Annotated in this window: 37 protein-coding genes and 1 pseudogene (2 of these 38 cut by a window edge); 30 read left to right on the top strand and 8 right to left on the bottom strand. The window is 45.8% G+C overall.

Annotated features, from left to right (window positions below; translation table 11 throughout):
* From QK890_RS06780 to QK890_RS06790, 3 genes and pseudogenes are all read right to left on the bottom strand, one after another.
* On the bottom strand, positions 1 to 642 hold the start of the coding sequence (locus QK890_RS06780) for a sensor histidine kinase (RefSeq protein WP_032537160.1). Its footprint begins 1,401 nt before the window's first position; only the first 642 of its 2,043 coding nucleotides appear in the window; the start codon lies at positions 640 to 642; its stop codon lies beyond the left edge, outside the window.
* 202 nt (positions 643 to 844) lie between these two features.
* Positions 845 to 2,207: pseudogene (locus QK890_RS06785) on the bottom strand (M56 family metallopeptidase); the annotation flags it as partial.
* A gap of 37 nt (positions 2,208 to 2,244) precedes the next feature.
* Positions 2,245 to 2,610 carry a BlaI/MecI/CopY family transcriptional regulator gene (locus tag QK890_RS06790; protein WP_032537162.1) on the bottom strand — a complete coding sequence of 122 codons (366 nt, stop codon included), beginning with the start codon at positions 2,608 to 2,610 and terminating at the stop codon, positions 2,245 to 2,247.
* Between the two features lie 427 nt (positions 2,611 to 3,037).
* Here QK890_RS06790 and QK890_RS06795 point away from each other — a divergent pair, with 427 nt between their 5' ends.
* From QK890_RS06795 to QK890_RS06815, 5 genes are all read left to right on the top strand, one after another.
* Positions 3,038 to 4,024 carry a GSCFA domain-containing protein gene (locus tag QK890_RS06795; RefSeq protein ID WP_005818485.1) on the top strand — a complete coding sequence of 329 codons (987 nt, stop codon included), beginning with the start codon at positions 3,038 to 3,040 and terminating at the stop codon, positions 4,022 to 4,024.
* 29 nt (positions 4,025 to 4,053) lie between these two features.
* Positions 4,054 to 6,549 carry a bifunctional UDP-N-acetylmuramoyl-tripeptide:D-alanyl-D-alanine ligase/alanine racemase gene (locus QK890_RS06800; protein WP_032537163.1) on the top strand — a complete coding sequence of 832 codons (2,496 nt, stop codon included), beginning with the start codon at positions 4,054 to 4,056 and terminating at the stop codon, positions 6,547 to 6,549.
* 299 nt (positions 6,550 to 6,848) lie between these two features.
* Entirely contained in the window at positions 6,849 to 7,076 is a 228-nt protein-coding gene (locus tag QK890_RS06805) for a twin-arginine translocase TatA/TatE family subunit (protein WP_005775616.1), read from the top strand.
* 33 nt (positions 7,077 to 7,109) lie between these two features.
* Positions 7,110 to 7,910 (top strand): twin-arginine translocase subunit TatC, encoded by an 801-nt coding sequence (gene tatC, locus QK890_RS06810; protein ID WP_367627266.1) that lies wholly within the window; start codon positions 7,110 to 7,112, stop codon positions 7,908 to 7,910.
* An 81-nt stretch (positions 7,911 to 7,991) separates the two neighbouring features.
* Complete coding sequence (locus QK890_RS06815) at positions 7,992 to 11,435, top strand: AAA domain-containing protein (protein ID WP_080594379.1); 3,444 nt, start codon at positions 7,992 to 7,994, stop codon at positions 11,433 to 11,435.
* Between the two features lie 410 nt (positions 11,436 to 11,845).
* On the opposite strand, the gene QK890_RS06820 is transcribed toward QK890_RS06815, so the two are convergent.
* A complete protein-coding gene (locus QK890_RS06820; protein ID WP_005810225.1) occupies positions 11,846 to 13,093 on the bottom strand; it encodes a PNGase F N-terminal domain-containing protein in 1,248 nt (415 codons plus the stop codon).
* A 13-nt stretch (positions 13,094 to 13,106) separates the two neighbouring features.
* On the bottom strand, positions 13,107 to 14,456 hold the full coding sequence (locus tag QK890_RS06825; protein ID WP_005810226.1) for an alpha-L-fucosidase: 1,350 nt from the start codon (positions 14,454 to 14,456) through the stop codon (positions 13,107 to 13,109).
* Between the two features lie 456 nt (positions 14,457 to 14,912).
* Between QK890_RS06825 and QK890_RS06830 the strand changes: the two genes are divergently transcribed.
* Entirely contained in the window at positions 14,913 to 16,358 is a 1,446-nt protein-coding gene (locus tag QK890_RS06830) for an MFS transporter (protein WP_032538193.1), read from the top strand.
* Positions 16,359 to 16,429: 71 nt separating this feature from the next.
* Here the strand turns inward: QK890_RS06830 and QK890_RS06835 are convergent, their stop codons facing one another.
* The gene (locus QK890_RS06835) at positions 16,430 to 20,515 is read right to left on the bottom strand and encodes a two-component regulator propeller domain-containing protein (RefSeq protein WP_005810228.1); all 4,086 of its coding nucleotides are present in this window, start codon (positions 20,513 to 20,515) and stop codon (positions 16,430 to 16,432) included.
* A 184-nt stretch (positions 20,516 to 20,699) separates the two neighbouring features.
* On the opposite strand from QK890_RS06835, the gene QK890_RS06840 reads away from it, so the two are divergent.
* The 6 genes from QK890_RS06840 (at position 20,700) to QK890_RS06865 (ending at position 32,496) form a co-directional block, all read left to right on the top strand.
* The gene (locus tag QK890_RS06840) at positions 20,700 to 23,885 is read left to right on the top strand and encodes a TonB-dependent receptor (RefSeq protein ID WP_234190936.1); all 3,186 of its coding nucleotides are present in this window, start codon (positions 20,700 to 20,702) and stop codon (positions 23,883 to 23,885) included.
* A gap of 12 nt (positions 23,886 to 23,897) precedes the next feature.
* On the top strand, positions 23,898 to 25,880 hold the full coding sequence (locus QK890_RS06845) for a RagB/SusD family nutrient uptake outer membrane protein (RefSeq protein WP_005810231.1): 1,983 nt from the start codon (positions 23,898 to 23,900) through the stop codon (positions 25,878 to 25,880).
* Positions 25,881 to 25,998: 118 nt separating this feature from the next.
* Positions 25,999 to 27,444: a sulfatase gene (locus QK890_RS06850; protein ID WP_005810232.1), complete on the top strand. Its 1,446-nt coding sequence runs from the start codon at positions 25,999 to 26,001 to the stop codon at positions 27,442 to 27,444.
* Between the two features lie 5 nt (positions 27,445 to 27,449).
* Positions 27,450 to 28,832, top strand: coding sequence for an alpha-L-fucosidase (locus QK890_RS06855; protein ID WP_032537167.1), 1,383 nt, complete (start codon positions 27,450 to 27,452; stop codon positions 28,830 to 28,832).
* 8 nt (positions 28,833 to 28,840) lie between these two features.
* Entirely contained in the window at positions 28,841 to 30,919 is a 2,079-nt protein-coding gene (locus tag QK890_RS06860; protein ID WP_122329767.1) for a Sip1-related alpha-galactosidase, read from the top strand.
* Between the two features lie 20 nt (positions 30,920 to 30,939).
* The gene (locus QK890_RS06865; RefSeq protein ID WP_005775601.1) at positions 30,940 to 32,496 is read left to right on the top strand and encodes a sulfatase; all 1,557 of its coding nucleotides are present in this window, start codon (positions 30,940 to 30,942) and stop codon (positions 32,494 to 32,496) included.
* 75 nt (positions 32,497 to 32,571) lie between these two features.
* On the opposite strand, the gene QK890_RS06870 is transcribed toward QK890_RS06865, so the two are convergent.
* Complete coding sequence (locus tag QK890_RS06870) at positions 32,572 to 33,219, bottom strand: HAD family hydrolase (RefSeq protein WP_032543494.1); 648 nt, start codon at positions 33,217 to 33,219, stop codon at positions 32,572 to 32,574.
* A 202-nt stretch (positions 33,220 to 33,421) separates the two neighbouring features.
* Here QK890_RS06870 and QK890_RS06875 point away from each other — a divergent pair, with 202 nt between their 5' ends.
* The 17 genes from QK890_RS06875 to QK890_RS06955 all read left to right on the top strand — a co-directional run bounded on the left by QK890_RS06875 (position 33,422) and on the right by QK890_RS06955 (position 52,370).
* Positions 33,422 to 34,555 carry an acyltransferase family protein gene (locus QK890_RS06875; RefSeq protein WP_005775597.1) on the top strand — a complete coding sequence of 378 codons (1,134 nt, stop codon included), beginning with the start codon at positions 33,422 to 33,424 and terminating at the stop codon, positions 34,553 to 34,555.
* A 170-nt stretch (positions 34,556 to 34,725) separates the two neighbouring features.
* On the top strand, positions 34,726 to 35,022 hold the full coding sequence (locus QK890_RS06880; protein ID WP_032531193.1) for a hypothetical protein: 297 nt from the start codon (positions 34,726 to 34,728) through the stop codon (positions 35,020 to 35,022).
* Positions 35,019 to 36,359 carry an alpha/beta fold hydrolase gene (locus QK890_RS06885; RefSeq protein ID WP_122329768.1) on the top strand — a complete coding sequence of 447 codons (1,341 nt, stop codon included), beginning with the start codon at positions 35,019 to 35,021 and terminating at the stop codon, positions 36,357 to 36,359. The genes QK890_RS06880 and QK890_RS06885 overlap by 4 nt, the downstream gene beginning before the upstream one ends.
* A 650-nt stretch (positions 36,360 to 37,009) precedes the next feature.
* Positions 37,010 to 38,956, top strand: a complete 1,947-nt coding sequence (gene dxs, locus QK890_RS06890) for a 1-deoxy-D-xylulose-5-phosphate synthase (protein WP_367627267.1) — start codon at positions 37,010 to 37,012, stop codon at positions 38,954 to 38,956.
* A gap of 40 nt (positions 38,957 to 38,996) precedes the next feature.
* Entirely contained in the window at positions 38,997 to 40,337 is a 1,341-nt protein-coding gene (trkA, locus tag QK890_RS06895; RefSeq protein ID WP_005775589.1) for a Trk system potassium transporter TrkA, read from the top strand.
* A 4-nt stretch (positions 40,338 to 40,341) separates the two neighbouring features.
* The gene (locus tag QK890_RS06900; protein WP_250726344.1) at positions 40,342 to 41,793 is read left to right on the top strand and encodes a TrkH family potassium uptake protein; all 1,452 of its coding nucleotides are present in this window, start codon (positions 40,342 to 40,344) and stop codon (positions 41,791 to 41,793) included.
* Between the two features lie 133 nt (positions 41,794 to 41,926).
* Entirely contained in the window at positions 41,927 to 42,304 is a 378-nt protein-coding gene (locus tag QK890_RS06905; RefSeq protein WP_186993106.1) for a hypothetical protein, read from the top strand.
* A gap of 150 nt (positions 42,305 to 42,454) precedes the next feature.
* On the top strand, positions 42,455 to 42,805 hold the full coding sequence (locus QK890_RS06910; RefSeq protein WP_005775585.1) for an NADH-quinone oxidoreductase subunit A: 351 nt from the start codon (positions 42,455 to 42,457) through the stop codon (positions 42,803 to 42,805).
* Positions 42,796 to 43,386 (top strand): NADH-quinone oxidoreductase subunit B, encoded by a 591-nt coding sequence (locus QK890_RS06915; protein ID WP_032531159.1) that lies wholly within the window; start codon positions 42,796 to 42,798, stop codon positions 43,384 to 43,386. The genes QK890_RS06910 and QK890_RS06915 overlap by 10 nt, the downstream gene beginning before the upstream one ends.
* A 38-nt stretch (positions 43,387 to 43,424) precedes the next feature.
* Complete coding sequence (locus tag QK890_RS06920) at positions 43,425 to 45,017, top strand: NADH-quinone oxidoreductase subunit D (RefSeq protein ID WP_005775583.1); 1,593 nt, start codon at positions 43,425 to 43,427, stop codon at positions 45,015 to 45,017.
* 35 nt (positions 45,018 to 45,052) lie between these two features.
* On the top strand, positions 45,053 to 46,129 hold the full coding sequence (nuoH, locus tag QK890_RS06925; protein ID WP_005810245.1) for an NADH-quinone oxidoreductase subunit NuoH: 1,077 nt from the start codon (positions 45,053 to 45,055) through the stop codon (positions 46,127 to 46,129).
* A 16-nt stretch (positions 46,130 to 46,145) separates the two neighbouring features.
* The gene (locus QK890_RS06930) at positions 46,146 to 46,625 is read left to right on the top strand and encodes an NADH-quinone oxidoreductase subunit I (RefSeq protein ID WP_005775581.1); all 480 of its coding nucleotides are present in this window, start codon (positions 46,146 to 46,148) and stop codon (positions 46,623 to 46,625) included.
* Positions 46,626 to 46,631: 6 nt separating this feature from the next.
* Positions 46,632 to 47,144, top strand: a complete 513-nt coding sequence (locus tag QK890_RS06935; protein ID WP_005775580.1) for an NADH-quinone oxidoreductase subunit J — start codon at positions 46,632 to 46,634, stop codon at positions 47,142 to 47,144.
* A gap of 9 nt (positions 47,145 to 47,153) precedes the next feature.
* On the top strand, positions 47,154 to 47,462 hold the full coding sequence (gene nuoK, locus QK890_RS06940) for an NADH-quinone oxidoreductase subunit NuoK (RefSeq protein ID WP_005775579.1): 309 nt from the start codon (positions 47,154 to 47,156) through the stop codon (positions 47,460 to 47,462).
* Between the two features lie 56 nt (positions 47,463 to 47,518).
* Positions 47,519 to 49,429, top strand: coding sequence for an NADH-quinone oxidoreductase subunit L (nuoL, locus tag QK890_RS06945; protein ID WP_005810248.1), 1,911 nt, complete (start codon positions 47,519 to 47,521; stop codon positions 49,427 to 49,429).
* Between the two features lie 12 nt (positions 49,430 to 49,441).
* Complete coding sequence (locus QK890_RS06950) at positions 49,442 to 50,926, top strand: NuoM family protein (RefSeq protein ID WP_005810250.1); 1,485 nt, start codon at positions 49,442 to 49,444, stop codon at positions 50,924 to 50,926.
* Positions 50,927 to 50,933: 7 nt separating this feature from the next.
* Positions 50,934 to 52,370, top strand: a complete 1,437-nt coding sequence (locus QK890_RS06955) for an NADH-quinone oxidoreductase subunit N (protein ID WP_005775576.1) — start codon at positions 50,934 to 50,936, stop codon at positions 52,368 to 52,370.
* 129 nt (positions 52,371 to 52,499) lie between these two features.
* On the opposite strand, the gene QK890_RS06960 is transcribed toward QK890_RS06955, so the two are convergent.
* Positions 52,500 to 55,259: an ATP-binding protein gene (locus QK890_RS06960; protein WP_195341423.1), complete on the bottom strand. Its 2,760-nt coding sequence runs from the start codon at positions 55,257 to 55,259 to the stop codon at positions 52,500 to 52,502.
* A 237-nt stretch (positions 55,260 to 55,496) separates the two neighbouring features.
* On the opposite strand from QK890_RS06960, the gene QK890_RS06965 reads away from it, so the two are divergent.
* Positions 55,497 to 57,671: the 5' portion of a TonB-dependent receptor gene (locus QK890_RS06965; RefSeq protein ID WP_367627268.1), read on the top strand. Its footprint extends 525 nt past the window's final position; the window shows 2,175 of its 2,700 coding nt (coding positions 1–2,175); its start codon is at positions 55,497 to 55,499; its stop codon lies beyond the right edge, outside the window.

The following is a 57,671-nucleotide window of genomic DNA, read 5'->3' on the forward strand; positions in this document are numbered from 1 at the left end:
TTGATATAAAGCATAGAAATACTTTGCTTTTAGGGTCCATTTCAATATCTGCTGAAAAGGGAAGTCTACCGGTAAATCCTTCATTGCTTCCGACAATTCATTTAATCCCTCATCATCTTGCCACATCGAATAAATGATAGAAAGATCATAATAAATCTCCGTTAAGATTGCCGGCTTCACCGCATTGCGATTAAAATACTCGGCAGCCTGATAATAATTTTCATGCGCTTTTTCCATCAGGTTCTTATTCGAATAATAGATTCCGGCAATATAGTGCATCATACCGGCAATGTTATTGTTTTCAAACTTTCCCTTGTTCATAAAAGCACTATCCAGATAGTTTTTAGCCTCAGCCATGTGCCCAAGTTGATTTTCGAACATAGCTACAATGGAATAAAGACGGGTAACGACCGCTTTATCCTCCACCTCTTTCGCTTCCGGAATCAATTGCTTCAGCACAGCGATCTGATGTTCCCGCGAAAGATGTTCGATATCCCCGGTCATGTAATAACGTTCCATCAAAGGAATCTTTTTATTTTTCATCAGATTCATAATCGAATCATACTGTGCGGCATCATCTTGTGCATCGGCCGCTACAACGTAGCAAAATAAAAATAAGAAAACAGATAGTAGTTTCTTCATAAGTAAATAATAATTAAAGTGTAATACTCTGACATTTTCTTCTGTCACTCTGCCAACCGAAGGTTAAGCCTTGTGTTAGTCACAAAAGTACAAATAATATAATTGGAGCAAATTAAAATCAAACATAATTTCAATAAACAAATATGCCGATAGAGTCTGCACATGTCCCTTTGCAGTCTCTATCGGCATATCCGTTTATTGGAATGATATCAATAACAATTATTTTAGTCTTCCGGATTCATGGTAGAAAAAGAAAGCTTATTTAAATCATTCGTTTTTTTTCCTTTCAACGTAATCAAAATAACACCATGTTCGGCCTTAGCTCCATAGATCTTTACAGATTCTTTGTCTTTCAGCACACTGATCGACTCAATCATATCCGGATTGATTGCCTCCATTTGTTCGCCGGTTATCTCTTTTCCATCTACCATAATCAGCGGTTGAGGCTGAAAATCGGTCTGCCTGGTTGCAAACAGAGACAATCCACTTCTTTTCAATCCATCCGAGATAGTAAGTGCATTCGGAACAGATACCGTATCCAACTGCGAAACTTCAATGACCATCTTCGCCGGAACATCCTTTTTCACGGTGTCCACTGCTACTCCGATCTTTTTTTCCGGCACTTTTTTCTCCACTATTTGCTTTAAATCATTAACTTTGACGACCGAAATTTCTTCCATCTTACCAGAAATTTCAGGACGTGCAAATGCAGTCACAGCAATGGCGGCCAAAGGAAGTACATACAAATACTTCAATCGTGCCCAAGGATTTGATTTTTCTTTTAACATCATAGTGATACGTTTTTTAAGTTTACTGTGATTAAAGCTGTTGGCCATAGAGTAGAGCCTTGTGCCAACAGCTTTCTTTATCAGTAATAACTGATATTGCTTAGCATTGACACCTTCCCTTATCACCGTTTCATCAGCCTCGTACTCATGTATATTCTGCAGTTCCTGCTTCAACAGCCAGGAAGCCGGATTAAACCATTGAAAGAAAATACAGATATCCGCAATCAGTAAATCGACAGAATGCCGGTTACAGATATGAGCCGTTTCATGGATTAGTATTTCTCGACCGTCTTCTTCTAAATCTTTCTTAGAAATAACAATGTATTTCATCCAGCTAAAAGGAGAAATTTTGCTCTGATGGGTCACTAAAGTTATTCCATTTTCCATCTTTTCTTTCTTGCCCGACCTCAACAATGCCAGCAAACGGCTCAGGGAATAAAGATGGCGGCACACCAAAAAGAGGATGCCTGATAAATAGATTATCAAAATGATCTGAATGCCCGATACGGATCCCCCTTCTGCCTGTGCCACCCCAGATGCCGGCATATCCGCCATCATCAATAGTTGTTCGATAGTAAGCATCGTCTGATGCATTTCTGTCTGTTGGGTAGTAGTCAGTTGAATCAGAGGCAGCAACAGTGAAAGCAGCAAAAGAGCCAACAGAGCAATTCGGTTGAACCGGTGAAACGTCTCCTTGCTCAGCAATAAACGATAAAACAGATAAAAAATCGCCAAACAAACAGATGACTTCAGTATATAGACAAAAAAAACTCCCATACTATTCAATTATTAAAAATCCGGTTTCTACCCCATTTTAGTCCTCATTTCCCCGTTCTACCTCCTGAATCAGTTTTTTGAGATCATCGAGTGAAATATCTTCTTCCTTCACCAGTGACGAAACGGCACTGAGATATGAATTATTGAAATATTTACTAATCACACTCTTCAACGTGCGTTTACTAAAGTCGGACTCACTGACAACCGCATAATATTGGTAAGTATTACCATAAGTATGGTGTGCCAGAAAACCTTTCTCCTCCAATCCACGCACAATAGTAGACAAGGTATTGAAATGTGGCTTCGGCTCATCATAGAATGCCAACATTTCTTTCACAAACAAAGGACCTTTCTCCCAGAAAAATCCCATAATTTCCTCTTCTTTTGCTGTTAATCCTTTCATAACTTTTCTTCTTTTGCATGCAAATAACGAAAAGATTTAGTTCAAAAACTAATTTTAGCAGTTAATTAAAACTAAAGGGTTACCCGATAAATGCGTAACTGAACCAGCATTTAAATGGAATTGATAATCAAAAGATTATATTTACCTGAATTTCGCTCCCGATGTAAAGCCATTTACCCGGGCATGTAAAAGCGTTTACCTCAGCATGTAAAGCCATTTACCTCGGCATGTAAAAGCATTTACCCCGGCTGGTAAACGGAACCGGCATTCAAGGTTACGGATGTCCACACTTGGAGTTAGCGTCAAGACGACAACGCGTTCTTCGGATAAACCAGATTTTGGCAATGCATGAGAAAAACCACACATTTGCCCGGATGAACCGAAATTATCATGTACCTTTGTACCTCTGTTATAGAATTACTTGATTATGAACCTGAATACTCCGGTAGAAATTCCATCTGGATTCATCCCCATCCACCATGCACAGCGACTGCTGATAATGGGTTCCTGTTTTGCAGAAAACATCGGAACCTTACTTGCTGAAAATAAGTTCCAAGTAGATATCAATCCTTTCGGTATCCTATACAACCCATTGTCCATCTCAATGGCCTTGCGTGAAATCATTCGTAAAAGGCTGTATGAAGAATCCGACCTTTTCTCGTATCGTGAGTACTGGCACAGTCCAATGCATCACGGCTCTTTCTCCGCAGCCACTCCGGAAGAAGTTGTACGGAATATACGGGTCCGCCTGGAGCAAGCACACAAAGAAGTGAAACAACTTGACTGGCTCATGCTGACCTTCGGCACCGCATACGTATATGAACAAAAAAAGACAGGGAAGGTAGTAGCCAATTGTCACAAATTGCCTGAAAAGGATTTCGTACGCCGTCGTCTGGAGACCGATGAGATAACAGAAGACTATATCCAGTTACTGGACGAACTGATTTCACTGAATCCAAAGATCAAAATATTGTTCACAGTCAGCCCCATCCGTCACGTACGCGACGGAATGCACGCCAATCAACTCAGCAAAAGTGTATTGCTCCTTGCCATCGACCGGCTGATGCAACGTTACCCACAAGCCACTTTTTACTTCCCTTCTTACGAAATAATATTGGACGAGCTCCGGGATTACCGTTTCTACGCAGATGACATGGTACATCCGTCGTCATTGGCCGTCAATTACCTCTGGGAACGCTTCTCGGAAACATTTTTCCGTCCCGAAACGCAAGCACTGATTAAGGAGTGCGCAACCATACGGAAAGCCATTGCACATAAACCTTTCCATCCCGAGTCAGAAGAGTATAAAAGATTTTTAGGACAAATTGTGTTAAAAATAGAACGACTTAACGAAAAATACCCGTACTTAGATTTCGAAAAAGAAACAAACATGTGCCGACTGGCGCTTCGATAAATGTGCAAATATGCCAATGCTTTATTATTATGTCATATACAATTGAATCAATCGTTGAAAAAACAGGTGCACGGCGTCTGGGAAACAAGCCTGCTACCATCGACTGGCTACTGACAGACAGCCGTTCGTTATGCTTTCCGGAAGAGACCCTCTTTTTTGCCATTCCTACCAAAAGGAATAACGGCGCACGCTATATCCCTGATCTCTATGAACGGGGAGTCCGCAACTTTGTAGTAACAAGCGAGGATTTCAAGGGGCTCACCATGGATAGTGAACAGCTGAAAGTGACAATGGCTCAGGAATGCAATTTCCTTATTGTCTCCAATACTTTAAAGGCACTTCAGAAACTGTCCGAACAACATCGCGGCTCTTTCCAGATACCTGTAATCGGCATCACGGGCAGCAATGGAAAAACCATCGTCAAAGAATGGCTGCACCAACTGCTCAGTCCCGACCGGGTAATCGTACGTTCGCCACGCAGCTACAATTCACAGATCGGCGTACCGCTGTCCGTCTGGCAGATGAACGAAGAGTCCGAATTAGGTATCTTTGAAGCCGGTATTTCGGAAATGGGAGAGATGCGTCCATTACAGAATATGATCAAACCGACTATCGGTATCCTGACTAACATTGGCGGAGCACACCAGGAAAATTTCTTTTCATTGCAGGAGAAGTGCATGGAGAAACTGAGTTTGTTTAAAGACTGTGACGTCGTCATTTACAATGGTGACAACGAAATGATAAGCAATTGTGTCGGAAAGTCGATGCTGACCGCCCGTGAAATCGCATGGAGCATGAAGGATATCGAGCGTCCGCTCTACATCAGCAGGGTGGAGAAGAGAGAAGACCATACCGTCATCTCCTATCGCTATCTGGAGATGGACAATACATTCTGCATCCCCTTTATCGATGACGCTTCCATAGAGAACTCCCTGAATTGTCTGGCCGCATGCCTGTACCTGATGGTACCCGCCGACCAAATCACCGAACGTATGGCACGTCTTGAACCCGTAGCCATGCGCCTGGAAGTAAAAGACGGCAAGAACAACTGCATCCTGATCAATGACAGCTACAACTCAGATCTTGCTTCACTGGATATTGCTCTCGACTTCCTTTACCGCCGTTCACAATCAAAAGGTTTGAAACGTACTCTAATTCTCTCAGACATTCTGGAGACCGGGCAAAGCACAACAACGCTCTATCGCAAAGTAGCACAACTGGTTCATAGCCGGGGCATCGAGAAGATTATCGGCGTAGGAGCTGAAATCTCCTCGTGTGCATCGAAGTTTGATATAGAAAAATATTTCTTTCCCGACACAAAGGCACTTTTAGCATCAGATGTCATAAAGAAACTCAAAAATGAAATCATCCTGATAAAGGGTTCCCGCAACTTCAGTTTCGACCTCGTATCGGAGGAACTGGAACTGAAAGTGCACGAAACCATCCTGGAAGTCAATCTGGGTGCAATGGTAGCCAATCTGAATCATTATCGTTCGATGCTCAAACCGGAAACCAAAATGGTATGCATGGTGAAAGCATCGGCATATGGAGCCGGTTCATACGAAATAGCCAAAACCCTTCAAGAACATCACGCCGACTATCTGGCAGTAGCAGTAGCCGACGAAGGTTCCGATCTCCGCAAAGCCGGTATCACAGCTTCCATCATTATCATGGACCCGGAACTGACAGCGTTCAAAACCATGTTCGACTATAAACTGGAACCGGAAGTATATAACTTCCACCTGCTCGACGCACTGATTAAAGCTGCAGAAAAAGAAGGCATCACCAACTTCCCGATCCACGTAAAACTGGATACGGGCATGCATCGGCTCGGATTCGAAGAAAAAGATATCCCGCAACTGATTCGCCGGCTGAAGAATCAGAATGCCGTGATACCCCGTTCGGTCTTCTCACATTTCGTGGGAAGCGATTCGCCCCAATTCGACGCATTCACCCGTCAGCAAATCGAACGATACGAACATATGTCGACTGAGCTGCAAGAAGCATTTCCACATAAGATACTGCGCCATATCTGCAATACGGCGGGTATCGAACGTTTTCCCGGAGCACAATTCGATATGGTGCGGCTGGGCATCGGATTGTATGGTATCAGCCCCATTGACAATTCAGTCATCAACAACGTAAGCACACTGAAAACAACCATTCTCCAGATACGTGATGTAGCGGAGGAAGATACGGTAGGATATAGCCGCAAAGGACATCTGGTTCGTCCTTCGCGCATCGCTGCAATCCCCATCGGATATGCTGACGGTCTGAACCGCCATCTGGGATGCGGGCACGGTTATTGCCTCGTCAATGGTAAAAAAGCTCCATATGTGGGTAATATCTGCATGGATGTATGTATGATAGATGTGACGGATATCGATTGCAGAGAAGGTGACCAAGCCGTGATTTTCGGTGACGAGCTGCCCATTACCGTTCTTTCGGATACCCTTGACACCATTCCTTACGAGGTACTGACAGGTATCTCAACCCGGGTAAAGAGAGTATATTATCAGGATTAAACTCTTCCACGGATTCCTCTGGACACCACAAGTCCCCGGAATCCGGTAATTAAAAAGGGATAAACCATCAGGGGGCGCATTGAAAGTCTTTCCACCACAGGGGATACAGAGTAGCACAGAATATTCATATTGATAATCTATGATTTAAAATTTATTCTGCGCTACTATGTGTCCTTATGGCAAGTTTTGACATAGCCCCTCTTTTCGTTTTTATCGCTTCCGTTTTCGCTTTTATGATTCCGCTCCTTCTATTTTCATTCAAAAAAATCTATCTTTGCACAAACTAATACAATGATGTTATGACAAACCTGTTATTATTGGGATTTATGCCCAGCGGCTCCGAATGGATTATCATTTTGCTGGTTATTCTCCTGCTCTTTGGCGGAAAAAAAATTCCCGAACTGATGCGAGGTCTCGGCAAAGGAGTGAAAAGTTTTAAAGAAGGCGTAAATGAAGCCAAAGAAGAGATAAACAAAGCTAAGAACGAAATAGACGAACCTTCAGATACGGAGAAGAAAGATAAATAATTCTTTTGCTCTCTCCATCTTTATCTTTGCATAATGGCAGAAAACAAAGAGCTGACTTTTTGGGACCACCTGGACGAACTGCGCCGGGTACTTTTTCGGATGATTGCCGTTTGGTTTGTACTGGCTGTGGGATACTTCATAGCCATGCCTTATCTGTTCGACTCTGTGATTCTGGCACCCTGCCATAACAATTTTATCTTTTATGACCTTCTCCGCGAAATAGGGCATACATTCAATCTGACAGACGAATTCTTTACCCAAGACTTTAAAGTCAAATTGGTCACTATCAACCTGGCTGCCCCCTTCTTCATTCATATGTCCACTGCTTTCTGGATGTCGGTGGTCACTGCTATGCCCTATCTGTTCTTTGAAATCTGGCGTTTTATCAGTCCCGCTTTATATCCCAACGAACGAAAAGGAGTGCAAAAAGCACTTACCATCGGTACGGTTATGTTCTTTATCGGAGTCCTGCTGGGCTACTTCATGGTCTATCCTCTCACTCTACGCTTCTTATCCACTTACCAACTCAGTGCTGAAATCGAAAACCAGATTTCTCTGAATTCCTATATTGACAACTTTATGATGTTGGTATTATGTATGGGATTGGCTTTTGAACTTCCGCTATTGACATGGTTACTCTCTCTGTTAGGGTTGGTCAACAAATCGTTCCTTCGGAAATACAGGAGGCATGCCATCGTTGTAATTGTAATTGCCGCAGCTGTAATCACTCCTACCGGCGACCCTTTCACACTCAGTGTTGTCGCCATCCCGCTCTATTTGCTCTATGAAATGAGTATATTGATGATTAAAGACAAAAAAGCGGCCAGTTCATAGAGCTCTACGTTTTATTGCCAACCATCATCAGATGTTTCCATCTACATTTTTGTCCATCCGCATGAGATTCCGGGAATTATCATGTATTTTTGCTGTATGGAAAATGAAGTGAACGAATCTTTTGAGATCCTGCTTGCAGCTTGCCAGACCACAAACGACAATCTGGCAATGGCTTACAAACAGTTACGTGACCTGCTTGAACGATTGTGCCGGGCGCAAATGCAGGATGAAAGCCTTCAGATGACTGACCTCTCAGCACGTATCAGTTTCGTATCCGCACGAGCCGGCCTGACGGTTGTCGAACAAAACCGGCTGCACACTTTCCGGCTGACCTCGAATGCCATTCTTAACCGCAAGGAAGAACCGGTACGCGAAAAACTGCTGCGAGATATCAAGACACTTGCTTTCTTTATACGCAAACTTTATGAAATTGAGATTCCCAGTACGCTCTATCGCCTACTGCCTCGTACCGATGCAACTTATATCGTGGCTCCTCCGGCTAAGAAACAGGTAAAACGAATGCGTGTATGCTATCAATATGCAGACGAACAGTATCTTTATGTTATTCCGGTCGATGCGCTTGCCGATGAGTTTCTCCGGGTACGCTATAACGTTCCTCAAATCAACGAGGAATTTGCGCAGACTTGTGAAATTCTATGGCACCATGCCCAACTCAATTTGCTCGATGTAGCTATTGACGAAGCCGGCATTCTGACCCCTTCGTTCATTGTACTTGAACCGGACTATCTGATCGATATCAGTTCGTTAGCCGAATGCTTCCGCGATTACGGACATCATCCTGCCAACTATGTATTGGCACGCCTCCAGCCCATTGAGAACGCCCGTCCGCTACTTCTGGGAAACATTGCCAACCTTTTTCTTGACGAATGGATTCATGCTGAAGAGGAACCGGACTATAGAGAATGTATGCAGAAAGCTTTCCGCCGTTACCCGATTGAGCTGGCAGCCTGTGCCGACTTACGCGATAAGGAGAAAGAGCGTCAGTTCTTTGACGATTGCAAACTACACTTCGAACATATCCGGGAAGTGGTAAACGACACTTTCCATGCTCCGGGTTACGAATTGGACAAGAGGGACGCTGTGCTTGAACCTTCTTACATCTGTGAAGCACTCGGTCTGCAAGGACGACTGGATTATATGCAACGGGACATGTCGTCCTTCATCGAAATGAAATCCGGAAAAGCAGACGAATACTCTATCCGCAACAAAGTAGAACCGAAAGAAAACAATAAAGTACAGATGCTGCTTTACCAAGCAGTGCTGCAATATTCTATGGGGATGGATCATCACCGGGTAAAGGCTTACCTACTCTATACACGCTATCCCTTACTCTATCCGGCACGTCCGTCGTGGGCAATGGTACGCCGCGTCATCAATCTGCGCAACCGGATCGTATCCGATGAATACGGAATCCAGCTACGAAACAGCGTGGAATATACTGCTTTAAAACTCCAGGCCATACAGTCCGACGTACTTAATGAACGAGGATTATCCGGCCGTTTCTGGGAACAATATCTCCGCCCTTCCATCGATAACCTATCGCAGAAACTGGGTTCACTCACCTCGTTGGAACGGTCGTACTTCTTCGTACTCTATAATTTCATAACCAAGGAGTTATACACTTCCAAATCCGGAGATGTCGATTATGAAGGCCGCACCGGTGCAGCTGCCTTGTGGCTCTCCACTTTGGCAGAGAAATGCGAAGCCGGGGAAATTCTTTATGACCTGCACATCAAAGAAAACCATGCAGCGGACAAACATAAAGCACATATTCTTCTTTCACAAAAGAAGAACGAACCTTCGTCTGAAGAAACGAAAACATCTCCGGAAAAAAACGAGCCACAAGCCCTGCCTAATTTCCGCCAGGGAGATGCCATTGTTCTCTACGAGCGTAACGGAGATGAGGATAACGCTACTAACAAAATGGTATTCAAAGGCAATATCGAATTCATCACAGAAGAAGAGATAGGTATCCGCCTGCGCTCCACTCAGCGAAACAGTTCCGTACTTCCTCCGGACAGCCTTTACGCAATCGAACACGATACCATGGATACCACTTTCCGGAGCATGTATCAGGGACTGTCAGCTTTTGCTTCGGCAACAAAGGAACGGCGTGATCTATTGTTGGGACAACGTCCGCCCGAGTTTGACTCCGGACTGGACGGACACATTCTTTCCGCCACCGATGACTTCTCCCGGGTGACTCTGAAAGCACAGGCTGCCAAAGACTATTTCTTACTGGTAGGTCCTCCGGGAACCGGCAAAACTTCGTGTGCCCTGAAGAAAATGGTAGAAACCTTTCATAGGGAAGAACAGGCGCAAATACTTCTCCTTTCATATACTAACCGGGCTGTAGATGAAATCTGCAAAGCCCTTTCGTCTATCCACCCGAAAGTCGATTTTATCCGTGTGGGCAGCGAACTTTCATGTGATGAAGCCTATCGCGACCACTTGATTGAAAATGAACTATCACACTGCTTCCGCCGGTCCGAAGTAACCGAGCGCATCAGTCACTGCCGTATCTTTGTAGGGACAGTGGCCTCCATTTCCGGTAAGCCCGAACTCTTTCGCCTGAAAAAGTTCGATGTAGCCATCGTGGATGAAGCCACTCAAATTCTGGAGCCTCAACTGTTGGGCATCCTCTGTGCCCGCAGTGAAGATGGAGAAAATGCCATTGGCAAATTTATTCTGATCGGTGACCATAAGCAGCTACCTGCTGTCGTATTGCAAAATACCGGACAATCGGAGATTTATGATGAGGAGCTACGTGCTATCGGACTGAAAAACCTCAAAGATTCTCTCTTTGAGCGCCTCTATCGTACCGCACGTACATCATCAACCGATCTTCTCCCTTCTGTTTCCTCTTCATCACCCAAAGGACATCGCTCCTTCGATATGCTTTGCAAGCAGGGACGGATGCACCCCGAAGTGGCCCTTTTTGCCAACCGTGCTTTTTACGAAGGGCGGTTGATCCCGGTGGGACTTCCCCATCAGGTTGAAACCATAGAAGGAATGTCAAGAATAGTCTTCCTTCCTTCAGAAGCAGAACCACAAGGAGCTTCGGCAAAAGTCAACCACTCGGAAGCGTGTATCACAGCCCGGCTTGCAGCAGACATTTACCGGCAATATGCCGGGACTTTTGAAAGTACACGCACCTTAGGGATCATTACCCCTTACCGAAGCCAGATCGCTTTGATTAAAAAAGAAATTGCCATGTTGGGAATCCCGGAACTGAACTCAATTCTGGTAGATACCGTAGAACGTTTTCAGGGAAGCGAACGAGATGTCATCATCTATTCATTTTGTGTAAACTACCCCTACCAACTTCGCTTCCTCTCTAATCTGACAGAAGAAAATGGAGTCCTTATAGACCGGAAACTAAATGTCGCGCTGACCCGCGCACGCAAGCAAATGTTCATTACAGGAGTGCCCCGACTGCTTGAACAGAATCCAATTTATGACAGTTTGATAAAATTAATAAAACAGCGAGAGGCATTATCTTAATTTTGCAGTCCTTAGCTTTTATTCTTTCTTTCTGAACTTCGTTAACACCTCAGTATATCGCAAACCGCTATATTTGCACTACGTTTTTTTCATAGAGATTTAGATTTAAGGTTAGAAGAATTGTGGAAGTCGTGAGACTTCCCTTTTTTTCATCTTAAAGTTTGCTTTCTTTTTGAGCTAAAGCATAAAAAGAAAGTAAACCCAAAAAGCCGCTTCGTGAGAAGAGGCTTTTTTTATATCCTATCGACAGAAATCACCACAGAGGACACGGAGGACACAGAGTTTTAATTTCTTGCTTAGTATATTAAAGAAAATATTCTCTGTGTTCTCTGTGTCCTCCGTGTCCTCTGTGGTGAATCAAATTCAAAGCAGTATAGAATTATACACTTACGGGATGAACCCTAACGCAATCATTCCTCCCATACCAGATAAGCTGAAACCAGCCAATGGTTCAGTTTATTCCCATCTACAACCTGAGCCTCAGGAATACTGACCGTAAAAGTGTGCTTGCCGGGAGTAAGCGTACCAATAATTGCCTCTTCGGGCACAACGTCCGAACCGGGACACCAATTGGAACGGGAAAGATCCGAAGAAGCCAGCGGCTCTTCCACTTCTTTCTCTGTATACCCCTTTTCACCGATATAAGATGCCAAACGTTTGATCAGCCAAACACCGGTCGCCGGATTGAAACGCCGGAAAGAAGCACAATCATCACGCCAAGGAACAAAGTTGAGCACCTCTTTCCCATCAACAGAAATAATGTTACGCTTTTGCACAAATTCGTCCCCACCGCTATGGCCACCATGTCCGGTCACTATATATTTAAGACGGATATTTTTTGCTCCTTTGGGAACTGTAAAATCAGTAGATACATCCCGACGGGCAAAAATATCAGGATAGCTCTGTCCCATATAATAAACGGTATTCATCAACGGTTCTACATGGCGTTTCGGAAGAGCGTCACAAGTAAGGCGACTTTCTTTCACGTCAATATCCGCACTTACCAGATAACCTTCAGAAGTCCAGGTATCAATATAAATACCGACATAAGCCTCTCCTTCAAGCAAAGGATAAAGATCGGTAATATCTTGTTGCCAGGTAACATTGCTTTCCCACTTGGGGATATAAACCGGACGGCGTTTGCTGCTCAGTGAATCATTGTTATTACTATAGTACCCCACACCGAATGGAGTCATAAAACGCATCAACTCTACTGTAGGCAAATAGTCTTTTCCGGAAACGATACCTACCATTTTTTCCAACTTCAAGCTATCTACCGGAGGAAACTTCGCACCATCACGAGCGATTGTCAGCAGATTGACAGCTGATGACTTGGGCAACACAAAACAAGAACCCGACTTATCCCAGCGATCACCGTTGGAAGCAAGGGTAATCTTTAGGTTCACCGACACATTTCGTTTGTATGCAGGAAGAGTTATCTTCTTCAGGATGATACGCCCATTGACCAGATGGTATACACCTGACTCATCCGCCCCGTTATAATTATTAGGATACGTATCAGGAGAGAAACGTACATTCACATTTTCAAATACTGGAACGTGAAGGTCGCCTTTGGCAGGCAGGTTCTTATGTCCTCCCGCCCAAAGCTGAACAGAAAGGAATAGAAAAACGAATAAAGAAGTTAATCTGAAATTCATAAAGGTTTATTTTTTAATTACTTTCAATCACTTGCCCCACTCCACGATAAAGCTTGATAGGACCATCGAGTAACACAGCAATCACAGTGATCTGTTCATCCTGCACACGTTCGGGAATATCGATATAGAGGTTTCCCGGCACCTCACTCCAATAGTTCTTGTTATAAACCTTGTATGGCAACATAGCTCCGTTACCCACTACCCATACACGGTTCACCTTATTGACAAGCCCTTTCACCTCAATCGGGCCGTTTGGCTTATAAGGTAAGTAAAGGTAAAGAATATCGCCTGCTTTATTCAGTGTGGTATACCCTTGAAAATGCTCACATGGAATACCGGCACGCGTCTCGTAGATAGCTTCCTTATGCTTCTTCGTCCAACGTCCGAACTCTTTCAGAACAGCAATCTGTTCAGCAGGAATAGTTCCATCTTCTTTCGGTCCTATATCCAGAAGCAGATTACCACCCATGCTGAGGCAATCGACAAAAGTACGCAGCAGCATGAACGGAGTTTTATAATTGGTATCAGCATGTTGATAGCCCCACGAATCGTTCATGGTCATGCAAAGTTCCCAATATTTATCTGCAGGGCGAACCACAGGAACTCCTTGCTCGGGTGTGGCATAATCACCATATCCCTGAATACGGGAGTTTACTATAACATTCGGATTAGTGGAACGCAGCAAATTGATGATCCCTCTCGAATCCCAGGCTTCAGCGGTTTGTTCCCAGTCTCCATCGAACCAATAAAGATCGGGCTTCCAGGTTTTATTCAGTTCAGAAAGCTGTCCGAAATTGAAGTTAACAAACTTAGCCCAACGATCCGGATCGTTTTTGTAACGTACTTCCGTGCGAGTTTTATTAGGATAATCGGGATGCGACCAGTCGAGCAGCGAATAGTAAAATCCAAGTTTTAATCCTTGTTTGCGCACCTCCTTCACAAAAGGAGCAATCAGGTCGCGCCCGGCAGGAGTGCTTTTCACGGTACTCAAGTCACCCACCTTCGTATCCCAAAGAGCTACACCATCATGATGCTTGGTAGTGATGACGGTGTAACGCGCGCCACTTTCCTTAATCAGTTTCACCCATTCCTGAGGATTGTAGGCCGATGCCGTAAATCCTTTCTCCTGAGCCATGTACTCTTCATAAGGAAGGTAATTGTTGAAAAATGACCAGCTCTCAGATACTCCGTTCACAGCATAGATTCCCCAATGAATAAAGATTCCTAACTTGGCCTGGGAGAACCATTCCATTCTTTTCTCTTTCTGAGCAGCCGTTTCCTCAGTAGGAGCCGTTTGGGCGTTCAGCCCAAACCCTAAAATAAACAAGGCAATAAGGGTAATGATCAATCGGTTGTTTTTCATTTTATTTTAATTATGTTTTGTCTCAATTAAGGCAAAGATAAAATTTCTATCTTGAAATACAAAATAAAAGGAAAAACATAAAAATCGAACCGCACATCCTCTGCCTATACCACAATCCGGACCGAATCCGGAATCAGCACCCTGAAGTTTTTATATATTATTTACATTTCAAGCTTCATTAAAGTCTATTTCGTATTGGAAGTACTCTAACGCATCCCAAGAAAGTAAGTCCGGTCTATTTTCAATTCAAACGTAGTTCCTATTTTTTAGTAAGACAAACCGTGTGCGAAAACAACATTTATTGTGTTCGATAACGCATTTATTCTTCCTTTTTATAAATATATCATAAAATAATCTCTGAAAGTATGAAAATAAGTAGCCAATATCATTGGATAACATCAAATAATGCGTATTTTTGGCTCCGAAACAAAACCGGAAAATTTTAAATCAAATAGTATGAATACACTCCAAAACACTGTGGGGAAAATGACAAACTACAGATGGACAATTTGCGCCATGTTATTTTTCGCGACAACAATAAACTACCTCGACCGCCAGGTGCTATCGTTGACCTGGGATGAATTTATCAAGCCCGAGTTTCATTGGGACGAATCACATTACGGCATTATAACTTCTGTGTTTTCCATTGTATATGCCATTTGTATGCTTTTTGCCGGTCGGTTTATCGACTGGATGGGTACTAAGAAAGGCTATCTCTGGGCTATCGGTGTATGGTCGGTAGGTGCCTGCCTGCATGCATTTTGTGGAGTTGTGACCGAAGAGTATGTAGGTATGCATAGTGCAGCCGAACTGATAGCGGCCACAGGCGATGTAGTGGTAATACTCGCCACTATAAGCATGTATTGTTTTCTGGTTGCACGCTGCATCCTGGCACTTGGTGAAGCGGGTAACTTTCCGGCTGCCATTAAAGTAACGGCCGAATATTTCCCGAAAAAGGATCGGGCGTATGCCACTTCCATTTTCAATGCCGGTGCCTCTATCGGCGCTCTGATTGCTCCTTTAAGCATTCCATTACTGGCCAAAGCCTGGGGATGGGAAATGGCGTTTGTTATCATCGGTGCCCTCGGTTTCATATGGATGGGGTTCTGGGTATTCATGTATACAGCTCCTTCTAAAAGCAGATTCGTAAACAAAACAGAACTCGAATATATCGAACAAGACAAACAGGAGAACGGAAAAATACCCGCAAAAGAAGATAAGGAAAAGAAAGGCATGACTTTCCGGCAATGTTTTATGTATAAACAAACCTGGGCTTTTGCATTCGGCAAGTTCATGACGGATGGAGTATGGTGGTTTTTCCTCTTCTGGACACCCTCCTACCTGAGCACTCAATTTGATATAAAAACCTCCGAAGGATTGGGTCGGGCACTGATTTTCACTCTTTACGCAATTACAATGCTGTCCATCTATGGTGGAAAGATTCCCACGATTATCATTAATAAAACGGGACTAAACCCGTATGCAGCCCGCATGAGAGCTATGCTGATTTTCGCCTTCTTCCCTCTGTTGGTACTACTCGCCCAACCACTGGGAACCATCTCCCCCTGGCTTCCGGTTATCATGATCGGTATCGGAGGTGCTGCCCATCAATCCTGGTCCGCCAATATATTTTCTACTGTAGGTGATATGTTCCCCAAAAGCGCTATCGCCAGCATTACCGGTATCGGCGGCATGGCAGGTGGAGTGGGTTCGATGATTCTCCAGTATTCAGCCGGTAAGCTGTTTGTACATGCAGATATAACCCAAATGGTATTTATGGGCTTCATCGGTAAACCGGCCGGGTACTTTATAATTTTCTGCATCTGTTCGGTAGCCTACCTCGTTGGATGGATTGTGATGAAGGCATTGGTTCCCAAGTATAAACCCATCATATTAGATTAAAACAAGCACATAGCAGACTGAAATAAAGAGTTAATTCTTCGTTCCTGAACAGGGGGTGAAGAATTAACTCTTTATTTACTTTCCATGTATTTTGAAGGAGGTACACCAAACTGTTCCGTAAAGTGCTTTCTCAACGTCCGGGCATCGCTGAATCCTACCATTTCGGAGATTTCCTGAATGGAATAACGATTCTCCATAATCAATGAAGCAGCTTTACTTACCCGTATACTTCGAATCATATCGACTACAGATAACTCACTACGCTGCTTTACCTTCCGGTACAAAGTAGGCTGGCTCATGTGAAGTTGCTCGGCCAGCATCTTGACATTAAAATTATCATCAGACAGATTCTTCTCAATCACATTAATAAGTTTCTGCATAAATACGTCATCTGCCTCTTCATCTTCAGCCGGCTCCTGCTTCAACATCAAAGCTTTGGTATAAATCCGTTTCAAGCGTTCGCGTTGAAGAATCAGATTCTCCACTTTCGCTTTCAACACTTCCGGATTGAAAGGCTTCATCATATAGTCGTCCGCCCCGCTACGAGAACCTTGCAGTACATCTGCATCTTCTGCCCTGGCTGTCAACATCAGGATAGGAATATGGGCTGTCTCTTGTCGTTCGCGTATCTCCCGGCAACAAGCAAATCCGTCTTTGACTGGCATCATCACGTCCGAAATAATTAAATCGGGAATTTCTTTTGTGGCAACTTGAATACCTTCTTCACCATCGGCAGCCTCAAGTACCGTGTATTTTGCTACAAACAAGGAACGGATATACTGACGTACATCTACATTGTCTTCAATAATCAGAAGCGTTTTTTTAGTGACCGGAACCTCCCCTTCTGTGTTTTCCTGTATGGACAAGGGTTGAAATTGCGGCTCCATTTCATGTTTATGATAATCTACCACTTCGTATAAGTCACCGATAAAATGAGATTTACCTTCCGGTATCAATAGAACAAACGTAGAACCTTTCCCAGGTTCACTGTCAAGAGTGACTTGTCCATGATGCAGATCTATCGTATTTTTCACAATCCGCAATCCAATACCGACTTTGGTTGAAAAAGCCGGTGAATTATCGCCGGTGATGAAAGAATCAAAAATACGTTTTTGCAATTCATCCGGAATTCCCGTTCCCGTATCTGATACTGTTATCCGGCAAAAGCCCTTTCCATCCCGCTCCATGCGGGTCAGAGAAAGCAAAACTTCTCCGTTTGGCGAAGTATATTTAAAAGCATTGGATAACAGGTTACTGACCGATGAAGTTATTTTCTCCGTATCAATCCAGAGATAAACAGGATCATCTGGGAGGTGTACATTGAACGTAACCCCATTCACTCCTGCCATTTGGCGGAATGACTCAGCCACCTCCTTTACTAATCCTACAATATCCGCCTCTGATAAACGGAGTTTCACCATTCCGGCTTCTATTTTCTGTACATAGAGTAATTGATCGACCAGCGTATGCAGAGAAGCTCCGTTTTTATACATGGTATATAGTTTGCTATATAACGGATCGGAGGCTTTAATATACTGCAACAGCTCTTGTAGAGGTGAGAGAATCAAAGTCAATGGAGTACGCAATTCATGTGCGGCACTTGTAAAAAAGTTCTCGCGCTCCATCCTGATCTGCCGCTCCTTTTCACGCTCCAGATTTACCGTCAATAGTTCATGCTCCATTCGCATCTCATGTTCCATGCGCCTCTGACGAAGTTTAACCAAACGGATCAAATAAGCCACTATTCCAACTAATAATAAGAGAATTAATAATCGGAAAGGCAATGTACGACTCCAATGTGGCAAAATATGTATCTGGAGCAAAGTCACCTTTCCATTCCTTCCGTCAGGATAGATACTTTTCACCTCAAATGTATAATCTCCCTCTGGCAAATTTGTATAAGCCGCTTTCTCTCCATCGTTAGAAACCAACCATTGCGTCTGATAAGGCAATAAGCGATAGTTATATTTCTGCTGCTCTTCAGCATAAGAAAGATTATTGAAAGTCAAAGCGAAATCACGATTCTCATTGTTTAAAGTAACCGAACCTGTATATGAAATACCTTCTTTCAACACTGTCTGCTCGTTGATTTTATCACCAATCCCAACAGAACGGTTATCTACTTCAAGTTCTGTAATAAAAACTTTATCTCCAGCAAGACGCACATCTACATTATCCGGATTAAAATAGGTAAGTGATTTATTATTGCCGAAAAATAACGTTTTATCGGCGAGCAACGCAGAGCGGTTACTACCACTAATATAATAATTATAGAAAAGATGTTGATGCCGACTGTAACGAGAAACGCCCGAATTACTTCCCAGCCAAATATGCCCTCGGTGGTCTTCGACCAGGCATCCGATGAAATTACTACACAACCCGTCCCGGGTCGTATAGTATTCTCGTATCGCATCTGTTTTTGGGGAAAGAATGGCAAAACCATCCATATAGCCCACATATACATTGCCATCGGAAGAAACCAGCAAAGAACGGACTGAACTATTTTTAATATTCGCAACCTTTTCATAGCCTATTTTTATGCTCATCTCACCTTCGGAATCGAGCTTCAGTTTACAGACTCCTATATTACTTGTGCCCAACCAGATTGCTCCATCCTTCGTTCCGACAATAGCCCGCACGTGAACCTTGGTAGAATCCTTAAAGGCCTTCTCAATTGAGATTTTCTGGGAGACCCCGGATTTAGTGTTCAGCTTCCATACTCCATTATTGGTACCTATCCATAAACATCGGTCAGCATCCATATACAATGCCCATACTGCGGCTACATTAACTCTCCCCTTGTCTTGTAAAGATCGCAGCCGAAACTGCCCGGTCGCTCCATCATAAAGAGTCAATGTCCCATCACTGTTTCCAAACCAGAGCGAACCCCTATTGTCTTTCATGGCACAAAGGACAGTATTTTTTTTCCGGACTTCAGGAGTGCCGACAGTAATGAAACTCATTCGTCGTCCCAGTTGAAAAGGTTGCTCACTTTTCATAATACCTTGATGGAAAGTAGCCATCCAGACATATTTCCTGCCATCCATGACAATACCACAAACTTCATTATGCCTCTCCTGATGAAACTGGTTATAAAACTGTGACCTCAAATCAGAATACATCACTCCCCCTCCATTCGTACCTATCCAGACAATGCCATTGGGATCATAATAGGCTGATATCATTCTCGTCTCCAAACTCCGGTGAAGTTGCGAAGCTGTATTATTGTATATTTCAGTAGTCATCTTTTCCGGGTTATCTTTATCTTGTAATAATAAAGTATACCCACTCCAAGTTACAGCTAAATAACGATCGTTTTTAATAGGGACAACCCGAAAAACATCAGTATGTGAAAGACTGTTTTCTTTATTATTTTCCTGATAGGTAATTCTGTCTGCATGCCCGGAAGCAACATGATAACGTAAAATGCCCTGCCCGACAGTAGAAATCCAGACGATTCCTTTATCATATAATACAGAGGTTACATCCCAAACTTTATTTCCCCATAAAGACACCTTTTTAGACTGCTCCAAAGATTCAGGGCGAAACAAAATTAAAGTTCCCCGTCCCGTAATTAGACATAAGGTTTTCTGACTGTCAGCATAACACATTGCGTAAAAACTATCAGTAGAATCAATCAGGTCTTTATACTGTTTCTCACATTCTAATTTTATCAGAACAACCTCTCCCTTCTCATTCTTGACCTCTTTCTTTGTATATAAATATAATGTATGCCCTGAAAACGCCCAAAAAGAGTTGTTTTCTGCAGGCATGATGTGAGGGATACATATACGACTATGATCTGTTGCATGAACAACCGGTATAAATGTCTCTGTTGTCCGGTTAAAACAATATAAAATATTTCCGGCAATGACTCCTAAATATTGATCGGACATTTCTACGATCTCCTTCACATGCATATATGCCTGTGAAGGAGAGAAATTCTTTATTGACTTACCGTCATAACGGCTCAAACCATTATTAGTCCCAAACCACATAAACCCATCCCTATCTTTATAAATTGAGGAGATGGTATTATCTGCCAATCCATCTTGCATAGTTAGCAGACGAATATCTTTATCAAAAAAAGCATAACCGGAAACAATCGGGTAACTACATACAAACAGAATCAGTAAAAAGAGATTTAGTTGCTTCATCATAATATCAATTTACTGCAAATAAACAAAATAAAGACTAAACATACAAAAGAGATTTGAAAAAAACACGCCATTGAATTAAACGTGTATGCTGAATGATACAAGCGTGTCCCTCCGCAATCTGCCAATCCCAGTAAATTTGCCATGTAATTAAACCTTATGTATAACTTTAAATAAGAAACGAATGAAAAAAATTTCAATCTTATTCATGTTGCTGCTCGGCATCACTTCATTGCATGCACAGCAATTCAACATTACGGGTACTGTGATTGACAAAAAGCTCAATGAGCCAATCATCGGTGCCACTGTTCAAGTAAAAGGGACAAACAACGGAACCGTCACAAATCTGGATGGTGAGTTCGCCCTAAAAAATGTTGCAAAAGGAAGTGTATTAAACGTGTCTTATATAGGATACGTAACTCAGTCAATTTCCCTCAATGGTACCCAAACATCTTTCAGGATTGAATTAAGTGAGGATTCAAAAACACTTGATGAAGTAGTGGTAGTCGGTTTTGGTACCCAAAAGAAAGTAAACTTAACCGGAGCCGTTGCCAGTGTAGATACCAAAGCACTGGCTTCACGCCCGGTATCACAGGTGGGACAAGCTCTGCAAGGAGTAGTTCCGGGATTAAACCTGTCCACCCCTGATTTAGGAGGACAGTTGGGACAAACAATGAACGTAAACATCCGTGGAACAGGTACTATTGGTAAAGGATCAAGTGCCTCACCACTTATCTTGATCGACGGAATGGAAGGTAACATGAACAATCTGAATCCGGAAGACATTGAAAACATCTCTGTACTAAAAGATGCCGCTTCTTCTTCCATTTATGGATCACGTGCCGCATTCGGTGTTATCCTGATCACCACTAAAAAGGGTAAAGCGGGTAAAATGCAGGTAAACTACAACAACAGTTTCCGCTATTCCGGACCAACTAATCTTCCTAACCAACTTGATTCGTATCGTTTTGCCAATTATTTCAATGAAGCATCTATCAACCAAGGTGGTAGTGCAATATTTGATGAAGAGACCATAGACCGTATCCAGAAGTATATGGCAGGTGAAATTACAACAACTACCATAGCTAACGGCAACAATTGGCATTTCCACGAGAAAGCCAATGATAACGTAAACTGGTGGAAAAAGCATTTTCAATGGGCCTGGTCAAATGAACACAATATCAGCCTGAACGGAGGTACAGAAAAATTGCAATACTACGTTTCGGGCAGTTACCTGAATCAGGACGGTAACCTCCGTTACGGTAACGATAATTACAAACGCTATAATGCAACGGCAAAAGTAAATGCGCAAATTAATAAATACGTAGACTTCAACATAAACACCAAATTCGTTCGTTTTGATCTTGACAATCCTATTTACCTTGAAGAAGGTGGACTCCTTTATCATGATATTGCCCGCATGTGGCCTATGATGCCTTTTAAAGACCCGAACGGCTATTATATGAGGAATGGTAAACTCAGCCAATTGACTGACGGCGGACGTGCCAAAACACACAATGACAATATTTACCTTCAGGGACAATTGGTGATTCACCCTATGAAAGGTTGGAATATCTATGCAGAAGCAGGAATGCGGGTTATCAACCAAAATAAACAAACAAACCTAAACCCCATCTACGAGCACGATGTAAACGGTAACCCGTTGGCATTGGCTTTCAGCGGCAGTTATTCTCCAGGATCCTCTTTTGCACGCTCAGCCTACCAAAATAGCAATTTTTACACAACAAGTGTATATACTGATTACACATTACAAATAAAAGACCATTACTTCAAGGCATTGGTCGGAATGAATACCGAAGAATATATTTATCGCGAACTCGCAGCCCAGCGTCCTGATGTAATCAGCAGTCTTGTTCCGGAAATCAGTGCAGCGACAGGAGAAGACAAGATTAATAGTTCCAAATACAATGACTGGTCCACAGCCGGATTCTTCGGACGCCTCAACTATGCTTATAAAGACCGTTATATGGCTGAAGTAAATGTTCGTTACGACGGTTCTTCCCGCTTCTTGAGAGATCAGCGCTGGAACGTATTTCCTTCTTTCTCTTTAGGATGGAATGTAGCCCGTGAATCATTCTTTGAACCAATCAACGATATTATTGGCACACTGAAACCTCGTGTTTCATGGGGTATGTTAGGTAACCAGAACACAGACTCTTACTATCCGTTCTATCTGACACAAAGTGTAACAGCCAACGGTGGCAACTGGTTAATGGACGGCAGCAGACCAACAACAGCCGGAGTTCCCGGAATGGTCAGTAGCACACTTACATGGGAGAAAATCTATAATACCAATTTCGGTATCGATCTCGGCATGTTCAACAATCGTCTGAACATGACTTTTGAATACTTCATCCGCAGAACCAAAGATATGGTAGGACCGGCAGCCGAAGTAGGTGCTATTTTAGGAACTTCACTACCCAACACCAACAATGCTGAATTAAAAAATAAGGGATGGGAACTACAGGCTAACTGGAGAGATAATATCGGAAAAGTAAACTATAATGTAGGATTCAATCTTTCTGACAACCGTGCCAAAGTCATTTCATATCCTAACGCTTCTAAAGCTCTGTGGGATGCAAACGGCAACGCCCTTTATTACAATGGAATGACTATCGGAGAGATATGGGGATACGAAACCGAAGGTATTGCCCATACAGATGCTCAAATGACGGAATGGTTGGCTAACAATGACCAAAGTAAGATAGGTTCTGCCTGGGGAGCAGGTGATATTATGTACCGGGACCTCAATGGCGATGGCGTAGTAGACAAAGGAAATAGTACAGCAACAGATCATGGTGATTTAAAGAAAATCGGGAACAGTACTCCCCGCTTTCGTTTCGGATTGAGCTTAGGAGCTGACTGGAAAGGCTTTGATGTCCAGATGTTCTTCCAAGGTGTCATGAAACGTGATCTTTGGTTGAGCGGTCCGATGTTCTGGGGAGCAGACGGTGGCGAGTGGCAATCTGTAGGTTTCGACGAACATCTCGATTATTTCCGTCCTGAAAACACAACTTCTATATTCGGAGCAAATGTCGATTCATACTATCCCAAAGCATATCTGGGTGATAAAGGAAACAAAAACAAGCAGACTCAAACACGCTATTTGCAGAACGGTGCTTATATGCGTATGAAAAATCTGCAAATCGGATATACATTCCCCAAAGCCTGGATGAATAAAGCAAAAATTGAAAAGCTCCGTGTTTATGTCAGCGGTGAGAACTTATTTACAATTAGTGGTATCGCCGATATGTTCGACCCTGAAGCAACTGCCGGTAACGGATTCAGTAACGGAAAGACCTACCCATTGTCAAAGACTATTTCATTTGGTTTAAATATAACTCTTTAAAAAGCAAGTATAATGAAAAAGAATCTATTATATATTTTTAGTTTAGCAAGTGTTTTATGCTCTTGCAATGATTTTCTCGATAAAGAGCCATTGGATGCCGTACCTACCGACAAATATCTGTTGGCAGAAAGTGATTTGGCGGCTTATTCGGCTAATTTGTATGACCAACTTCCATCCCACACTCCGGGACAATACAGTATGGGAGTATTTGCTACTGATAACAACAGTGATAACCAAGCTGCAAGTAACCCCAACAGTTCGTTTGTAAAAGGAGAAACTCGCGTAGCTCAAAGTGGTGGCGCCTGGGATTTCGGTAAAATTCGAAATGTAAATTACTTCATCAACAAAGTACGCCCTCGCCTGGAAGCCGGCGAACTAAGTGGAATGGAAGCTAATAACATGCATTATCTGGGAGAGATGTATTTCTTCCGTGCTTACATTTATTACACCAAGTTAGTTGCTCTCGGAGACTTCCCTATCCTAAAACAATGGATTTCGGAAGACTATGAAACGGTCAGGGAAGCAAGTAAACGTCGCCCGCGTAATGAAGTGGCACGCTTCATTTTACAAGATCTGGATTCTGCTTACTATTACATGAAAACAACTGCTCCTATGAGTAACCGTCTAAACAAAGATTGTGCTGCTTTATTGAAAAGCCGTGTAGCTCTCTTCGAAGGCACTTGGGAAAAGTATCATAAAGGAACTGCCCGCGTTCCGGGAGGCCCGGGATGGCCAGGAGCAGAAAAGGATTATCTGAAGGATTTCACGATTGACATCGATTCTGAAATCAAATTCTTCTTGACAGAGGCAAAAGAAGCCGCCCAAATTGTTGCAGATAAGTATCCGTTGTTCAATGATTATCCGTCACTATTCAACAGCCAATCATTAAGCAATGCTTCGGAAGTATTACTGTGGAGAGCTTATGATGCCAGCCTGACTCCTTCTGTGAATCACTTCGTAGTAGGATATATTCAGCGTAATGGAGGAGGTAACACCGGATGGACACGCAGTATGATGCAAACTTACCTGATGGAAAACGGATTACCTATTTATGCCGGCAATTCCGGTTATCAAGGAGATAAATCTTATGAAGCAGTTGCAACCGACCGTGACCCACGTCTGACATACAATACTTTATTACCTGGTGATCTATTATCAGAAGGAGGCAGCAATATCGAATATCTGGTCAAAGGATATGGCTATTATTACCGTGCACCAATTGTACTTGGACAGAATGAAAACAAATGTCCTACCGGCTATTCTGTAAAAAAAGGACTGACAACAGATGCTGCACAAGGTCCGACTCTGCCTTCAACTACAGCATGCGTTGTATTCCGGGCTGCAGAAGCATACCTGAATTATATGGAAGCAGATTATGAACTGAATAACTCACTCGATGCCAACAGTGATAAATACTGGAAAGCCCTCCGCAGCCGCGCAGGAATGGATACCGATTATCAGAAAACAATCAATGCGACAGATTTGAGTAAGGAACTGGATTTTGCCCGCTATTCCGGTTCAGAGTTTGTATCAAACACTTTGTATAACATCCGTCGGGAACGCCGTATTGAGTTTGCAGCCGAAGGGCTTCGTCTGAACGATCTGAAACGCTGGCGCTCACTGGATATGATGCAAAATTATCATGTTGAAGGATTCGATTTGTGGAGCGAAAACTATCAACGCTACACAACTCCCAATCCGGCACCAACAGCAGACGTCACTCTCTCTGTTATGAACCTGATAGAATCAGGGAACGCCAATGCCAATGTGTCAGCAAAATCAGAAAGCCAGTACCTGCGTCCTTACCGGATTAATACAAATAACATAGCCTATAACGGCTATAACTGGAACCAGAATAAATACCTGAATCCGATAGCCTTCGACCACTTCCGTCTGACAACAGCAGAAGAAGGGTCTACAGACTATACCACCTCCACAATTTATCAAAATCCGGGATGGAAGATAGAAACCAGCAGTCTCCCCGATGGAGATTAGTTTTCAGTAGATTAGATATCCGATAACCAACAGGACCTCCTCAAAAAAAGTGCGGGGAGGTCTTGTTTCTTTCACCAAAAATTGTATTTTTATAGAAAAGATGTAACTTTACAGCATTATGAAAAAGATTATCCCTCAAACACTGCTTACCTTGCCTATCTTGGCCACAGGACTACAGGCACAGGAAAAGCAAACTCCCCCCAATCTGGTCTTCATTATGGCCGATCAATATCGAGGAGACGCAATGGGATGCATAGGCAAAGAGCCTGTACAAACCCCCAGTTTAGACCAACTTGCTGCCGAAGGTATCAATTTCACCAATGCTGTCAGTAGCTATCCGGTGTCATCGCCTGCGAGAGGAATGTTGATGACCGGTATGTACCCCATCTCCAGCAAGGTAACCGGTAACTGTAATTCTGCCACAGCCCCGTACGGAGTGGAACTCCCACAAGACGCCCGGTGCTGGAGTGATGTACTTAAAGATCAGGGATACAACACCGGATATATCGGAAAGTGGCACCTGGACGCCCCTTACAAACCCTACGTAGATACTTACAACAACCGCGGAAAAGTGGCATGGAATGAATGGTGTCCGCCCGAACGTCGCCACGGTTTTGAACATTGGATAGCATACGGAACGTACGACTATCACCTTAAACCCATGTACTGGAATACAACTGCCCCACGGGACAGCTTCTACTACGTCAACCAATGGGGACCGGAATATGAAGCAGATAAAGCCATCGAGTACATCAACGAACAAAAGAACAAGAAACAGCCGTTTGCACTGGTTGTATCAATGAATCCGCCCCACACGGGATACGAACTGGTACCGGACCGATACAAAGAGATATACAAAAATCTGGATGTAGAAGCTCTCTGCAAAGACCGTCCGGATATTCCGGCAAAAGGCACGGAAATGGGAGACTACTTCCGTAACAACATCCGCAATTACTATGCCTGCATCACAGGGGTAGACGAAAATGTAGGACGCATTATCGAAGCATTGAAACAAAATCATCTGTTCGATAATACCATCGTGGTCTTCACTTCCGACCATGGCATCTGCATGGGTGCTCACGAAAATGCCGGAAAAGATATTTTCTACGAAGAATCAATGCGCATTCCGATGATCATCTCCTGGCCGGATCAAATCAAACCCCGCCGGGATGATAAACTGATGATTGCCTTTGCCGACCTATACCCTTCTCTACTTTCTATGATGGGATTTCAAAAGGAAATACCCTCTACCGTACAGACATTTGATTTGGGCAACGCAATAATAACCGGAGAACCGAAAGAGATTGTCCAGCCTTACTACTTCGTGAAATATGACAATCACGCAACCGGCTACCGCGGGCTACGTACCGACCGATATACTTACGTGGTTCATGCCACCGATGGTAAAATCGATAAAGTGATCCTTTTCGACCGTAACAACGATCCGTATGAAATGGACAACATAGCCAACCAACAACCCGAACTGATACGGAAATTCAGCCGGCAGTTGCAAGCATGGCTTACCCAAACCAATGATCCATTTGCAAATTATATAACCCCTTAACCACCATGAACAAACTTAATTACACCCTACTCTTACTCTTTTTTTCTACCTATTGTGTGGCTCAACAAAGTAACATTCCCGTGCCCAAACCTCTTCAAATGAAATGGCACGAGGCTGAAATGGGAGCTGTGTTCCACTATGACCTTCATGTATTCGACGGAATACGTTATGGACAAGGCAACAACCGTATCAACCCGATAGAAGACTACAACATCTTTAACCCGACCGAATTGAACACTGACCAGTGGGTACAAGCAGCCAAAGCCGCCGGATGCAAATTTGCCGTACTTACCGCAACCCACGAAACCGGTTTCGGGCTATGGCAAAGTGACGTAAACCCATATTGCCTCAAAGCTGTGAAATGGAGAGACGGAAAAGGAGACATTGTCCGTGATTTCGTAAACTCCTGCCGCAAATATGGATTACAACCCGGAATTTATATCGGTATCCGTTGGAACTCTCTGCTGGGTATTCATAACTTTAAAGCCGAAGGAGAAGGTGAATTCGCCCATAACCGCCAGGCCTGGTACAAACGCTTGTGCGAAAAGATGGTGACAGAACTTTGCACCCGATACGGTGACCTTTATATGATCTGGTTTGACGGTGGAGCAGATGATCCCCGGGGAGACGGTCCGGATGTAGAGCCGATAGTCAATAAATATCAGCCCAATTGCCTCTTCTACCATAACATAGACCGTGCCGATTTTCGTTGGGGAGGTTCTGAATCGGGGACAGTGGGATATCCTTGTTGGTCTACCTTCCCGGCTCCCTGCTCACATCACAAAAGGATAGAAAGCAATGTCAACCAACTTGAGTTGCTGAAGCATGGCGACAAAGACGGAAAATATTGGGTACCCGCCATGGCCGATACTCCCCTGCGAGGAGCTAACGGACGTCATGAATGGTTCTGGGAACCGGATGACGAAAATAACATTTATTCGCTGAATGTGTTGATGAATATGTACGAGAAGTCCGTCGGACGTAATGCAACCCTGATTGTCGGACTGACTCCCGATCCGACCGGCCTGATTCCCGCAGGTGACGAACAACGCCTCAAAGAGTGGGGTGAAGAAATCAACCGCCGTTTTACTTCACCTCTGGCACAGACTTCAGGACAAAAGAAGAGCCTGACTCTGAACCTGAAATCCAAGCAACCGGTCAATTACTGCATTATTCAGGAAAACATAAAAAACGGAGAACGCATCCGCCAATATAAAATCGAAGCTAAAGTAGACGGGAAATGGAAAACCGTATGTACCGGAGAATCCGTAGGGCACAAGCGGATCGAGAAATTCGATCCCATTGAAGCAACGGCATTACGGCTGACAGTGCTGCAATCCATTGCCCTGCCCGACATTACAAACTTCAGTGCTTTCTCCGTAAATTAACCACAAGAATGAAGAAACATTTCATCATGAGTTTGCTTGCTTTAGCGGGTATGGTCTTCTCCGGAACAACCATACTCGCACAAAGCACGTTTATCTATGAAAAAGGGAAATCATTCAAAGATGTAAATGCCTGTCAGATTCCGGAACCTCTCCGGATTGACGGGACATCTGCGCCGATCATGTACACAGAAACAGTTCCCGACAATCAATCTACTCTTTGCTACAACATTCAGCTGCCTGCTTATGTACGAGGTGCATTTTTCAGCAGAGACTCCCGTCCCGGCGACTTCGAGTGGCCTAATAACACCAACCGGCTCTTGCCCTGGATGTTCGGTCGGTTGAAAGACCTTACACAGGAAAACTACCCCGGTATTCCTTCAAATGCACGTCCTTCCACTTTGGGAGACGCATTGTTACTACAACTGGCCGATGGCAATTACCTCTTCGTAAAAGCTCTGTCCGGAGATAATAGTCTCAGTTGGTTCCAGATAAACAAAGACGGTTCCCTGAACCTCTATGTATCCACACTCGGATGCGACCGCCTCTCGGGTAAAGTGCCGGTAGCATTAACTCAAAATGCCGGCAGCATTTATCAGGTACTCCGTCAGGCTTACGAAACACTGATAGCAGACCATAAAACTTCCGCACTGCAAAAGCGTACGGACAAAGAGTATTTCGAAGCACTGAATTACCTCGGATGGTGTACGTGGGAACATTATCACTACGATATTGACGAAACTAAAATACTGAATGATCTCGATGCCATCGAAGCGTCCGGCATTCCCGTACGCTACGTACTGATCGATGACGGGCACATAGCCAACAGACAACGCCAACTGATGAGCTTTGTTCCCGATCCGAAGCGTTTCCCTAACGGATGGAATAAAATCATGGCTCGCAAGAACAAAGACAGAATCCGCTGGATGGGATTATGGTACGCCCTTTCAGGATACTGGGCAGGAATATCTTCCGACAATGACTTCCCGGCAGATATAAAGCAAAGCCTCTACACGTTCAACGGGAGCCTGTTACCCGGCAAAAGCCCCCGGAACATCGATAATTTTTACCGGTACTACGTACGTTCGCTAAAGAACAACGGATTCGATTTTCTCAAAATAGACAATCAGGCGTTCACCTTATCTCTCTATATGGGTGGGACAGAAGTTGTCCGGCAGGCTAAAGAATGCAATCTGGCACTGGAAAGGCAGACACACGACCAACAGGTAGGGCTGATGAACTGCATGGCACAAAACACTCTCAATACTGACCATACATTGTATAGCGGAGTAACCCGCGTCAGCATCGATTACAAAAAGTATGATGAAGACATGGCTAAATCCCATCTTTTCCAATCGTACACCAATACCCTGTTGCAAGGACAGACAGTGTGGCCGGATCATGACATGTTTCATTCCAGCGACACGATCTGCGGCAGCCTGATGGCACGATCGAAAGCCATCTCCGGCGGACCGGTTTATCTTTCGGATTCACCGAAAGAATTTGTCAGTGAAAACATCTTCCCACTGATTGACAACAACGGAAAGATATTCCGTCCGGCAGCACCTGCCATACCGACTCCCGAATCAATCCTTACCAACCCGTTACAGGATGGAAAGGCATATCGGGTATTTGCTCCCACGGGAGATGAAGCAGTAAGCATCATCTGCTACAATCTGAACACTTCTTCCAAATACCGGGAAGTGACAGCCGGAATTGCCAAAGAAGATTATCTGTTACGAGAAACCCTTACCGGAAAACCGGACATGACCTCCTCCGGACGGATACTCCTGTTCGACTGGAAGGCCCGGACAGCCACCGAACTGACTTCGGCATATCCCGTGAAACTTGAGGGATTTACAGACGAGCTGTTCCATTTATGCCCCATCCGCAACGGTTGGGCCGTAATCGGCATACAAGAGAAGTATCTGTCTCCCGCAACCGTAGAGATCCTCTCCTCCACACCGGACCAACTGACTCTCAATGTACTTTGCCCCGGAACCTTAAAAGTATGGGCAGAGACTTCCGGAGGACAGAAACTAAGAAGTATCCGGATCAAAACTCCCGGAGAAATAACCCTCAAAAAGTAATACTCTAAATATATATCACGATGAATAAAAAACTAATCATTCCCTTCGCACTGGCTCCATTGGCTGCCCCTGCTCTGCAAGCACAGAGCCAACAGTCCGACGGACGCATGGACACACGTCCCAACATCATCCTTTTCATGGTGGATGACATGGGGTGGCAGGATACCTCGCTACCTTTCTGGACACAAAAAACGCACTATAATGAAGTGTACGAAACCCCTAACATGGAACGTCTTGCCAAACAAGGCGTAATGTTCACGCAGGCCTATGCCAGCAGTATCAGTTCGCCTACCCGCTGCAGCCTGATTACGGGAACGAATGCCGCCCGTCACCGGGTGACAAACTGGACCTATCCCAAAGGTCAGCAAACAGACCGTCCGAGCGATGTATTCAATGTAGCGGACTGGAACGTTAACGGTGTTTGTCAGGTCCCCAACATCGACCATACTTTCCAGGCGACCTCGCTGGCAGAAATTCTGAAAGACAATGGCTACCATACGATTCATTGCGGAAAAGCACACTTCGGCGCAGTGAATACTCCGGGAGAGAGTCCTTATCACATGGGATTTGAAGTGAACATTGCCGGACATGCAGGAGGCGGACTGGCCAGTTATCTGGGTGAAAACAATTATGGAAACCGGACGGACGGAAAGCCGAATCCTTGGTTTGCCGTTCCGGGACTGGATAAATACTGGGGAACAGACACTTTTGTAAGTGAAGCACTGACTCTGGAAGCCATAAAAGCACTGAACCACGCCAAAGAATACAATCAGCCTTTCTTCCTTTACATGGCACACTACGCCATTCATGTTCCCATCGATAAAGACAAACGTTTCTACCAAAAATACATCGACAAAGGACTGACTCCTAAAGAAGCCGCTTACGCCGCCCTGATTGAGGGTATGGACAAGAGTTTAGGCGACCTGATGGACTGGTTGGATAAAAACGGAGAAGCAGACAATACCATCGTCATCTTTATGAGTGACAACGGAGGATTGTCCAGCGAACCGGGATGGCGTGACGGCAAATTACATACGCAAAACTCTCCACTCAACAGCGGCAAAGGTTCTGCTTACGAAGGCGGTGTGCGCGAACCGATGATCGTACGTTGGCCCGGTGTAGTGAAACCGGATACCAAATGTGACAAGTATCTGATTATCGAGGATTTCTATCCTTCCATTCTTGAGATGGCACAAGTGAAGCATTACAAAACTGTTCAGCCGATTGATGGTATCAGCTTTATCCCGCTATTAAAGCAGACAGGCGACCCTTCGAAAGGACGCAGCCTGTATTGGAACTTCCCGAACCATTGGGGTAACGACGGTCCGGGTATAGGCCCGACTTGTACGGTACGTAAAGGAGACTGGAAGTTGATTTATTATTATGAAAACGGTAAGAAAGAGCTGTTCAACATTCCTCAAGATATAGGTGAAAAGAATAATCTGGCAGCCCAGCATCCGGATATCGTAAAACACCTGTCAAAAGATCTGGGTAACTATCTGCGTAAAGTCGGCGGACAACGCCCATCGTTCAAAGCCACCGGAAAACCATGCCCCTGGCCGGACGAAATCAAATAACCGCGCGAATAGACGCAACTTTATAAAAGAGGAAAACTGAAGCCCCGTAGGACCTTCAGTTTTCCTCTTTACTTATTAAACAATAGACAAAACAGCTTCCGCCTTATCCACTATAAAATCAGGACAGAACGATTCAAGCTCCGTACGGGGGCGGAATCCCCACGTGACTCCACAGGAAGTAACCCCGCTATTGATAGCCGTCTGCATATCTACTCCCGAATCGCCGATATACAATACTTCTTCTTTCGGTACATCGGCTATCTGCAGGATATCATATACCACAGTGGGATCCGGCTTTACCTTCACACCTTCACGCTGGCCAAATACGGCAACAAACCGTATCCCGGGGAAATAATGTGCAATCAGTTTCTCGGTGGCTGCCTGATATTTGTTGGAAGCCACGGCCAATTTGTGGCCTTTATTCTGCAATGCTTCCAGTAATTCCGGAATTCCCGGGTAAGGACGACTCTCGTCAGCATTATGCCGATCGTAGTGCAAAAGAAATTCTTTACGGACACGGAGCACATTCTCTTCCGTCTTCTCTCCTTCGGGCAATGCACGCTCAAACAACTTATTGATACCGTTGCCCACCATAAAGTTATAGGAAGTAACTTCGTGAGTAGGGTATCCCAAAACTTGCAAAGCATGATTCGTACTATGTGCCAGATCGGCGATGGTATTCAATAAAGTACCATCCAAATCGAATATTATCAGTTTTTTCATCTCTTTATATCTCTATGTTTACGACAAAGATACGGATAATTCAGCGCTAACTTTACTGTCATCCCACCGACAAGCTTTATAATAATTGTTAACGGGAAGACGACAGTGACAAAAAAGGGATTGAATTTTGAGGGATAAGGCTCTTATACACGTATTTATTAGTAACTATCTATTTATTCTGATGCTTTAAAAACACATCTGTATGAAACAGCCGATAAGACAACGATTAGAATCATTGGACGCTTTAAGAGGACTGGACCTCTTTTTTCTGGTGGCATTAGGCCCCTTGTTAAGAACTTTAGTCAGAGCCATAGACTCTCCCCATCTGGATGGAGTAAACTGGTGCCTGCGACACGTCGACTGGATCGGCTTTTCCCCGTGGGATTTAATCATGCCCTTATTTCTTTTCATGTCCGGAATCTCTATCCCATTCGCTCTATCCCGATTCAAAGGGGAGGCAGACAAGAGTAAACTGATCTATCGGTTATGTAAGCGAGTACTGTTACTCTGGATTTTCGGCATGATGTGCCAAGGTAACCTATTGTCTTTTGATCCCGATCATCTGTATCTGTATACAAACACTCTGCAATCCATCGCTACGGGATATATTGCTGCTGCCTTATTGTTTCTCTATACCGGCAGAAAAACTCAAATCGTTCTCTGCGTTGCATTGCTACTCATTTATTGGGCTGCCATGAAGTTCATCAGCATCGATGGCTACGGAGGTGGCAATTATACTCCCGAAGGTAATCTGGCAGAATGGATCGACCGGACTGTATTGGGACGTTTCCGGGACGGAGCTTCCGTAGAAAACGGAACCATCATTTTTGCTGAAGGTTACTATTATACATGGATACTGAGCAGCCTGAATTTTATAGTCACTGTAATGACCGGATTGTTTGCCGGTTACATTGCCAAAGATGCAACAGAAGGTAAACATAAGCTTCGGTTGTACTTTGGCATCGGTGCAGGCATGGTTCTCGCAGGCTGGACATGGGGACTCGTATTTCCAGTTATCAAAACCATATGGACCAGTTCGATGGTACTGGTCAGCAGTGGTTATTGCTTCCTGCTGATGGGACTGTTTTATTACTGGATCGATTATAAACAACACCGCTCTCACCTGACGCTGCTGAAAGTATATGGAATGAACTCTATCCTCGCCTACTTGCTGGATTGCATCTTCGATTTCCGATGCATAGGAAATTCACTGTTTTATGGGCTCGAACCTTATATGGGTGCCTACTATCCTGTATTAATTTCTTTAGTCAGCATATCTATCGTATATGTCATCTTATGGCTGCTCTACCAACGCTCCATCTTTTTGAGAGTATAGAGAACTAAGGACAATAACTTCGTTGACAGGCCGACACCGCTATCATAATATTTGTTAACAGGGATACGGAATCAGTCCGGAAAACTTCTTTTTCAAAGAAAATATTTTAAGTTTGTGAAATAGCACCCCAAAGGGAAGAATATGAACTTAAAAAAAGAAAGGAGATGCCTATGGGATCAAAGAAAACTGACTTAATGCGTATTTCATATTTTGTAGTCATCGTGATACTGGTATGCCTGATAGGTAACCTCAAAGATCTTTGGCTGCAATCGTGGACCGACCTGATCATCTATCTGATAGTTCTGTTTGCCGCCGCCGAATGTTTGTTCAGTACGTTCGCACGTATCCGTGCCGCCGGAGAGCGGAAACAACCCCGTTGGCTGACTTCTGTCTCCTTGCTGATTTACGGAATCTTTTTCTTCGGAACTCTATTTTTTATCGGAGATTTCTTAATAAACAAGTTATGATAAAAAACAATCTATTCAAAGGAATGTGCCTGTTATGGTTACTGCTGGCGGCAACCCCTGTATTGCAAGCACAGGATCGTATGCAACAGGCATCCGAACTGCTCGACCGACTGATTGCAGGTAAAGGAGACAGTGTGTATGTGCATCTGGACGATAACATCCGGAAAATGCTTTCCGTTGAAATGCTGAACGGACTATTCAAGCAATTGGAACAACAAGTAGGTAAGTACCAGTCGCACGGAGAGTGGAAAAACGAACAAATAAACGGTATGACTATTTATTACTGCGACGCTAAATTCGAACGTATTCCACTACGTTTTCTCACAGCATTCAATCCGGACGGAAAGGTGAATACCATTCGTTTCGTACCTGTTCCGGCTACAAATGCCACTCCCCCGACAGCATCGGTACAAGATAAAATAAAAGAAACAGACATACAAATTTGTACGGGAAGCTTTAAGCTTCCCGGCACACTGACTCTTCCTAAAAACGGCAAAAACCTGCCGGTAGTCATTTTAGTACATGGCTCGGGTCCCAACGACCGCGACGAAACGGTAGGAGTCAACAAACCTTTCCGGGACTTAGCGTACGGATTGGCCGAGCGCGGAATAGCCGTGATCCGTTACGATAAGCGCACCAAAGTGTATGGAGCCGATAGCGCGCCTGCGGGCAAAGAAATTACTTTCGATGAAGAATCAGTAGATGACGCCCTTTCGGCAGTAAAGCTTGCCGAATCAATACCGACTATAGATCCCAGACGAATTTACATCCTCGGACATAGTCTGGGGGGAACTCTGGCTCCCCGCATCGCCCAATGTAGCGATAAAACTCCGGCAGGAATTATTTTACTCGCAGGCGCCGCCCGTCCGCTTGAAGATCTGTTCATAAGTCAAGTAAAATATCTCGCCTCTGCACTCCCATCCACAAACGATATTCAAAAAGACATAGCTCAGTTACAAAAACAAGTGGACAATGTGAAAAAGCTGGATACAGATACGTTCGATATCACCATTCCTTTACCCATGAATCTTCCACACGCTTACTGGGCATTTGCCAATCAATATAAGCCTTTGGAAGTAGTTCACAAACTGGCTCTCCCCATACTCGTCCTTCAAGGCGAACGTGATTACCAGGTCACCATGCATGATTTCGATTTATGGCACACCGCTCTGGCAGGGAATCCCAAGGCAATGTTTAAAACCTATCCCCGACTCAATCATTTATTCCAGGAAGGAGAAGGTAAGTCAGTCCCCCTTGAATACAGCCGTCCCGCCCCTATTCCCGCTTATGTAATGGATGACATCGCAGCTTTCATCAACCACCCCCCAAAACGATAGTTACCGGATTCCTCTGTATCACCCGCATATCACGCACATACAGTGGCTAATCAGGAATAGGGGAATGAATAATCATCTCACCATTCTTTCAGAAACAGATGATAGTAGAAACAAGGATGTTTCGTTTATCCGTATAAGTACCTCTATGCCTCATTCTTGCAGGACAACCCTCCAATCATTTTAAACCGGATTCAGAGCCCCCGGTGCAACATTGCAACACAAAACCGGTGTCCGTTAGCAAAGCCTTAATATCATTGTGACTTTGACAAGTATCGTCTATAATTTCAAGCGGATAAATCAGAGTACAGAAAAACGAAGGAACGTATTATCCCTCTCGATATCAACAATTTCAAGACCTTCATTCTTTAGTAAGCAAAAGGTTTGATTTAACATTATGTTAAAACAAGTCTTTTGTCTGCAAAGAACAAGCCTTTTAAATGCAAAACACTTGTTCTATGCAAACAGGAAGAAAACATTTTTGAAATAGCATTAACAATGTTAACAAAAGAAGATACCACATTATAAGCCATCCCACCATCCGCAAGTTTATCGGTCCGCCTCTCTTTCCGCCCTTACCTATTAAATTTCCAATCAAAAAGATGCTCCTTCCGCTTTCTTTTACTAAATTTGCATTTAAATTTGCCCGAATCATGAAGAATGAACCAACATATAGCTTGCTAAACACTATCAATTACCCCGAAGACCTGCGCCAACTCAGTGTAGATCAGCTGCCGGAGGTATGCGATGAATTGAGGCAAGACATCATCAAGGAACTATCGTGCAACCCGGGACACTTCGCGGCCAGCCTCGGTGTAGTGGAACTGACCGTAGCACTGCATTATGTGTACAATACTCCTTACGACCGTATTGTATGGGATGTAGGTCATCAGGCTTATGGACATAAAATACTGACCGGACGACGGGAAGCCTTCTCTACCAACCGTAAACTGGGCGGAATCCGCCCTTTTCCCTCACCCGAAGAAAGTGAATATGATACATTCACTTGCGGACATGCCTCCAACTCCATCTCGGCAGCGCTCGGCATGGCAGTGGCAGCTGAACGAAAGGGAGAACGGGACCGCCATGTAGTAGCGGTAATCGGCGACGGATCCATGAGCGGCGGACTGGCTTTCGAAGGTCTGAACAATGCTTCGTCTACCGCAAACAATCTGCTGATTATACTCAACGATAACGATATGGCCATCGACCGCAGTGTAGGTGGCATGAAACAATACTTATTTAACCTCACTACCTCGAACCGCTACAATCAGTTGCGTTTCAAGACATCACGGTTGTTGTTTAAAATGGGTCTGCTCAACGAAGAGCGACGGAAAGCCCTGATACGGCTGGGCAACAGCCTGAAGTCACTGGCAGCCCAGCAACAGAACATTTTCGAGGGAATGAATATCCGTTACTTCGGCCCTATCGACGGGCACGACGTAAAGAACATAGCCCGCATCCTGCATGACATCAAAGATATGCAGGGACCCAAAATCCTGCATCTACACACCATCAAAGGAAAAGGATTCGGTCCGGCAGAGAAACAGGCCACCATATGGCATGCTCCGGGTAAATTTGACCCTGTAACGGGAAAACGGATTGTAGCCAATACAGACGGAATGCCACCGCTTTTCCAGGATGTGTTCGGTCATACACTGGCGGAACTTGCAGAAAAGAATAAACTGATTATGGGGGTTACTCCCGCCATGCCAAGCGGTTGCTCAATGAACATACTGATGGACCGCATGCCGGACCACGCTTTCGACGTAGGCATCGCCGAAGGACATGCCGTAACTTTCTCAGGAGGTATGGCCAAAGACGGCCTGTTACCTTTCTGCAACATCTATTCATCGTTCATGCAACGGGCATACGATAATATCATTCACGACGTAGCGATACAAAAACTGAACGTAGTGTTCTGCCTCGACCGCGCCGGACTGGTAGGTGAAGACGGACCGACACACCACGGTGTGTTCGATATGGCCTATCTGCGCCCTATACCCAACCTAACCATCTCGTCACCAATGGACGAGCACGAGTTACGCCGCCTGATGTATACCGCCCAATTGCCCGACAAAGGACCTTTCGCCATCCGCTACCCTCGTGGACGGGGTTCACTCGTAGATTGGGAATGCCCGCTGGAAGAGATTCCCGTAGGAAAAGGACGCAAACTGAAGGACGGAGATGATCTGGCGGTAATCACGATTGGTCCTATCGGCAAGTTGGCTGCCCGTGCCATCGAACGTGCCGAAGCCGAAACAGGTATTTCTGTGGCACATTATGACCTGCGTTTCCTTAAGCCGCTCGATGAAGAGTTACTGCACGAAGTAGGTAAAAAGTTCCGCCACGTCATAACAGTGGAAGACGGCATTATAAAAGGCGGTATGGGATGTGCCGTACTGGAGTTCATGGCCGACAACGGATATTATCCCGAAATCAGGCGTATCGGTGTACCGGACAAGTTTATTGAACACGGATCGGTACAGCAACTCTATCACTTGTGCGGGATGGATGAAGAAGGCATTTACAAGGCAATTACTAAAAACGAATTACGGATGGACGCTCCTGTGGAAAGTTGCATGACTGCCCATTCTTAATCTCCGAGAATACGCAATAGAACCGCAATTTGCAATCAAAATGAAGATAATTATTGCTGGTGCCGGAGCTGTAGGCACACACTTGGCTAAATTACTCTCACGCGAGAAACAGGATATTATCCTGATGGATGACGACGAAGAAAAACTAAGCACACTCAGTTCGAACTTTGACCTGATGACTGTCACGGCCTCTCCTTCATCCATCTCCGGCCTGAAAGAGGTAGGCATCAAAGAGGCAGATCTCTTTATAGCCGTCACCCCCGACGAGAGCCGGAACATGACAGCATGTATGCTTGCCACCAATCTGGGAGCCGAAAAGACAGTAGCCCGCATCGACAACTACGAGTACTTGTTGCCGAAGAACAAAGAGTTTTTCCAGAAATTGGGCGTCGACTCACTGATTTACCCGGAGATGCTGGCTGCCAAGGAGATCGTATCGTCCATGCGCATGAGTTGGGTACGCCAATGGTGGGAATTCTGCGGAGGCTCACTGATCCTGATCGGTACAAAGATGCGTGAAAAAGCGGAGATACTGGACGTTACACTGGCCGAGCTGGGTGCACCGGACATCCCCTACCACGTGGTAGCCATCAAACGAGGTACTGAAACCATCATTCCCCGGGGAGACGATACCATCAAGTTACACGATATCGTTTACTTCACCACAACCCGGAAATACATCCCTTACATCCGGAAAATAGCCGGAAAGGAAGAATATGCCGATGTACGCAACGTCATGATCATGGGTGGCAGCCGCATTGCCGTCCGTACGGCGCAGTATGTACCGGATTACATGCAAGTGAAAATCGTAGATAATGATATTAACCGTTGCAATCGCCTGACGGAATTACTGGATGACAAGACAATGATCATCAACGGAGACGGACGGGACATGGACTTGCTCATCGAAGAAGGGCTAAAGAATACGGAAGCTTTCGTAGCCTTGACCGGCAACTCGGAAACCAACATCCTGGCCTGCCTTGCCGCCAAACGCATGGGAGTGAGCAAAACTGTGGCCGAAGTCGAAAATATCGACTACATCGGTATGGCCGAAAGTCTGGATATCGGTACGGTAATCAACAAGAAAATGATTGCTGCCAGCCACATCTACCAGATGATGCTGGATGCGGACGTGTCGAACGTGAAATGCCTGACCTTTGCCAATGCGGACGTAGCGGAATTCACTGTACCCGAAAACGCAAAAATCACCAAAAACAAAGTGAAAGACCTGGGACTGCCCAAGGGGACTACCATCGGCGGCCTGATCCGCAATGGTGAAGGTGTACTGGTTACGGGCGACACCCTTATCCAGGCAGGCGACCACGTCGTCGTATTCTGCCTGAGCATGATGATCAAGAAGATAGAAAAGTACTTTAATTGATGGTATGATAAACTCCAAAATGATATACCGCATTACAGGTTTTCTCTTGCTGATAGAGACCGCCCTGTTACTCTGCTGTGCGGGCGTTTCGCTGATTTACGGTGAAGACGACCTGAACAGTTTCCTATTGTCGGCGGGATTGACCACTCTGGTCGGTATCCTCCTGCTTGCCGTCGGAAAAGGAGCTGAAAAACAACTCAACCGACGCGACGGATATGTCATTGTCAGTGTGGCATGGGTCGTATTCTCCCTCTTCGGAATGCTCCCGTTCTACCTTAGCCATTACATACCAAGCATTACCAACGCCTTCTTTGAGACAATGTCAGGATTCAGCAGTACCGGAGCCACCATTCTTGACGACATAGAGGCACTGCCCCACGGACTCCTTTTCTGGCGAAGCATGACACAATGGATAGGCGGACTGGGTATTGTCTTTTTTACCATTGCCGTACTGCCCATTTTCGGAGTGAGCGGCGTACAGCTTTTCGCAGCCGAATCGAGCGGACCGACTTACGATAAAGTGCACCCCCGTATCGGCGTGACGGCCAAATGGATATGGACGATTTATGCCGGACTGACAGCCATCGAAGTAATTCTGTTGTTATTCGGCGGCATGGGATTGTTTGACAGTATCTGCCATTCGTTCGCCACCACAGGTACAGGAGGCTATTCCACTAAACAAGACAGCATAGCTTACTACAACTCACCTTATATAGAATATGTAATAGGCATTTTTATGTTCCTGTCCGGAATCAACTTTACGCTGCTTCTATTATTATTTACCGGCAAGCTGAAGAAGGTATCCCAGAATGCCGAGCTGAAATGGTACGTCATGTCAGTGATTATCTTTACCGGATTCATCGCAGCGGTACTTTACCGTACTACTTCAATGGGCGCAGAAGGATCATTCCGTAAAGCTTTCTTCCAGGTAGCTTCGCTCCATACTTCCACCGGATTTGTAACGGCCGACTATATGCAATGGGTACCTGTACTCTGGGGAACCCTGACTGTCATTATGCTGATAGGTGCCTGTGCCGGAAGTACCACAGGTGGTATGAAATGCATCCGGATGGTGATTCTCACCAAGGTATCACGGAATGAGTTTAAACACATCGTACATCCGAATGCAGTGCTCCCGGTCCGGGTGAACAAACAGGTCATCTCCCCTTCCATACTCTCGACGGTACTGGCCTTCTCGTTTCTATATGCCGTTATCATCATCATCAGTGTACTATTGATGATGGCAATGGGAGTAGGCTTTACCGAATCCATCGGTACGGTGATCTCGAGTATCGGCAATATGGGCCCCGGACTGGGTAGCTGCGGCCCCGCTTATTCATGGAACGGACTTCCCGAACTGGCAAAATGGTTGTTGTCATTCCTCATGTTGCTGGGACGTCTCGAGCTGTTTACCGTACTGCTTTTATTCAGTTCAGATTTTTGGAAAAGGAATTAGAAACAAGAGGATAACCTCATTTGTTGTATAATATAGAACAATATATGATTTATTAAAAAACCTTTTTTGTCACATGGAGTTTGCAAAAGAGATAAAATTAAATTCTATATTTGCAACCGTTTAAGGAATAGAAATGAAACAAAGCTTAAAATATTATATACTGATAGCGCTTGCCGTGCTGCTTCATTCGGTAACGATGAAGGCGGCAAATACCTCTTATATAATAGAAGATCCGGATCAGGACGAATGTTTTATTTCACAAGCCGCTCCTGCAAACCGGAACATTCTGGAGCGATTCCATTTTTATTGTACCATCATGCCCTGCGAAATGGGTCATGCAGATATTTCTCATGTACCAACGGATAAAAGCTTTATCCGTCCCGAAACGGTTTTCCATAAATACAGAATGAGAAATAATCCCTTATCAGATCATTCAATCTATTCACATACATACAATCCGTTGGATCCACTGACCTACTATGTCTACGGATTAAGGAAAATCATTATTTAGGAAAGCTACAAGCTACGAACAGCGATGCCATTTGTGAACAGATCCACTTGTGTCCTGTAGCTATCAACCCTTTTTCAATCAGTTGTCACTCAGAGGTGTGACGATTTATTGCATCTTTCAGATTATTCAATCTAAACATACTATTGGATTATGAATTTTACATTGTTAGTTGTCGTTCTGCTGACCGCAATTGCCTTTGTCGGTGTGGTGATAGCCCTTTCAAACGCTATCTCACCACGATCGTATAATGCGCAAAAGTTCGAAGCGTATGAATGTGGTATCCCTACACGCGGTAAATCATGGATGCAGTTCCGCGTAGGTTACTACCTGTTTGCTATCCTGTTTCTGATGTTCGACGTCGAAACGGTATTCCTGTTTCCCTGGGCAGTGATTGCCCGCGATCTGGGACCCCAAGGATTAATTAGTATTCTCTTCTTTTTAGTTGTGTTGGTTCTGGGTCTTGCCTATGCCTGGAAGAAAGGAGCACTGGAATGGAAATAATGAAAAAGCCCAAAATAAAGTCTATCCCTTATGAAGACTTCATCGATAACGAATCGTTGGAAAAGATGGTCAAAGAACTCAATGAAGGCGGAGCCAACGTCTTCGTGGGAGTGCTTGACGATCTTATCAACTGGGGACGCAGCAACTCGCTGTGGCCGCTTACTTTCGCAACCAGCTGTTGCGGTATCGAATTCATGGCACTGGGTGCCGCGCGTTATGACATGGCCCGCTTCGGGTTTGAAGTAGCCCGTGCCAGCCCGCGACAGGCCGACATGATTATGGTATGCGGAACCATCACCAATAAAATGGCCCCGGTACTGAAGCGTCTGTATGATCAGATGGCAGATCCCAAATATGTGATTGCCGTAGGAGGATGTGCAGTGAGCGGCGGTCCGTTCCGCAAGTCCTATCATGTGGTAAACGGAGTAGACAAGATTCTTCCGGTCGATGTATACATTCCCGGATGTCCGCCCCGTCCCGAAGCATTCTATTACGGCATGATGCAACTGCAACGCAAAGTGAAGATAGAAAAATTCTTCGGAGGAGTAAACCGAAAAGAGAAGAAACCTGAGAAGGAATAAACCCAGATGCATCACAGATTCGCATTAATCATTAAAATATGGAAGAAATAAAATACATAGAACCCGCAGCACTACACGACGAGATGCTGCGTCTGCGTAACGAAAAGCAGATGGACTTTCTCGAAAGCCTGACAGGCATGGACTGGGGAGTGGCAGAGGAAGGCGACGCACCGAACGTAACCCGGGGACTTGGAGTAGTCTACCATCTGGAATCGACCGTAACCGGCGAACGCATCGCTGTAAAAACATCCACAGATAACCGCGAAACTCCGGAAATCCCTTCCGTCAGTGACATCTGGAAAGCGGCCGACTTCAACGAACGTGAAGTATTCGACTATTATGGCATTGTATTCATCGGACATCCCGACATGAGGCGCCTTTATCTGCGTAACGACTGGGTAGGATATCCGATGCGTAAAGATAATAATCCGGAAAAGGATAACCCGTTGCGTATGGATAATGAAGAGACCTATGACACCACGCAGGAAATAGAACTGAACCCGGACGGAACTTACCAAACCCAGGAGAATGTCATCTTTGATGACCGTGAATATGTAGTCAATATCGGACCACAACACCCGGCCACCCACGGAGTAATGCGTTTCCGCGTATCGCTTGAAGGCGAAACCATCAGGAAACTCGATGCCAACTGCGGCTACATCCACCGGGGAATCGAGAAGATGAACGAAAGCCTCACCTATCCGCAAACCCTTGCACTGACCGACCGGCTCGATTATTTAGGAGCACACCAAAACCGCCATGCCCTTTGCATGTGCATCGAAAAGGCAATGGGAATCGAAGTCAGCGAACGTGTGAAGTACATCCGTACCATTATGGACGAACTTCAGCGTATCGACTCCCACCTGCTGTTCTATTCGTGCCTCGCGATGGACTTGGGAGCACTGACCGCTTTCTTCTACGGTTTCCGTGACCGTGAGATGATTCTGGACATGTTCGAAGAGACCTGTGGCGGACGTCTGATTATGAACTATAATACTATTGGTGGGGTACAAGCGGATCTACACCCGAACTTCATCCCGAGAGTGAAAAAATTCATCCCCTACATGCGTGGCATCATTCACGAATATCACGACGTATTTACCGGCAACGTCATTGCCCGGCAGCGCCTGAAAGGTGTAGGCGTACTGAGCCGCGAAGATGCTATTTCCTTCGGATGCACCGGTGGTACAGGCCGTGCCAGCGGATGGGCATGCGATGTGCGCAAACGTATGCCTTATGGTGTATATGACAAAGTAGATTTTAAAGAGATCGTTTACACCGAAGGTGACTCTTTTGCCCGCTACATGGTACGTATGGATGAAATTATGGAAAGTCTGAACATCATCGAACAGTTGATAGACAACATTCCGGAAGGACCGATACAGGAGAAGATGAAACCTATCATCCGGGTGCCGGAGGGAAGTTACTACACTGCTGTCGAAGGCAGCCGAGGTGAATTCGGGGTATTCCTCGAGAGCCACGGAGACAAGACCCCCTACCGCCTGCATTACCGTTCGACGGGACTGCCGTTGGTTTCGGCTGTCGATACCATCTGCCGGGGAGCCAAGATTGCCGACCTGATCGCCATTGGCGGAACGCTGGACTATGTGGTGCCGGATATCGACAGATAAGTAAATAGTAAATCGTCTAATCGTAAATATAGCATATGTTTGACTTTAGTATAATAACAAGCTGGATACACCAGACTCTGACCTCCGTCATGCCGGAGGGGCTGGCTGTATTCATTGAATGTGTCGTAATCGGGGTGTGCATTGTGGCCCTGTATGCCATACTTGCCATTCTCCTTATTTATATGGAGCGTAAGGTATGCGGTTTCTTCCAGTGCCGTCTGGGACCGAACCGTGTAGGAAAGTGGGGAAGCATCCAGGTGCTCTGTGACGTGCTTAAGATGATGACCAAAGAAATCATCGAGCTGAAACACTCGGATAAATTCCTCTATAACCTGGCTCCGTTCATGGTGATTATCGCTTCGTTTCTCACCTTCTCCTGCCTGCCCATCAGCAAGGGGCTGGAAGTGCTGGACTTCAACGTGGGTGTATTCTTCCTGTTGGCGGCTTCGAGCATCGGTGTGGTAGGTATCCTGCTGGCCGGATGGGGCTCGAACAACAAGTTCTCACTGATCGGTGCCATGCGAAGCGGTGCACAGATCATCAGTTACGAACTGTCCGTGGGACTCAGTATCCTGACGATGGTGGTACTGATGGGTACCATGCAGTTCTCCGAAATCGTAGAGAACCAGGCCAACGGATGGTTTATATTCAAGGGACACATCCCGGCGGTGATCGCCTTCATTATCTACCTGATAGCCGGAAACGCAGAATGTAACCGTGGCCCGTTCGACCTTCCCGAAGCGGAAAGTGAGTTGACAGCGGGCTACCATACCGAATATTCGGGTATGCACTTCGGATTCTTCTACCTGGCCGAGTACCTGAATATGTTTATCGTAGCCGCCGTAGCTGCCACTATCTTCCTCGGAGGCTGGATGCCGTTGCATATCGTCGGTCTGGACGGATTCAATGCCGTAATGGATTACATCCCGGGCTTCATCTGGTTCTTTGGCAAGGCGTTCTTCGTGGTATTCCTGCTGATGTGGATCAAGTGGACTTTTCCACGTCTGCGCATTGATCAGATATTGAATCTGGAATGGAAATATTTAGTGCCCATTTCGATGGTCAATCTGGTAATCATGGTATTAATCGTAGTCTTCGGACTGCACTTCTAACCCGGAGGACTGAAAAATGAAGAATGAAGAATATACATATTTAGGTGGCCTGATGCAAGGCATCGGCTCTCTGCTGACGGGTATGAAAACCACCATCAAGGTGTATTTCCGGAAGAAAGTAACCGAACAATACCCGGAAAACCGTGCAGAACTCAAGATGTTCGACCGTTTCCGCGGTACATTGACCATGCCTCACAACGAAAACAATGAGCATCGCTGCGTAGCCTGCGGACTGTGCCAGATGGCATGTCCGAACGATACCATCAAAGTGACCAGTGAGACCGTTGAAACGGAAGAGGGTAAAAAGAAGAAAATACTGGCAAAGTATGAGTACGACCTCGGCTCGTGTATCTTCTGCCAGCTATGTGTCAATGCCTGCCCGCACGACGCAATCACCTTCGACCAGGTATTTGAGCATGCCGTATTCGACCGGAGCAAGCTCATCCTGCAGCTCAATCACGAAGGCAGTAAAGTAATCGAAAAGAAAAAAGAATAAAAGAATATGGGACTTACACTTGAAACAGTAGTATTCTACTTTCTGGCAGTGTTCATCATTGCCATGTCCATACTGACGGTGACTACACAACGCATCGTACGTTCGGCCACCTATCTGCTGTTTGTGCTTTTCGGCACAGCAGGCATCTACTTTCTGTTGGGGTATACTTTCCTCGGATCGGTACAGATCATGGTCTATGCCGGAGGTATTGTGGTGCTCTACGTATTCTCCATCCTGCTGACGAGTGGAGAAGGCGACCGGGCGGCTCACCTGAAACGGAGTAAATTCCTGGCGGGACTCGCCACGACCATAGTAGGCGCGGCACTGGTGCTCTTTATCACACTGACCCACAAATTCGTACCGACAAGCGATCCGGAACCGGTAGAAATCAGTATCAAGACCATCGGGCATGCACTGCTAAGCAGCGGCAAATATGGATATGTATTGCCTTTCGAAGCAGTCAGCATACTGTTGCTGGCTTGTATCGTAGGCGGATTATTAATTGCACGTAAAAGATAGAAAGATATGATGATACACATGGAATATTATCTGGTGGTCTCTACCATCATGATGTTTGCAGGAATATACGGGTTCTTCACCCGGCGCAACACACTTGCAATCCTGATCTCTGTGGAACTGATGCTGAATGCGACCGATATCAACTTTGCCGTATTCAACCGTTTCCTTTTCCCCGGAGAGCTGGAAGGATATTTCTTTGCCCTGTTCTCCATCGCCATCTCGGCTGCGGAAACGGCTATCGCCATTGCCATCATGATTAATATTTACCGCAATATACGCAGTATACAGGTAAAGAATCTCGATGAATTAAAATGGTAGGCAGAGCATACCTCCTGCAGTATAAACATAGTATAATATACAACAACAGATAGATTATGGAATATACAATTCTGATCCTTCTTCTCCCCTTCCTCTCCTTCCTGACAACAGGAATAGGAGGCAAGTGGATGAGCCACCGGACAGCGGGCACCATTGGCACGCTGGTATTGGCAGCGGTGACCGTACTTTCGTACATCACGGCCATACAATACTTTTCGGCTCCCCGCCTGGCGGACGGAACGTTCGCCACGCTCATTCCTTATAACTTCGAATGGCTTCCGTTTACGGAGACACTGACATTCAACCTGGGCATCCTGCTCGACCCTATTTCGGTAATGATGCTGATCGTGATCTCCACTGTCAGCCTGATGGTACATATCTACTCCTTCGGTTATATGAAAGGTGAACGAGGATTCCAGCGATACTACGCATTCCTGTCCTTGTTCACCATGTCGATGCTCGGACTGGTAGTGGCAACCAATATCTTCCAGATGTATTTGTTCTGGGAACTGGTAGGTGTATCTTCTTACCTGCTGATAGGCTTCTACTATACCCGCCCGGCAGCCATTGCCGCCAGCAAAAAGGCGTTCATCGTAACCCGCTTCGCCGACCTGGGATTCCTGATCGGTATCCTGCTATACGGATATTACGGAGGTACATTCGGCTTCACTCCCGACACAGTTTCGATGTTGAGCGGTGGCGCCAGCATGTTACCTCTGGCCCTCGGACTGATGTTTGTCGGCGGTGCCGGCAAGAGTGCCATGTTCCCGCTGCACATCTGGTTACCGGATGCCATGGAAGGTCCGACTCCTGTCAGTGCATTGATTCATGCCGCTACCATGGTGGTAGCCGGTGTCTATCTGGTGGCACGCATGTTCCCGCTCTTCATCGAATATGCACCGGACGTACTGCACCTGATCGGATGGGTGGGCGCTTTCACTGCGTTTTATGCAGCCAGCGTGGCTTGCGTACAGAGTGATATCAAGCGTGTACTTGCTTTTTCCACCATCTCACAAATCGGCTTTATGATTGTGGCATTAGGTGTCTGCACCTCTTCCGACCCGCATCACGGAGGACTGGGCTATATGGCCGGCATGTTCCATCTTTTCACACATGCCATGTTCAAGGCATTGCTCTTCCTGGGTGCCGGCAGCATCATTCATGCCGTACATTCCAACGAGATGTCCGCCATGGGCGGACTCCGTAAGTACATGCCGATTACGCATATCACCTTCCTGATAGCCTGTCTTGCCATCGCGGGTATTCCTCCGTTCTCAGGTTTCTTCTCTAAAGATGAAATTCTGGCAGCTTGCTTCCAGTACAGCCCTGTGATGGGTTGGGTGATGACAATCATCGCGGCTATGACTGCCTTCTATATGTTCCGTCTCTACTACGGCATTTTCTGGGCCGGTGTAACGCCCGGGCAAAAGTCGGCAAGCAATGGAGTAAGTGACGCACACACTCCACACGAGTCTCCCCTCACCATGACTGTTCCGTTAATCTTCCTGGCTGCCGTTACTTGTGTGGCCGGTTTCATTCCTTTCGGACATTTCATCAGTGCCAACGGTGAATCGTATACCATTCATCTGGAAACTTCAGTGGCCGTCACCAGCGTAGTGATTGCCGTGGGCTCCATCGTTCTGGCCACTTGCATGTACCTGCGTCCGCAACAGCCATTGGCAGATAAACTTGCCAAACGGTTCGCCGGACTGCACCGGGCAGCCTACCACCGTTTCTATATCGACGAAGTATATCAGTTCATCACGCACCGCATCATCTTCCGTTGCATCTCTACGCCGATCGCTTGGTTCGACCGCCATGTAGTAGACGGATTCTTCAACTTCATAGCTTGGGGAACCCACGCCACAAGCGACGAGATACGGGGACTGCAAAGCGGACGTGTACAGCAATACGCTTACGTATTCTTGCTTGGAGCATTGATACTGATCTTAATATTAATCTTATAAAGCACAAAAGATATGAACTTTTTATCCTTATTCGTACTCATTCCTCTGCTGATGCTTGGCGGGTTATACCTTGCCAAAGGCATTAAAGCCATCCGTGGAGTGATGGTAGCGGGAAGTACAGCGTTGCTTATCCTGAGTATTGTGCTGACGTTCCTTTATTTAGGCGAGCGCCAGGCAGGAGCCACAGCCGAAATGCTGTTCCGTGCCGACACAGTATGGTATGCTCCCCTCCACATATCCTATTCAGTAGGAGTCGACGGAATATCGGTAGCCATGCTGCTGCTTAGTGCCGTCATTGTTTTCACCGGTACCTTCGCTTCCTGGAAGCTGCAACCGCTGACCAAAGAATACTTCCTGTGGTTCACACTCCTGTCGATGGGAGTATTCGGATTCTTCATCTCCATTGATCTGTTCACCATGTTCATGTTCTACGAAATCGCGTTGATCCCGATGTATCTGCTGATCGGTGTATGGGGCTCGGGACGCAAGGAATACGCAGCCATGAAGCTGACCCTGATGTTGATGGGTGGTTCGGCTTTCTTGCTGATCGGTATTCTGGGCATATTCTTCGGTGCCGGCGGGACGACAATGAACATCCTCGAAATAGCCCGGCTGCACAACATCCCGTTCGCACAACAGTGCATCTGGTTCCCGCTCACCTTCCTGGGATTCGGCGTACTGGGCGCACTCTTTCCTTTCCACACATGGAGCCCCGACGGTCATGCCTCGGCACCGACTGCCGTCTCCATGCTGCATGCCGGCGTACTGATGAAACTGGGAGGTTACGGATGTTTCCGCATCGCCATGTACCTGATGCCGGAAGCTGCCAACGAACTGGGCTGGATCTTCCTGATCCTGACAGGTATATCGGTTGTATACGGTGCCTTCAGCGCTTGTGTGCAAACCGACCTGAAGTATATTAATGCCTACTCGTCAGTGAGCCACTGTGGTCTGGTGCTCTTCGCTATCCTGATGATGAACCAGACAGCCGCCACCGGTGCAGTGCTCCAGATGCTCAGCCACGGGTTAATGACAGCATTGTTCTTCGCCCTCATCGGTATGATATACGGACGTACACATACCCGCGACGTACGCGAGTTGAACGGACTGATGAAAGTGATGCCGTTCCTCAGTGTCTGCTATGTAATTGCCGGACTTGCCAACCTGGGACTTCCGGGACTCAGCGGCTTCGTAGCCGAGATGACCATCTTTGTCGGTTCATTCCAGAACTTCGATGTGTTCCACCGCACACTGACCATTATCGCTTGTTCATCCATTGTCATTACTGCGGTCTATATCCTCCGGCTGGTAGGCAAGATTCTGTATGGGACTTGTACCAACAAGCATCACCTGGCACTGACAGACGCAACCTGGGATGAACGCTTCGCCGTTATCTGTCTCATTATTTGTGTTGCCGGACTGGGTATGGCTCCTTTCTGGGTAAGCCACATGATCGGCGAAAGTGTATTGCCCGTTGTTTCACACTTAATACCATAAAAAGAAGATGGACTATTCACAATTTCTATATATGAAAGAGGAGCTATCGCTGATAGCGGTTATCCTCATCCTGTTTGTGGTCGACCTGTTTACCTGCCCGGACCATAAAGGCACGGCTCCCAAACTACCTACCAGGTCGCTTACCTTGCCGGCTGTCATCCTGCTGACCATCCACACCGTAATCAACCTCTTCCCCGGAGCTCCGGCGGAGGCTTTCGGCGGAATGTATCAGTATGCACCGATGCAAACCATCATCAAAGCAGTGCTCAACGTAGGTACTCTCATCGTGATACTGATGGCCCACGAATGGCTGAAGCGTGAAGACACCAGCATCAAGCAGGGAGAGTTTTATGTCCTGACACTCTCCACCCTATTAGGTATGTATTTCATGATCTCTGCCGGACACTTCCTGATGTTCTTCATCGGGCTGGAAATGGCGAGTATCCCTATGGCCGCACTGGTGGCATTCGACAAATACCGCCACCACTCCGCAGAAGCAGGTGCCAAGTATATCCTGACAGCTCTGTTCTCAAGTGCCTTGCTGCTGTTCGGTCTTTCGATGATTTACGGAACGTCAGGCACTCTCTACTTCGATGACCTGCCCGAACACATTACAGGTAACATGCTTCAGGTCATGGCTTTCGTATTCTTCTTTGCCGGCATGGGATTCAAGATCTCCCTGGTTCCCTTCCATCTCTGGACCGCCGACGTATACGAAGGTGCACCCACGGCCGTGACCTCCTATTTAAGTGTGATCTCCAAAGGATCGGCAGCTTTCGTGCTGATGACCATCCTGACGAAAGTATTTGCACCGATGACGGCACAATGGCAGGAAGTACTGTTCTGGGTAACTATTGCCTCAATCACCATTGCCAATCTCTTTGCCATCCGCCAGCAGAACCTAAAACGTTTCATGGCATTCTCAGCCATCTCTCAGGCCGGATACATCATGCTGGGTGTCATAGGTGGCAGTGCGATGGGAATGACCGCCCTGGTTTATTATGTACTGGTTTACCTGGCAGCAAACTTAGGTGTGTTTGCGGTTATCTCGATTGTGGAGCAACGTAGCAACAAGGTAGAAATAAACGACTATAACGGACTGTACCGGACAAACCCCAAACTGGCTTTCATCATGACACTTGCCCTGTTCTCACTGGCCGGTATCCCTCCGTTTGCGGGTTTCTTCTCCAAGTTCTTCATCTTCATGGCCGCATTCAACAGTGGGTTCCATTTACTGGTATTCATTGCCCTGATCAACACAGTAGTTTCACTCTACTACTACCTGCTGATCGTGAAAGCCATGTATATCAATCCCAACGAAGAACCCATCCCCGCTTTCCGCAGTGACGGTTATACCAAGTTAAGTCTCGCACTTTGTACATTGGGCATCATAGCCTTAGGTATCGCAAGCTGCATCTATCAGGGAATCGATAAGTTTGCTTAACCATATTTCACCACAGAGGACGCAGAGGGAAACCGAAGATATTATTATCCTAATGGATAACGTATCTTTATCTCCTTCTCTGTGTTCTCTGCGTCCTCTGTGGTGAAATGTCTTTTGCTATGAAAGCCCCTATTTCGGAATGGTGAACCAGAACCGGGAGCCCTTTCCCTCTTCCGAATCCACTCCTATGACTCCGCCTAACTGCTCTACGATGCTTTTGCAGATGGAAAGCCCGAGGCCGGTTCCATGAATAAAGGTGTTCAACTTGACGAAACGCTCAAAGATATGAGGCAGTTGCCCTGCGGGAATTCCAATTCCCGTATCCCGCACATAAAACTCCACGCACTCTTCTTTTTCTTCGTATCCCACGCGGATACTGCCCGATGAAGTAAACTTCAAAGCATTGTTCACGAAATTAGAGATAACCTGATGCAGGCGGTTCCGGTCACTCACCACGCTGCATTCCGACGGATGCGGATCAAAAACCAACTCAACTCCTTGTGGTACCTTGATCTGGGAACTGCGGACAATATCTTCACAAAGCATATTCACATCCGTCTCGCCATAGGTGAATTCAAATGTCCCCGCCTCTATTTTCGACAGGTCTAAAATATCAGAGATCAGCTGTAACAGCAAGTCGTTATTCTCTTGTACAATCTTAATGTATTCACGACGTTCTTCCAGATCTTCCGTATCCACCAGCAACCCCGAGAAGCCGACAATCGCATTGAGCGGTGTACGTATCTCATGACTCATATTCGCAAGAAAAGCACTCTTCAGGCGGTCCATCGTTTCAGCTTTCTCTTTAGCCTCGATAAGCATGGCTTCCGTCTCTTTCAGTTCGGTAATGTCATAGTTAATGCCGATGATCTCTATCTCCCCGTTATCCGGTTCAAACTTGGTAACCACCACATTCATGCGCACCCAGTTCCACTCATCGGCAGTGCCGGGCTTCAACACACGCATTTCGCTACGGAAATCCTTCTCCTCACCCTTCAATACCTTTTCGTAGAAATCAACGACTTTCTGCCTGTCTTCCGGATGCATCTTATCATAGACTCCCACAACCGACGACAGCGGAATATCCTCAGGCTCACCCATATTCTTATACCACTGTTTGATGGCATAACCACGTTTGGTAAGCAAGTTCAGTTTAGCATACCCCACCTTTGCATAGTCCGATATCAGCAGGAAGAAGTTCTCAAAATCACGGATACGGTTAATGGCGTCGATACGCTCCGTATTATCGATATTAATCAATACATATCCGTTGAAGTTCCCCTGACTGTCAAACAGCTTACTGACCTTTGTATAGAGTTCAATCATCTTCTGTCTATCCGAGTGGAAATAGTCGCCTGCCCTCTCAAAAGAGTAATTCAGCCTGAAATCCACCAAATCCTCGTTCCGCACCCGTTCCCTGATTTCAAGAGGCACATTCGGGTTCTCAAAGAAGCTGACACCTATTACATCCGCTTTATCCTTCACCCCAAAGGTCTCCATGTCCCAGTTGTTCAAATCGAGCAGATAGCCATCCTTATCATAAAGCTCCACTCCGGCAGGAATATTGGCAAAGATACTCTTGAAGAGCTTTTCGCTGCGATCCAAAGCCCTATGGGCACGTACTGTCTCCGTAGAGTCCAGAAACAAGGAAACCACCTCGTCTTTCTCCGGAGAATATATGATGCAATGGGAACTGCGCTGGGAGCGATCAAAGAAGACATCCGTCTCTTTATGCACATTATCTTCAATAACGTCCACCAGATAGTCTATTGGTGCTTTCGTATCTGCATACAGTTCACTACCCAGACGCCCCACATAATCCGAAAGAGGCAATCCGATCAGTTCCGAACTCAGATCATTGGCATCGGCTATCCGGTAGTCGCAAGGTTTCCCGCCGGCATCCCGGATGATAGACATACGCACATATCCCATCGGCATGAAGCGGAACAGGTTACGCAAGAAAGAACGTTCGCGGATGGCATCATCTTTTGCTTTGCGCAGTTCGATGCAGATACTGATTATATTGGCCAAAGACGACAACCACTGGAAATCTTCATTACTCCAGTTGCGGTAATTCTCCACAAGGTCGATTCCCATATATCCCCATACATGTTCGCCCGCTATCAGCGGAGTGACCATCAGCGACTTGATGTTCTGGCGGCTGAGGATGGCATATTCGGATTTCGCATGTTTCGGAAGCTGATCCAATGAATCCAGTATCACCGGCTTACCCGATAAGGTCTGACTCGTCCACCAGGGCAAACTGTCGGTAGCGATGCGTTGCAGGCTTTCAATCTCCGCCGGCACTCCCTCTGCCACCACTTCATAGGTACAGTCCTGATAACGGTAATATTCATCATACTCAAAGATATACACCCGTCCGCCACGAAAAAGGTCGAGGATATCTTTCAGTATTTCCATGATACAAAGGTCCACACTGTCATCTTTCAGGAAGCGCAACAGCGAATGGGAAATGGAGTTCTGACGATACAGCAAATCGTTGACACGCTCCAGGATACGTTCTGAGGTTTCATTGGGAGCCTCTACCCGTTGTATGGTACCGAAGGAAATGATCCCCCTGCCCGGCACTTCCTCCCGATTGCCCAGGCGTGTATGCAACCAGATGATTCCCTCTTTAGAATAAATGGGAAAGGTCTGTTCATAAAACTCCCGGTGTATAGAAGCATTGAACTCCCGGACTATCTGTTCCTGATAGTCCTTCCGTACCCGTTCTCTGAAATCCATAAAAGAGATAGTATTACCTTCCAGTCCTAATAAATCACATAGATATTCTGAGCATAAATAGTGTCCGGCTGTGAAGTCAGCTTCCCACCACCCGATCTGTGCCATGGAGGCCATTCGCCGTAACCGTTCGATATCGTTATCCATAAAAGTAGTTTACAGGGGTATATGTTTGTCTGCTGTAAGTATGCAAAATTAGAAAATTATCCATTTCTATCAAGAGAATGGATTAAATATTTGCGGTAACGGTGCTCTAAGAGTATTGCAGGGGAAAGAATACACAGGAATGTAACACAGATGTTAACGAATCGTATAGTGCATGTATCATCCCCGTAACCTGAATCCCGCAACTTTGCACCGACAGAAAAACGTAGATAAAAAGACATGAAACAACGAATCGGGAGACTTCTCTCCACCCTTCTTCTCACTACATTTTCCTTGGGAATCACAGCAGGTGTCATCAAGGGAACCATCATTGACAAACAAACCAAAGAACCGCTCACGGGAGCTACCGTACAGGTTACAGGTTCCGCCACCGGTGCCGTAGCCGATTTAAACGGTAATTACACCCTTACACTGAACAACGGCACTTATACCCTCGAAGTGAAATACATAGGATATAAAACGTTCCGGATGAATGAAGTGAAGATAAAAACCGATGCGACACTGAACTTCGAACTGGAAGTGGATGCACAAACGCTGGATGCCGTCACCGTAGTGGCCCGCAAGAACCTGGAAGGTGAAAAGGCTTTGTTGCAGGAAAGACAAAAAGCAACGCTTGCCATCGAGAACATGGGAGCCAAGGAGATGACTCTCAAAGGTATATCGAACGTACAGGATGGGGTTAAAAAAATAACGGGAATCTCCATTGCCAGTGCCGGACAACTGATTGTGCGCGGACTGGGAGACCGGTACAGCACCACCACCCTGAACGGGCTGCCCATAGCTTCGCCCAATCCGGACAACAAGCTGATCCCGCTCGACCTCTTTCCGGCCTCTACCGTAAAGAACATTACGGTCAGCAAAGTATATGCCGCCGGATCTTTCGCCGACTATTCGGGTGCACATATCGACATCAGCACCAAAGAGAATACCGGAAGTGACTTTTTCTCCATCGGCTTCAACGTAGGCGGACGCTTCAACACCATCGGAAAAGATTTCTATTACAGCGACCGGAAGGGGGGACTCTTCAGTACAGGCAACCTAAAGAACAAAGACCGGATTCTGGCTATGGGTAAAAGCGAGTTCCGCGATTATGCCCGCAACAATGATCCGTTCGGTACAAACTTCGCCATCAGCAAGCACCGTTCGTTACCCGAGTTCGGCGGTAACCTCGGAGGAGGCAAGAGCTGGACTCTGCCCAACGGCAACCGCCTGAGCCTACTCGCCTCGGTAGGTATCAGCAACGAAAACCAGATTCTGAAAGATGCCTACGTCACTACCATGACGGCACAAGGCACACATCTCGATAAGTTTAATTACGACAGCTATTCCAGCGCATTGAAAATAGCGGGACTGGGCAGCATCGGATACTCGTTCCGGCAGGCCGACCACATCAACTTTACCCTGTTTTATGCCCGCAATGCCATCAACGACTACATGGCACGCGAAGGGATCGATGCAGAAAAGAACAACATTACGTCGAGCAACAGCGTATTTCATGCGTATTCACTGCTGAACAACCAGTTGATGGGACACCATGAGCTGACCTCTCAGTGGGATGTAAACTGGAGTGCTTCCTACGGGCTGACCAACAGCGATGAACCGGACCGCCGGCAGGTTGTCTTCTTCCGCAATGAAGGAAGCGACAAGCTGAACCTCTTTAAACTGAACCAGACCACCAACTGCTATTTCGGAGAATTGCAGGAAAAGGAGATTGTAGGTGACCTGCGCACTTCGTACAAATGGGGTGACGCGAACCTCATTCGTGTGGGAGGGACTTACAAAAGCAAAAAGCGCGACTTTGAAAGCGTGAACTTCTATTATGACATCAATGCCCTGAATGCCGATGTCACCAACATATACGATACCAACGGATATTTGAATCAGGAAAACATAGCCAACGGAACGATAAAAGCCAATATCGACGCACAACCCCGTTACAACTATTACGCCGGCATGGATGTATGGGCAGGGTTTGCCGAAATAGAATATTATCCGGTTGAATCTCTGCTGGTCAACGTGGGGCTGCGCTACGAGCAAGCCAAGCAATGGGTACGCTACTGGACAGACGGAGGGCAGGAGAAGAAGACGAACCTGGACAAAGGTGATTTCTTCCCGGCACTGAACCTGAAGTACACCATCGATGAAACCAACAGCCTGCGCCTCTCCGTATCACGCACCGTCACCCGGCCTTCGTTCATCGAAATGGCCCCGTTCCTCTACCAGGAGTCCTACGGAAGTGCCTACATCCGTGGTAACAACGAGCTGAAGAATGCTTATAACTACAACATAGACCTGCGCTACGATTTCTTCCCGAAACGTAACAATGGCGACATGTTCTCCGTTACCGGTTACTTCAAGAAACTGAAGTCGCCCATTGAGCAGACCCAGGAGTCT

Source organism: Bacteroides sp. NGMCC 1.200775 (assembly GCF_040798045.1).
Taxonomy (GTDB): Bacteria; Bacteroidota; Bacteroidia; order Bacteroidales; family Bacteroidaceae; genus Bacteroides; species Bacteroides hominis.

Bases quoted from the DNA above. Each gene is read 5' to 3' on its own strand.
- QK890_RS06845 (WP_005810231.1), top strand. From the start codon at position 23,898: ATGAAAAAGAATCTATTATATATTTTTAGTTTAGCAAGTGTTTTATGC.
- QK890_RS06900 (WP_250726344.1), top strand. From the start codon at position 40,342: ATGATAAACTCCAAAATGATATACCGCATTACAGGTTTTCTCTTGCTG.
- QK890_RS06930 (WP_005775581.1), top strand. From the start codon at position 46,146: ATGAAGAATGAAGAATATACATATTTAGGTGGCCTGATGCAAGGCATC.
- QK890_RS06955 (WP_005775576.1), top strand. From the start codon at position 50,934: ATGGACTATTCACAATTTCTATATATGAAAGAGGAGCTATCGCTGATA.
- QK890_RS06795 (WP_005818485.1), top strand. From the start codon at position 3,038: ATGAACCTGAATACTCCGGTAGAAATTCCATCTGGATTCATCCCCATC.
- QK890_RS06905 (WP_186993106.1), top strand. From the start codon at position 41,927: ATGAAACAAAGCTTAAAATATTATATACTGATAGCGCTTGCCGTGCTG.
- QK890_RS06960 (WP_195341423.1), bottom strand. From the start codon at position 55,259: ATGGATAACGATATCGAACGGTTACGGCGAATGGCCTCCATGGCACAG.
- QK890_RS06800 (WP_032537163.1), top strand. From the start codon at position 4,054: ATGTCATATACAATTGAATCAATCGTTGAAAAAACAGGTGCACGGCGT.
- QK890_RS06825 (WP_005810226.1), bottom strand. From the start codon at position 14,456: ATGAAAAACAACCGATTGATCATTACCCTTATTGCCTTGTTTATTTTA.
- QK890_RS06805 (WP_005775616.1), top strand. From the start codon at position 6,849: ATGACAAACCTGTTATTATTGGGATTTATGCCCAGCGGCTCCGAATGG.
- QK890_RS06915 (WP_032531159.1), top strand. From the start codon at position 42,796: ATGGAAATAATGAAAAAGCCCAAAATAAAGTCTATCCCTTATGAAGAC.
- QK890_RS06815 (WP_080594379.1), top strand. From the start codon at position 7,992: ATGTATTTTTGCTGTATGGAAAATGAAGTGAACGAATCTTTTGAGATC.
- QK890_RS06835 (WP_005810228.1), bottom strand. From the start codon at position 20,515: ATGAAGCAACTAAATCTCTTTTTACTGATTCTGTTTGTATGTAGTTAC.
- QK890_RS06850 (WP_005810232.1), top strand. From the start codon at position 25,999: ATGAAAAAGATTATCCCTCAAACACTGCTTACCTTGCCTATCTTGGCC.
- nuoH (WP_005810245.1), top strand. From the start codon at position 45,053: ATGTTTGACTTTAGTATAATAACAAGCTGGATACACCAGACTCTGACC.
- tatC (WP_367627266.1), top strand. From the start codon at position 7,110: ATGGCAGAAAACAAAGAGCTGACTTTTTGGGACCACCTGGACGAACTG.
- QK890_RS06790 (WP_032537162.1), bottom strand. From the start codon at position 2,610: ATGAAAGGATTAACAGCAAAAGAAGAGGAAATTATGGGATTTTTCTGG.
- QK890_RS06910 (WP_005775585.1), top strand. From the start codon at position 42,455: ATGAATTTTACATTGTTAGTTGTCGTTCTGCTGACCGCAATTGCCTTT.
- QK890_RS06920 (WP_005775583.1), top strand. From the start codon at position 43,425: ATGGAAGAAATAAAATACATAGAACCCGCAGCACTACACGACGAGATG.
- QK890_RS06855 (WP_032537167.1), top strand. From the start codon at position 27,450: ATGAACAAACTTAATTACACCCTACTCTTACTCTTTTTTTCTACCTAT.
- QK890_RS06880 (WP_032531193.1), top strand. From the start codon at position 34,726: ATGGGATCAAAGAAAACTGACTTAATGCGTATTTCATATTTTGTAGTC.
- trkA (WP_005775589.1), top strand. From the start codon at position 38,997: ATGAAGATAATTATTGCTGGTGCCGGAGCTGTAGGCACACACTTGGCT.
- QK890_RS06875 (WP_005775597.1), top strand. From the start codon at position 33,422: ATGAAACAGCCGATAAGACAACGATTAGAATCATTGGACGCTTTAAGA.
- QK890_RS06870 (WP_032543494.1), bottom strand. From the start codon at position 33,219: ATGAAAAAACTGATAATATTCGATTTGGATGGTACTTTATTGAATACC.
- nuoL (WP_005810248.1), top strand. From the start codon at position 47,519: ATGGAATATACAATTCTGATCCTTCTTCTCCCCTTCCTCTCCTTCCTG.
- QK890_RS06820 (WP_005810225.1), bottom strand. From the start codon at position 13,093: ATGAATTTCAGATTAACTTCTTTATTCGTTTTTCTATTCCTTTCTGTT.
- QK890_RS06935 (WP_005775580.1), top strand. From the start codon at position 46,632: ATGGGACTTACACTTGAAACAGTAGTATTCTACTTTCTGGCAGTGTTC.
- QK890_RS06830 (WP_032538193.1), top strand. From the start codon at position 14,913: ATGAATACACTCCAAAACACTGTGGGGAAAATGACAAACTACAGATGG.
- QK890_RS06860 (WP_122329767.1), top strand. From the start codon at position 28,841: ATGAAGAAACATTTCATCATGAGTTTGCTTGCTTTAGCGGGTATGGTC.
- QK890_RS06865 (WP_005775601.1), top strand. From the start codon at position 30,940: ATGAATAAAAAACTAATCATTCCCTTCGCACTGGCTCCATTGGCTGCC.
- dxs (WP_367627267.1), top strand. From the start codon at position 37,010: ATGAAGAATGAACCAACATATAGCTTGCTAAACACTATCAATTACCCC.
- QK890_RS06950 (WP_005810250.1), top strand. From the start codon at position 49,442: ATGAACTTTTTATCCTTATTCGTACTCATTCCTCTGCTGATGCTTGGC.
- QK890_RS06840 (WP_234190936.1), top strand. From the start codon at position 20,700: ATGAAAAAAATTTCAATCTTATTCATGTTGCTGCTCGGCATCACTTCA.
- nuoK (WP_005775579.1), top strand. From the start codon at position 47,154: ATGATACACATGGAATATTATCTGGTGGTCTCTACCATCATGATGTTT.
- QK890_RS06885 (WP_122329768.1), top strand. From the start codon at position 35,019: ATGATAAAAAACAATCTATTCAAAGGAATGTGCCTGTTATGGTTACTG.